The organism is Brevibacillus sp. DP1.3A (assembly GCF_013284245.2).
Classification (GTDB): Bacteria; Bacillota; Bacilli; order Brevibacillales; family Brevibacillaceae; genus Brevibacillus.
Genome location: NZ_CP085876.1, coordinates 3,594,787 through 3,652,457, shown reverse-complemented (window position 1 = coordinate 3,652,457; position 57,671 = coordinate 3,594,787). Strand labels below are relative to the sequence as shown.

Here is a 57,671-nt window from a genome sequence, read left to right as displayed (position 1 = left end):
TGTTTTATGCCATGGCAAAAATCAATGTTCCGCTTCCTTCCGTAAGTGTGAAAGAGGAAGCAAAAGGTTCTCTGCTTTCGAAATTCATCGAACCGAAAGCCTTGCCGATTTCATTCATTGCTTTATTAATCGGCTTCAGCTATTCGGGTGTCTTGTCATTTCTATCGTTTTATGCGGAAGAAATTAATCTATCCTCAGCTTCCAGTTATTTCTTCTTGGTGTATGCCATTGTTATTATCCTCTCGCGACCATTCTCAGGAAAGCTAATGGACGCAAGAGGGGCGAACATCGTGACATACCCCAGCTTGGTGATATTTGCGCTTGGGATGCTTCTATTCAGTCAAGCCTCAACTTCCTGGATGCTGCTGCTATCTGCTGCATTAATTGGAGTAGGCTTCGGAAACTTTAACTCCATTGCCCAAACGGTAGCTGTGAAGGTGACAGCTCCGCATCGCTTTGGATTAGCAACCTCTACTTACTACATTTTGTATGATCTAGGATTAGGAATCGGACCCTATCTGCTCGGATTTATCGTACCGCATACAGGATACCGTGCGATTTTCGTCGGGATGGTTGCCTTCATCCTTTTCAGTATCCCGCTTTATCACTGGCTACACGGCAAACGAGATCGGGAATTGATACGTGCTACCTAACTCATGCAAGTAAAAAAGGGGGAGTTTGGCCCCTATAGTAGAAATGCAGGCTGCCCTTAGTCGGTAGCCTGTTATCTTTTCCAGCAGTGTTTTTGTTACCATGATTGTGGAAAGTTATAGGGAAGTTTTAGTGAAAGTAGAAAAATGATAACGAACGGTTGAAAAACATAGTATACTTTTGAGTGGACATATTAATGGAAAAGTTTATGAACAAACAGGTCAACTTAGAACTCACAAAGGTTAGGAGTCAGCTAGAAAATGATGGAGAAAGTACACTGGCGAGATATAAAGAAATACATAATGATCGCGACTTACACCGTATTGCTGTTTGCTGTGGTCTGGAATTTTCCTTCTGTAAAGTCATTTATCTATGAAATATTTGACTTATTAGATCCTGTGATTTATGGGATTGCCATTGCTTACATCTTGAACATTTTAATGAGATTTTATGAAGAAAGACTCTTCTCACCCTTTAACCGCGGTAACAATCGAATTTGGTTAAAAGTAAGGCGTCCTTTTTCAATCCTGTTAACTCTGGCGACTGTCCTGGTCTTTTTTACATTTCTCATGTGGTTTATTGTCCCACAGCTTCTCACGAGTGTTTCCATGCTCGCGGCAAGTATTCCGAATGACATGCAATCATTAAAGGCTTTCGTCGATGGTTTTGCAGAGAGGTTTAACTTGTCCGGTGATTTATGGAATACACTTATGGAGAAGTGGAATGAAATTGTAAATAAGTTAGGCCATTTTTTCCTGACTTCCATCCCTGTATTACTGACGTACACGAAAATGTTTACCGTTAGCTTTATCGATGTCATCATGGGGCTGATGTTGTCCGTCTATTTGCTTCTCTATAAGGAAAAGTTGACGCTCATTGCGAAAAAACTCGTTTATGCCTATTCGTCAAAAGCAAAGGCGGATCGGGCTGTAGAAATTGGACAAATCACCAATCGCGCATTTAGTGGCTTTATCTCAGGCCAGCTAACAGAGGCTCTCATTCTTGGCGGGCTTTGTTTTGTAGGTATGTGGGCGTTTAACATGCCGTATGCACTGCTTGTGAGTGTGATCATTGGCGTAACGAGCATCATTCCGATTTTTGGTGCTTATATCGGGACGATTCCGAGTGCCTTTATTATTTTAATGATCGATCCCGTGAAGGCTATTTGGTTCATTGTCTTTATTCTTGTCTTGCAGCAAATTGAAGGTAATTTTATCTATCCAAGAGTGGTAGGTAATTCAATTGGATTGGATGGCTTATGGGTGATAGTAGCCTTATTGGTTGGGGGAGCATTGTTCGGTTTGATGGGAATGCTGCTTGGAATCCCTGCTTTTGCCGTCGTATATACCCTCGTCAGAAGCACGACGAACAAGCGACTGAAGGACAAGAATATTATCCTGAAAGAATAGGTGTCCACCGTTTCGATTCCTCAATGAAATCGTAAATCAAAAGGCTCACACTTTCGAATGAACCTAGAAAGTGTGAGCTTTTTTTGTAAGGATTGAAGAACGTTTTAGGTAAAAAGTAGTGTTATTAACAAAAATTTCCTATTTTTTAACTGATTTCCAAAACACTCTCTGTTATAATGAATAACAGTTTCTCAAACAGGTGCATATGAATACGTTATTCTGCTGGATTGTAAGGAGGTGTGCAGGCCAGCACAATTGTTTTCAGGTAACGTATTTACATTGTTCGAAATGGTCAGTAATCATGTCCTGAATCCATTAGGCTAGAGGGCTAGAGTACACGTTTTAATTAAAAAATGGAAGGTGACTTTTGTCCTGAAAACTGCATGGAGCAAACAGGGAATTATCCCCATTGTGAAAAAATGTAAAATCGAGGAGAATTTGTAGGTGAAAATTGGTTCATGACCATAGTAATATGAATATGGGTAATACTTACAGAAAAGATACAAAAACCCACATATTTTGTTACATTGGGCCATTATATTAAATGGTGTTGATGAGGGAGTTTCCAATGTGAGCCATTCGTCACTGAGGCTTCATCTTCAGATTTAGCGGACCATTTCCTTGTAGTGTCGTTCACTTGTTTGGCCATCACATTGTATTGTCACACTTCATGATAGACAAAAGTTTGCCAATTATCGGAGGGGACATATGTTAGCAAATCAGGCCAATCTCATCGACTTGGAGTGGGAAAAAGAACAGGTAGCCTTGTTTAATGATACAAAGGTTGAATATCCACAGGATAAGTCGATTCATCAGTTGTTCGAGGAGCAGGCAGAAGCTGTGCCACACCGAGTTGCTATCGTTTATGAAAATGAGCGCTTAACTTACCAGGAGCTCAACAGGAAGGCCAACCAATTAGCAAGAGCACTGGTCGAAAAAGGGATTACAACAGACAGCATCATCGGTGTGATGATGGAGAAATCCATTGAAAATGTTACAGCTATTCTGGCCATCCTCAAGGCTGGCGGAGCGTATGTTCCTATCGATATCGAATATCCCCGAGATCGGATTCAATATATCCTGCAAGACAGTCAAACCAAAATCGTCATCACCCAGAAAAACGTCAGCCAACTTGTTTATGATGTCGGATACCGTGGTCCTGTAGTCGTACTCGAGGAAGAACAGCTGGATTCTCGCTCGGATTCCAACCTTCACTTGCCAAGTAAACCTACTGACATGGCGTATGTCATCTATACTTCAGGCACAACCGGCAAGCCGAAAGGAACCATGCTGGAGCATAAAGGGATCGCTAATTTGCAATCATTCTTTCAAAATACGTTCGACGTAACACCTGCAGACAGGATTGGACAGTTTGCCAGCATGTCTTTTGACGCATCGGTATGGGAAATGTTCATGGCTTTACTAACCGGTGCCAGCCTCTACATCCTTTCCAAACAGACGATTCATGATTTCATCAGTTTTGAAAATTATTTGAATGAAAATGAATTGACCATCATCACGTTGCCACCCACTTATTTGACCCACCTCACCCCAGATCAGTTTACTACACTTCGCATCATGATTACGGCAGGTTCAGCTGCCAACTTCCCTTTAGTGAATAGATGGAAAAACAAAGTCAGGTACGTGAATGCATACGGACCTACGGAAACAAGCATTTGCGCGACGATTTGGGAGGCACCTTCCAATGTGCTCGTCAACCAAACGATCCCAATCGGGAAACCGATTCAAAATACGTCCACTTATATTGTCAATGAAGAGCTACAATTGCAGCCAATTGGCAGTGAAGGCGAATTATGCATAGGTGGAGTAGGTCTAGCCAGGGGATACTGGAATCGTCCAGATTTGACCGCCGAAAAATTTGTGGATAATCCGTTCGTACCAGGAGAGAAAATGTACAGGACAGGAGACCTGGCCAAATGGCTGCCGAATGGCGAAATCGAGTTTCTCGGCAGAATCGACCATCAAGTGAAAATCAGGGGTCATCGGATCGAGTTGGGAGAAATCGAGTCTGTTTTGTTGAAACATGAACAAATAAAAGAGGCAGTAGTAATCCCTAGAGAAGACCAACATGCTCAACCTTATTTGTGCGCTTATTTTATTTCGCAACTGGAAGTAACTCCTGCGCAGATCAGAGAATATGCCGCTCAAAAGCTTCCTGCGTACATGCTTCCTTCTTATTTCGTGAAGCTGGATAAAATGCCACTCACGCCGAATGACAAAATTGATCGCAAAGCTTTGCCAGAACCTGATGTTACTGCTGAGACAAATCCTGCATACGAACCTCCTAGAAATCAGACAGAATCGATTCTCGCAACCGTGTGGCAAGAAGTATTGGGAATTGAGAAAATTGGGATTCGCGACAATTTTTACTCGCTCGGTGGGGATTCCATTCAAGCGATCCAGGTCGCTGCTCGTTTGCATGCCTATCAACTAAAGCTAGACACGAGAGATTTACTGAATTACCCGACAATTTCACAAGTTGCTCTCTATGTCAAAAGTACGACGAGGAGAAGCGAGCAGGGAATCATCGAAGGCCCTGTTACCTTAACACCAATTCAACAATGGTTCTTTGAAAAGAACTTTACGAATATGTTCCATTGGAATCAATCGTATGTGTTGTACCGCGAACAGGGATTTGATCCTGAAGCTATCCGAAAGACCTTGGATAAAATCCTTTCGCATCATGACGCGCTACGCATGGTCTATCGGAACGAGAATGGGAGAATTGTTCAACAGAATCGTGGATTGGATAGCGAATTATTCCATTTCCTTCAATATGATCTGACCTCGCATTCGGATGCCCAGCAAGCAATCGAAGAAGAGACAAAACGATTGCATGGCAGCATGAATTTACAAGAGGGACAGCTGGTAAAGGCAGCTCTATTCCATACGCTCCAAGGCGATCATTTGTTTTTGGCCATCCATCATTTAGTCATGGATGGAATCTCTTGGCGCATTCTGTTTGAGGATCTAGCAACTGCATACAGTCAGGTACTAGCAGGAAAAGAAATCGTTCTCCCAGAAAAAACGGATTCTTTTAAAAATTGGGCAGTATGGCTGAATGAGTATGCGAACAGTGATGCATTGATGAGAGAAATCCCGTATTGGGAGAATCTCGAATCAGGAGCTAGGAATGCTTCCCTCCCAAAAGATTATGACACGGTGGGCAGCAAACAGAAGAGTATCCGCAACATACAGGTCGGATTGCTAGCAGAAGAAACCGAACAATTGTTGAAGCAGGCAAATTCTGCTTATCAAACAGAAATCAATGATTTGTTACTGGCAGCATTGGGGCTGGCCGTTGCAGAGTGGAGCAGGCTTGACCAAATCGTGATTAATATGGAAGGGCATGGGCGCGAGGATGTGATCGAACACGCTAACGTGACAAGAACAGTCGGATGGTTTACGTCCCAATATCCAGTTTTACTAGATTTGAGTCAAATGAATCACTTACCTGACCATATCAAATGCACGAAAGAAAACCTGAGGAAGATCCCTAATAAAGGCATTGGCTATGAAATTTTAAAATATATGACAGAACCGGAAAAACGACGTTCCTTGTCCTTTTTCTTGCAACCTGAAGTGACGTTTAACTACTTGGGGCAATTTGACTCAGGCCTTAACAACGAATTGTTTACCCGTTCTCCGTATAGTTCAGGTAACACGCTTGGTGCGGATGGAAAGAACAATCTGAGTCCTGATTCCGAGATTTATACCGCCTTGAATATTACAGGAAGAATTGAAGGTGGCGAGCTTCTCATCACGTTTACGTACAGCGAGGAGCAGTTTAGAGAAGAGTCCATTCATCAACTGAGTGAGAACTATCGAAAACATCTCCGGGAGATCATCACTCATTGCTCTCAGAAAAAAGAAGTCGAACGGACTCCTAGTGACTTTAGTCTAAAAGGACTTGAAATGGAAGAAATGGACGACATCTTCGAATTACTTAACAGTACGCTTAAATAAGTACTTGCTACTATTTTTAGGGTTAAACATACTCTTGATTTACATTTTTATGTAAATATGACAAATAATGTGGATATCGAGGTGCCGGAATGAGTGTTTTTAGCAAAGAACAAGTACAAGATATGTATTTATTGACGCCCATGCAAGAGGGAATGTTATTTCACGCCTTGCTAGACGAAGAACATAACTCTCATCTTGTACAGATGTCGATTTCGATTCAGGGCAATCTTGATGTTGGTTTGTTTACCAATAGCTTGCATGTGCTGGTAGAGAGATATGATGTGTTCCGCACGCTGTTTCTCTATGAAAAATTAAAGCAGCCTTTGCAGGTTGTCTTGAAGGAACGGCCCATTCCCATCCTATTTTGCGATTTAACTGCATACGACGAGCAAGAAAAACAGCAGCGCTACACACAGTACAAAAGGAATGACCAAGAGAAAACCTTTCATCTGGCGAAAGATTCGTTGATGAGAGTGGCTATTTTCCAAATGACGGAGAGCGAATACCAAATTATCTGGAGTTTTCATCACATACTCATGGATGGTTGGTGCTTTAGCATTATTTTTGATGACTTGCTTTCCGTCTATTTATCCTTAAAGAACGGGGCTCCGATTTCCCTTGAACCGGTGCAGCCTTACAGCCAATTTATTCGTTGGCTGGAAAAGCAAGATAAAGAGGCTGCCCTCGCATATTGGAGAGGCTATCTGGAACAATTTGAACAGCAAACTTCCTTGCCGAAATTTGGGAAGTCTTCTAGCAAAGCCTTTCTACCAGCACAATATCGTTTTGTGCTGGACCGCATGCTGACGCAGCAGCTTTCTGCGATCGCAAGTCAAAATCAAGTGACATTGCCGACTGTGATTCAAACCTTATGGGGGATTCTCCTCCAGTCCTATAACGGTACGAATGATGCGCTATTCGGCTCTGTTGTATCCGGCCGACCAACTGAAATCGTTGGAATCGATAAAATGGTTGGGTTGTTCATCAATACCATTCCATTCCGCATTCAAGCGAAAAACGATCAAACCTTTGCCGATTTGATACAGGATGTGCACCAAAGAACACTGCAATCCCAATCGTATGAGCATGTGCCTTTGTACGATATTCAAAACGATTCCGTATTGAAGCAAGATTTGATCGATCACTTGATGGTCATCGAAAACTACCCGTTAGTCGAGGCCTTGCAGAAAAAAGTAGCGACGCAGCAAGTAGGCTTCACCATTTCTGATGTCGAGATGTTTGAGCCTACCAATTATGACATGACCGTTATGGTAATGCCCAAAGAAGAGATTGCGATGCGGTTTGATTATAATGCTGCTGTTTTCGATGAAGCCTTTATTCAAAAAATGGCTGGCCACCTCAAGCAGATCGCGGCTTGCGTGGCAAACAATCCGAAGGTCAACCTACAACAGGTTACCTTGCTGACAGAAACTGAAAAACAACAGCTAATGGCCAGAAACCTTGATACTTCCGCTGCCTATCCAACGAAAACCATGCACGAGCTCTTTATGGAACAAGTGGAAAGGACACCTGATCAGGTTGCTGTTGTATTCGGAGAACAGCAGTTGACGTATCGGGAGCTAGATGAAAAGTCCAATCAGCTCGCCAGATTTTTGAGAGGAAAAGGGATTGCAGCAGACAGTCTGGTTGGTACGATGATGGATCGTTCGATCGAGATGATTGTTGGAATTCTTGGGGTTTTGAAAGCTGGCGGTGCGTTTGTACCGATTGATCCAGAGCTTCCAGAAGAACGAATTGCCTACATGCTTGAGCATAGCGGGATTCGATTGGTAGTGACCCAGCAGCATCTACTAGAGAAAGTCTCTGCCTCTACTGAAAAAATAGATATCAGCGCTCCAGCCATCTGGGAAGAGAGTAGTGCGTCTGTAGAAACGATCAATCATCCAGATGACTTGTTTTATATTATCTACACTTCAGGAACGACAGGTAAACCAAAAGGCGTCATGCTTGAGCATAAAAACATGGCAAATCTGATGCACTTTACGTTTGCCAAGACCAACATCGATTTTCATGAAAAAGTATTGCAGTATACCACATGCAGCTTTGATGTTTGCTATCAGGAGATTTTCTCTACGCTGCTTTCCGGGGGACAGCTCTATCTCATCACGAATGAGATGAGACGTCATGTAGAAAAACTGTTTGCATTTATCCAGGAAAAACAGATCAGCATTTTGTCCCTCCCTGTATCCTTCTTGAAATTTATCTTTAACGAAAAAGATTATGCGCAAAGCTTCCCGCGTTGCGTCAAGCATATTATCACAGCAGGGGAACAGCTCGTCGTTACTCATGAGCTACAGAAATATCTGCGGAACCATCACGTATTTTTGCACAATCATTACGGGCCGTCGGAGACACATGTGGTAACCACCTACACCATGGACCCAAGCATGGATATACCAGAGCTGCCACCCATCGGAAAACCGATAAGCAACACAGGCATTTATATCCTGGATGAAAAGCTCCAGATGAAACCAGAGGGCATTGTTGGGGAGCTGTATATCTCTGGTGCGAACGTAGGAAGAGGGTATTTGCACAATCCAGAGTTGACTGCGGAGAAGTTTCTCGAAAACCCGTATCAATCAGGAGAGAGAATGTATCGAACGGGTGACCTCGCTCGTTGGATGCCAGATGGCAATATCGAGTTTTTAGGGCGAATCGACCATCAGGTAAAAATCAGGGGTCATCGTATTGAGCTGGGAGAGATCGAATCACACTTGCTCAACCACGCCTTAATTAAGGAAGCCGTGGTCATCGATAGAACGGATGAGACTGGCGGTAAGTATTTGTGCGCCTATGTCGTTTTGACAGAGGAAGTGAGCAACGAGGAGCTGCGTGCGTACTTATCACGAACGCTGCCGGAATATATGATCCCGTCCTTCTTTATGAAGCTGGAGCGGATTCCGGTCACACCTAATGGAAAAACAGACAGAAGAGCCTTGCCCATACCTGAAGGGAATGCTTTTAAGGGAGCAGATTACCTTGCTCCGACAACCGAACTGGAACAGAAAATGGCAGCGATTTGGGAAAGCGTACTCGGCGTGTCCCCGATTGGCATTCAGGATAATTTTTTCACACTGGGGGGCCATTCGTTAAAAGCGATTCATCTCATTTCCCGGATGCAAAAAGACTGCCAAGCAGATGTTCCGCTTCGCGTGTTGTTTGAGAGACCAACCATTCAAGAAATCGCCAAGTATGTGGAAGGCGAAGCGGAAGTAACCTATCTCGCTATTCCGCGGGTCGTCATGCAAGAGCAGTATCCTGTATCCTCTGCGCAAAAACGCATGCTCATTTTAAACCAGCTTGATCCGGCTAGTACGGTGTACAATTTGCCCGTTGTGACGGTACTCGATGGGGCATTGAATGTGCAGCAGCTGGAGCAATCCATTTCCAATCTGGTGAGTCGTCATGAATCGCTGCGAACCTCCTTCCATACCATCAACGGTGAGCTGGTTCAACGCATCCATCAGGACTGCAAACTACCAATCGCCTACATGGAAACGACAGAAGATGCTTTGAATCAAGTCATCACGGATTTCATGCGTCCGTTTGATTTGGAAAAAGCGCCATTAAGTCGGGTTGGACTGGTCAAACTGGGAGAGCGGCGCCATGTCATGATCATCGATATGCACCATATCATCTCGGATGGAGTGTCATCGCAAATCATCCTGAATGATCTTGCTCAGCTCTATCAAGATAAATCCTTGCCAGAGCAACGCATTCAATATAAAGACTTCGCGGTTTGGGAAAAAGGTCTGGCACAGACAGACGAATACAGAAAACAGGAAGCGTATTGGACCGAGCGATTCGCTGGTGAAGTTCCTGTCTTGAACCTGCCTTTGGACTACACTCGACCGTCTGTTCAAAGCTTTGAGGGTGAACGTTATCTATTCCGCTCTGAAAAACAGCTGCTGGATGGCTTGCAACGAGTGGCGGTCGATACTGGTACTACGCTCTACATGGTGCTCATGGCTGCCTATCATGTTTTGCTCGCAAAATACTCCGGGCAAGAAGACATGGTGGTCGGAACCGTGACAGCTGGAAGAACGCACCCTGACACAGAAAGCATCACGGGTATGTTCGTCAACACACTGGCAATGAGAAATCAGCCAGTGGCAACGAAAAGCTTCAAGCAATTTTTACGAGAAGTGAAGGACAATACACTCTCTGCATTTGAGCATGGGGAGTACCCGTTTGAGGAACTCGTCGAAAAGCTGGCGGTCAATCGAAATCGAAGCCGTAATCCATTGTTTGACACATTGTTCATTTTGCAAAACATGGATGCCGATCCGATCAAGATCGAAGGCATGACAGTGACGCCTTACGTGCCAGAAGGCAAAATGGCGAAATTCGATTTGTCGCTCGAAGCAACCCAAGACCACGCGGGTCTCATGTTCTGCTTCGAATTTTGCACCAAGCTGTTCAAGCAGGAGACCATCGAACGCATGTCGCGTCATTACATCCAAATCTTGCAAGAAGTCATTCGGAACGCGGACTTGGCTCTCTATCAGATGGAGATGCTCACCGAGCAAGAAAAGCAGGAATTGCTGGTCCAGTTCAATGACACATTCAAGCCTGTTCAATTGGAAAGCACACTTCCACAGCTATTTGAAGAACAAGTAGGGAAAACCCCTGATCAAATCGCGCTGGTTTGCGGGGACAAAAAGTTGACATATCAGGAGCTCAATAAGAAAGCCAATCAGCTTGCTCGTACATTACGGAAAAAAGGAGTAAAGGCTGACCAACGAGTTGGGATTATGGCAAATCGTTCCTTGGAGATGGTGATTGGAATCCTTGCCATTCACAAGGCTGGCGGAGCATACGTGCCTATCGATCCAGAATATCCGAATGATCGCATTGCCTATATGCTGGAAGACTGCGAAGCCCGTCTGGTGCTTACTCACGAGCATCTTGGAGCAAAGGTTGCTGTTGGAGTGGAATGCCTGTATCTGGAGGATAAGAGTAACTATTCTCGTATCACGACAAACCTTGACCCGATTCATACGGCTACCAATCTGGCTTATATCATTTACACATCGGGTACGACAGGCAAGCCAAAAGGGGTCATGGTGGAGCACCGAGGTATTGTCAACAGTGTGACGTGGAACAAAGAAGAGTTTGCCTTATCTGTCCATGACAGAGGCTTGTTGGCTCTATCCTTTGCTTTTGATGGTTTTGTCCTTACCTTCTTTGCATTGATTCTATCCGGTTCAACTGTTGTCTTAACGAAGGATGAAGAAGCCAAAGATCCGATCGCGCTCAAAAACCTGATCTCAACATGGAGTTGCAGCTACACGTTGTGCGTGCCGAGTTTGTTCCAGGCGATTTTGGAATGCAGCACCACCGACGAGATCAGTCCGATGAAAATGGCTGTGCTCGGGGGAGAAAAGCTATCGCCGAAGTTAGTTGAGATGTGCAAAGAGATGAACCCGCAGATGATTGCTGTCAATGCGTACGGTCCGACAGAAAGCAGTGTTATCGCCACCTATCTGTGCGATACGCTCCCGGATTCTCCGATCACCATTGGACGGCCAATAGCAAACACAAGCATATACATCGTGGACCATTCGCACCAGCTGCTACCAATCGGGGTAGTGGGAGAGATATGCATAGGCGGACTCGGTTTGGCACGTGGATATTGGAACAAACCAGAGCTTACCGAGGAGAAGTTTGTTTCCAATCCATTTGAGCCAGGTGAACGCATGTACAAGACGGGCGACCTTGGCAGATGGCTCCCTGACGGTACGATTGAATTCGCAGGACGCCTGGATGAACAAGTAAAAGTGAGAGGATACCGGATTGAGATCGGGGAGATAGAATCGGTTCTTCTCAGCTATGAAACGACAAATGAAGCGATTGTCGTAGCTTATCAGGATGGAAGCGGGGACGCGTATCTGACCGCCTATTTCACCGGGAAAGACAACATCTCGGAAGCGGCGCTTCGAACCCATCTATCTCAAGAACTGCCAGCGTATATGGTACCGCCCTATCTGATTCAACTGGATGCTTTCCCGCTCACGCCAAATGGCAAGATCAATCGCAAAGCGCTGCCGAAGCCTGAAGGAAAGCCTACAACAGGTGTGGAGTATGTCGCCCCTGCCAATGAAGTAGAGGCAACACTAGCAAAGATTTGGGAAAACGTCCTTGGCATCTCCGGCATCGGAGTGATGGATAACTTTTTTGAGCTGGGCGGACATTCCTTGAAAGCTATGACGGTAGTGGCGCATGTGCATCGGGAGTTTCAAACCGATCTTCCTTTGAAGCATTTCTTTGAACAGCCTACCGTTCGAGCCTTGTTCAGGCTGATAGCAAACAGTGAGAATGCACCAGATGAATCGATTCAACCAGCAGAACCACAAGATTACTACCCGGTATCATCTGCCCAGCAGCGGATGTACGTGCTCCATCAGTTGGAAGGCGCGGGTATCAGCTACAATACGCCTGGGATGATCATGCTAGAGGGTCAACTGGATCGCGATCAATTGGTGCAAGCGCTGCAAGCATTGGTAGATCGTCACGAAATCTGGAGAACCTCCTTTGAGATGGTAGGAGATCAGTTGGTCCAAAAAATTCATGACCACGTGGAAGTGGAAATGGACTATCGGAGTGCAGAAGAACACCAGATCGATGAAATTTTCCATGCGTTTGTCCGTCCATTTGATCTGGCTGTTCCATCACTGCTGCGCATGGGTCTCGTGCAAATCTCGGATGAACGTCATCTTCTCTTGTATGACATGCATCACATTGCTTCGGATGCCTCGTCCGTCACGATTATCTTCAATGAACTAGCGGAATTGTACCAAGGCAGACAATTGCCAGAGCTGCGTATCCAATACAAAGATTTTTCTGTCTGGCAAAAACGCTTTAACGAGTCAGATAACTTTAAGAAGCAGGAAGAGTATTGGCGCTACGCGTTTGAGGGACATAACACTGTCTTGGAGATCCCGACAGATTATCCACGCCCAGCTGTGAAAAGCTTTGAGGGTGATCAAATCGTACTCGCTACCGATAGACCTCTGCTGGAAGCTTTACACGCGCTGGCTGCAGAAACGAAAACGACCTTGTTTATGGTCTTGCTTGCCGCCTACAATTTGCTGCTCTCGAAGTATACAGGGCAGGAGGATATCGTTGTCGGAACACCAATCTCCGGCAAGACGCGCGCTGAGCTCGAACCGATTGTCGGTATGTTCGTCAATACGCTAGCAATCAGAAACAAACCGACAGCAGAGAAGACCTTCAAGGAGTTTCTGATGGAAGTCAAGCAGAATGCCCTGGATGCCTATGATCATCAGGATTATCCGCTGGAAAGTCTGGTTGAAAAGCTTGGCATTCAACGTGATCCGGGACGCAATCCACTTTTTGATACCATGTTCATTCTGCAAACCGACGAACTGTACCAAAAAACAATGGGTCAACTGACTTATCATCCCTATGAATCGACGAGCGCACTTGCCATTTCAAAGTTCGACCTGTCTTTTCACCTGACTGAACGGGAAACAGACCTGTTGCTGCGACTGGAGTACAGCACCAAGCTGTTTAGAAGAGACACCGTAGACAGAATGTCGCGTCATTTCATGCAAATTCTACGCAACGTTACGGTAGAACCTGACATGCCGCTTCAAGCGATTGAGATGCTGACGGCAGAAGAAAAGCAGTTGTTACTAGTGGAGTTCAATCATACAGACAGAGAGTTCACGGAAGACCAGACCATACAACAGCTCTTTGAGGAACTGGCAGCGAACACGCCTGATCAAACGGCTATTGTATTTGAAGAGAAGAGCATGTCATACCAAGAGCTCAATGAAAGAGCGAACCAGCTAGCCGCGGTTTTGCGGGAAAAAGGGGTAGGTCCTTCTAAAATCGTCGTCATGATGGTAGAGCGTTCCTTGGAAATGGTCATTGCAACACTCGCCATTTTAAAAGCTGGCGGAGCCTTTTTGCCTGTCGATCCTGATTATCCCGAAGAAAGAGTTCGCTATATGATCGAGGACAGTCAGTCGAAGCTCGTGCTTACCCATTCTCATTTGATCCACAAGGTGTCCAGTCAGGCAGAAATTATCGATTTGGACGACGCAGGGAGCTATTCGTCGCATTCAGACAATTTGCTTTGCATCAACAAGCCGTCTGATCTTGCCTATATCATTTACACGTCCGGTACCACTGGCAATCCAAAAGGAGTCATGCTGGAGCACAAAGGGGCAGCCAATCTACAGGCGGTTTTCAAGAATCAATTCGGCGTAACCCCACAAGATCGGCCAGGACATTTTGCGAGTATCTCTTTTGATGCATCGGTGTGGGATATGTTTATGGCTCTATTGACAGGGGCGACCTTGTATATTATCTCGCGTGATACGATCAACGATTTCCGCAAATTTGAGGAATACGTCCACAAAAACGGAATTACTATTCTCACGTTGCCGCCGACGTATGCCATTTATCTTGAGCCTGACCGTATGCCGTCATTGCGTATCCTGATTACTGCTGGATCGGCAGCATCTACCGCGTTGGTAGAGCAATGGAAAGAGAAAGTGACCTATATCAATGGATACGGCCCCACAGAGAGTACGATTTGCGCGACACTCTGGAAAGCTGTGCCGCATGAACCAGTTGGTCAGACCATTACGATTGGCAAACCGATTCAGAATACGAAGCTGTTCATCGTGGATGAACAAATGCAATTGAAGACAGTTGGTCAAATAGGTGAATTATGCATCAGCGGGGTGGCGCTAGCTAGAGGATATTGGAATCGACCTGAATTGACGGCAGAAAAATTTGTCGACAATCCGTTTGTGCCTGGAGAGAAGATGTATCGCACCGGGGATCTAGCCAAATGGCTTCCGGACGGAAATATCGAGTATCTCGGCAGAATCGATCATCAGGTGAAGGTACGCGGTCATCGGGTAGAGCTGGGCGAAGTCGAGAGTGTTCTGTTGCGATATGAGTCGATTATTGAGGCAGCAGCCATCACACATTTGGATGACCAGGGGCAACCTTACCTGTGCGCATACTATGTAGCCGATGGGGAAGCAAGTCCGGCACAACTGCGAGAATTTATGGGAAAAGAATTGCCAAATTATATGGTTCCCTCCTTCTTTGTTCAGTTGGATAAGATGCCGTTGACACCGAATGACAAAATTGACCGCAAAGCATTGCCGAAGCCAAGCCACGAAGAAAAATCGGGCAGAGAATATGAAGCACCGCAAAACGAACTGGAACACTTACTTGCAACTACTTGGGCAGAGGTATTGGGAATTCAGCAAGTGGGAATGAAAGACAACTTCTTTGAATTGGGCGGAGATTCCATCAAAGCGATTCAGGTATCCACGCGTTTGCACGCATCAGGCTGGACGCTAGCGATGAAGGAACTGTTCCAATATCCGACCATTGAACAAGTTGCTGCCCATGTCATACCGAACAACAGAGAGAGCGATCAGGGAGTAGTAGAAGGCGAGATTGGCTTGACGCCCATTCAGAAGTGGTTCTTCGAGTGCAATTTCACAGACCGTCACCACTGGAATCAGGCTGTCATGCTGTTCCGAGAGGATGGCTTTGATCCGGGACTTGTTCAGCAGGCATTCTATAAGATCGTCGAGCACCACGATGCGTTGCGCATGATATACAAACAGGAAAATGAGTCAATCACACAAATCAATCGAGCGCTAACTGGTGAGCGATTCCGCTTCCACTCGTATGACTTGAAAGACCATGCAAATAGCGCCGCTCATATTTTGGAGTTGTCTGATCACATCCAAAGCAGTATCGACTTGGAACAGGGACCACTCGTCCACTTGGCACTCTTCTCCACTACTGAAGGGGACCATTTACTGATTGCCATTCATCATCTGGTCGTGGATGGCGTCTCATGGCGCATCTTGTTTGAAGATTTTTCATCTGCCTATTCGCAGGCTCTCCATAATCAGGAGCTCGTCTTGCCGAAAAAGACAGATTCATTCAAGGATTGGTCAGCTCAATTGCAAAACTATGCGGAGAGTGACGAGCTTTTACGTGAAGCTGCGTACTGGCACAACCTCGAGAGCACGAGCTCGGCAGAAAAGTTGCCAACCGATTTTGTTACAGCAGATCGTAAACAAAAGCACACCCGTACAGCGAAGGTCGAGTTGACAGCGCATGAGACAGAAAACCTTTTACGTCACGTTCATCATGCCTATCACACAGAAATGAATGACCTGTTGCTGACTGCGTTGGGATTAACCGTGAAAGAGTGGGCGAATACCGACTACGCTGTCATCAACCTGGAAGGTCACGGGCGCGAAGATATTCAGAATGAAATGAATGTGACCAGAACGATTGGGTGGTTCACATCCCAGTTCCCTGTCGTGCTTGATATGGAAAAATCAAAGGACTTGTCATATCAAATCAAGCAAATCAAAGAAAGCTTGCGCCATATTCCGAAAAAAGGAATTGGCTACGAGATTTTACGCACGATGACGGCGGATCAACTGCGTCCATCCCTGCAATTTAGCCTGCAACCGGAAATCAGCTTTAACTACCTCGGGCAATTTGATTCGGATGTAAAATCTGGCGGATTTACTTTCTCGCCACTGGGTACGGGTCAGCTTTTCAGTCCAGAATCGGAGAGAGTATTCTTGTTGGATATTTCTGGCATGATCGAGGATGGAAAGCTCCAGATCAGTTTTGGCTACAGCAGTCTCCAGTATAAGGAAGAAACCATCGCGAAATTGGCAGACAGCTATCGGAATCACTTGCTCAGCATTATTGAGCACTGCATGTCAAAAGAAAATGGAGAATTGACCCCGAGTGATCTGGGTGATGATGACCTTTCCATGGAAGAACTGGAGAACATCCTGGAATTAATCTAATCGGGCGACATGAGAAATGCTATTCCTCCAATAAAAGCTGGGACATTTCGCTTTTATTGGAGGAACCCTCTTTAAATCGATAAATCACAGAGTTGAGGTGCAGAATGAATAAGCAGGAAAATATTGCGAAAATTTATCCGTTAACCCCATTGCAAGAGGGTATGTTGTTTCATGCTGTCAAAGATACAGACAGCAGCGCCTACTGCCTCCAGATGTCCGCAAAGCTCCAAGGTGATTTTCACCTGCCTATTTTTGAAGAGAGCATGAACAAGCTCGTAGAGAACTATGAGGTTTTGCGAACTGTGTTTGTATATCAAAACCTGCAGCGACCTCGACAGGTTGTTTTTAAAGAGAGAAAAGCTACCGTTCATTTCGAAAACATTGCTCATTTACCTATAGATGATCAGAACGATTACATAAAAGCGTATACCAACCAGCATCATACGTTTGAGCTGACGAAAGACGTCTTGATGAAAGGAGCCATTTTCCAAACGGGGGAGAACCAGTATCAATTCGTTTGGGCATTCCACCATATCATCGTCGACGGTTGGTCGTTGGGCGTATTGCTTCATAAGCTGCTCGCGTACTATGCCGCCATTCGTAAGGGCGAGGCGGTTCCGCGGGAAGCAACCAAACCATACAGCGAATATATCAAATGGCTGGATAAGCAAAACAAAGAAGAAGCACTTACTTATTGGCAGAACTACCTGGAAGGCTATGACCATCAGTCTGATTTCCCTAAAAAGAAGAATGTAGCGGAAGATGGCAATTATGTACATGTGGAGAATCTTTTCACGGTCGCACCTGAGAAGACTCAGCAGCTGATGCAGATTGCCAATCAGAATCAGGCTACGATGAGCAGTGTGTTTCAATCTCTTTGGGGAATTTTGGCGAGCAAGTACAAAAATTCGGATGATGTGGTATTCGGTTCTGTTGTGTCAGGTCGTCCGCCAGGGATCCAGGGGATTGAGAGCATGGTTGGATTGTTCATTAACACGATCCCAACCCGCGTGCAAACGAACAGAAAACAAACCTTCAGTGGGCTGCTAAAAACTGTTCAGAAGCAAGCCTTGGCTTCTGCTTCTTATGATTTCGCTCCGCTGTACGAAATTCAGAGCAAGACGGTACTGAAACAGGAGTTAATCGATCATTTGGTGACGTATGAAAACTACCCGGATCAAGCTTCGAATGATCGGAAGGATTCCTTAGGCTTTCAATTCAATGTGGAAAATGGGGAAGAACAGACTTCCTATGATTTTAACGTTGTGGTAGCAGTCGCACCTTCGAATGAGATGTATGTGAAGTTGAGCTATAATGCATCGGTTTATGAGGAATCATTCATGAACCGAGTAGAAGGGCACTTGAAAACGATCATTGAGCAGGTCATTCACAATCCGAATGTACTGCTTGAAGATATCGGAATCATCACGGATGAAGAAAAACAGCAATTGCTGGTAGCGTATAACGACACGACCGCCGATTATCCACGCGATAAAATGATTTTCGAGCTGATCGCGGAGCAAGCAAGACAGACACCTTCGAAAGTTGCGGTTGTTTGCGGGGAAGATCGCCTTACTTACCAGGAGCTTCAGGAGCGTTCCAACCAGTTGGCCAGAGCTCTGCGTGGGAAAGGAATTACCCAAGGCAGTTTCGTCTCCATTATGGCAGAGCATTCACTCGAGCTGATCGTGGCTATTATGGCAGTTCTAAAATCAGGCGGTGCCTATTTGCCGATTGATCCCGAGTATCCGATAGAGAGAATTCAGTATTTACTGGATGACAGTCAGACCACGATACTCTTGACTCAGTCTCATCTTCAGGAAAAAGTCGAGTTTGAAGGCGACATTCTCTACCTAGACAATCCTTCCTTGTTTGAAGGAGATAGTACAGATCTTGACACAGCATGCACTCCGGACGATTTGGCGTACATGATCTATACTTCCGGGTCCACGGGGAATCCAAAAGGCGCGATGATTACCCACCGAGGTCTAGTCAATTACATTTGGTGGGCGAACAAGGAGTATGTCCAAGGGGAAGCTGTAGACTTTCCGCTGTACTCTTCCATTTCGTTTGATTTGACTGTCACCTCGATCTTCACGCCGCTTCTATCAGGCAATACGATCTATGTCTACAGAGGAACAGATAAGGTACAGGTCATTTTAGACATCATCCAAGATAATCAAGTGGGCATCATCAAGCTGACGCCAACACATTTGAAGCTGATTGAAGAAATAGATGGAACAAACAGCAGCATCCGACGGTTTATTGTCGGTGGTGAAAACTTGCCAACCCAATTGGCGAAGAGAATCTATGAGAACTTCGGACAGAATGTCAAGATTTTCAATGAGTATGGACCTACCGAAACGGTTGTGGGCTGCATGATTTATTTGTATGACCCGAAAAAACCGATCCAAGAATCGGTACCAATCGGAGTCCCTGCAGACAACGTCCAGCTTTATTTACTCGATTCCTCTATGCAGCCGATACCCGTTGGCTCCATTGGCGAGATGTATATATCCGGAGATGGCGTAGCCAAGGGATATTTCAATAGACCAGAGCTGACCCAGGAAAAGTTCATCGAAAATCCGTTCCGCCCGGGGACCAAAATGTATCGAACAGGCGATCTGGCGAAATGGCTCCCAGATGGCAATATGGAATATTTGGGAAGAATCGACCATCAAGTCAAAATTCGTGGGCATCGGATTGAGATGGGCGAAATTGAGACGCGTTTGACGCAGCATGAATGGATCAAGGAAGCCGTCGTCATCGCTGAAAAGGATGACAGTGGTCAAAATGTGCTCTATGCCTACATCGTTTCCGAGCAGGAGTTGACCGTGTCGGAATTGAGAGAGCATCTGGGAAGTACACTTCCTTCCTACATGATCCCGTCCTTCTTTGTCCGTTTGGAGGAAATTCCGCTGACAGCCAATGGAAAAGTAGAGCGGAAGAAATTGCCGAAGCCTGACGGTGCAGTTGTAACGGGAACAGCGTTCGTCGCTCCTCAGAATGAAACGGAAACAAAATTGGCTGAGATTTGGCAGCAGGTACTGGGAGTTAGCCGTGTAGGCGTTCACGATCATTTCTTTGATTTGGGCGGACATTCACTGAAGGCTATGACAGTCATCTTTCAAGTCTCTAAAGCGTTGGAAGTGGATTTGCCAGTAAAGGCACTGTTCGAGAATCCGACCGTATCCCAGCTCGCTGCTTTTATCTCGAAATCGGGGAAAAGCAAGTACACAGCCATTCAACCGGTTGAGGGAAAAGAATTTTATCCCGTATCTTCTGCTCAAAAAAGAATGTACATCCTTCAGCAATTTGAAGGAAGTGGCATCAGTTATAACATTTCGGGAGCAATGTTGCTGGAAGGAAAGCTGGATTACAATCGTTTTGCTAGCACGGTCCAACGACTGGCGGAGCGGCACGAAGCCTTGCGCACCTCCTTCCACCGTATCGATGGTGAGCCTGTACAGAAAGTGGATGATGAGGTAGAAGTACCAATCCTGATGCTGAAGTCTACGGAAGACAAGGCGGAGCAGATCATGCGCGATTTTGTCCGTCCATTTGACCTCGGAATCGCTCCGTTGATTCGAACAGGCTTGGTCAAGTTAGGCAAAGACCGTCATTTGTTCCTGCTAGACATGCACCATATCATCTCGGACGGTGTTTCGTCCCAAATTTTACTGAGTGAATTTGCCAAGTTGTACCAAGGGGAAGCCTTGCAGCCTCTTTCTCTCCAATACAAGGATTTCGCTGCTTGGCAAAATGAGCTGTTCCAGACGGACGTGTACAAGAAGCAGGAGCTCCACTGGTTAAATACGTTTGCTGATGAAATACCTTTGCTGAATCTGCCGACTGATTATTCGCGTCCAACCATTCAAAGCTTTGAAGGGGATCTTGTTCTTTTTGACACAGGAAAAGAATTGGTCGAGCGTTTGCGCAAGGTAGCAGCAGATACTGGTACAACCCTGTATATGGTCTTGCTCGCGGCTTACCATGTACTGCTGTCCAAGTATTCCGGCCAAGAGGATATCATTGTCGGTACGCCTGTCGCTGGCCGTTCTCATGCCGATGTGGAAAACATCATGGGGATCTTCGTGAATACGTTGGCGATGAGAAATCATCCTACGAGCGACAAAACCTTTACCCAATTCTTGCAAGAAGTGAAACAAAATGCGCTGGCGGCCTATGACAATCAGGATTATCCATTTGAAGAGCTGGTGGAAAAGCTGGCGATTCAACGTGACATTAGCCGAAATCCATTGTTTGACACCATGTTTTCTTTGGAAAATGCGAATCAGCAGACGCTGGAAATCGAGCAGCTTACAGCAGCTCCGTATGAGATATTTAACAAAATTTCAAAGTTCGATCTTGCTTTGAATGCGAGTGAATCGCAGTCCGACATTCAATTCCAATTCGCATTTGGAACGAAGCTGTTCAAGAAGGAAACCATCCAAAGAATGGCCCATCATTATCTGGAAATTCTGCGTACCATTAGTGCACAAACGAATGCCAAGTTAGCAGAAATCGACATGATGACGGAAGCAGAAAAACGTGCTCTCATTCTGAACGTCAACGATACTTTTGTCGAACGTTCCGCTGATCAGATATTGCATCAATTGTTTGAAGAGCAAGTATTGCTGACGCCAGATCAAGTTGCAGTAGCCTATGACGGATACACCTTGACCTATCGCCAGTTGAACGCCCGGGCTAATCAAGTAGCTCGTTTGCTGCGGAGCAAAGAAACTCAACCAGATACGATGATCGGAATTATGGTAGACCGTTCTATCGGGATGGTCGTGAGCATGTTGGCCGTGTTAAAAGCAGGTGGTGCGTATACGCCAATTGATCCTACCTACCCGCCTGAAAGAATCCAATACATGCTCAGCGACAGCAAAGCTCCGATTCTACTGACACAGCGTCATTTGAAAGAGACAGTAGAGTATGCAGGAGAAATCATCGACGTAGACGATGAAGCGATTTATACAGGTGACGACACCAATCTTGACAATATCTCTGGCAAGGATGACTTGGCTTATGTCATCTATACATCTGGTTCGACCGGAAATCCCAAAGGGGTTATGATCGCGCATCAAGCGATTTGCAATCACATGCATTGGATGAAGAATGCCTTCCCACTGACTACAGAGGATGCTGTCTTGCAAAAAACGCCGTTTTCCTTCGATGCTTCCGTATGGGAATTTTATTTGCCACTGATCACGGGAGGACGCCTGGTACTGGCAAAGCCAGACGGACATCGCGACATCGAGTACATGACTCGCATGATCAGAGAAGAGAAGATCACGACTTTACAGATGGTTCCTTCCTTGCTGGACCTGATCATGACCGAACCGGGATGGAGCTCTTGCACGAGCTTGCAACGCGTTTTCTGCGGTGGAGAAGCATTGGCACCTGCACTTGTTTCACGCTTTTACCAGACGCAAACGGCACAGTTGATTAACCTCTATGGCCCTACAGAATCCACGATTGATGCGACATACTGGATTTGCCCTCGTTTGCCGGAGTATGGCGTGATTCCCATTGGCAAACCGATTGATAACGTCCGTTTGTACGTCGTAAATGCGAGCAACCAGCTCCAGCCTGTAGGGGTTGCAGGAGAACTGTGCATTGCTGGCGATGGTTTGGCCCGCGGCTACTGGAATCGTGAAGAACTGACAACAGCCAGCTTTATTGACAATCCGTTTGAACCGGGTAGTAGGATGTACCGAACTGGAGACATGGTCAGGTACCTAGCCTGCGGCAACGTGGAATATCTCGGACGCATCGACCATCAGGTCAAAATCAGAGGCCACCGGATCGAACTGGGTGAGATCGAAGCAAGGCTATTGCAGCATGAATGGATAAAAACGGCCATTGTCCTTGCCCGTCCAGATGAAAAAGGGCAAAACAACTTGTACGCCTATATCGTTGCCGATCAGGATATCAAGACAGCCGACCTGAGAGCTTACATGGGTTCCCATTTGCCATCTTATATGATTCCTTCTTATTTTGTTTATTTGGAGAAGCTGCCGCTCACGGCAAATGGCAAGGTAGATCGCAAAGCATTGCCTCAACCTGAGGGAGCATCCTCATCTGAAACCGTGTATGTAGCGCCACGCAATGAAGTGGAAGCTACGCTCGCAGACATTTGGCAAAGTGTACTTGGCGTGAACCAAATCGGGGTCCACGATCATTTCTTCGAGTTGGGTGGACACTCCTTGAAGGCGATGAACGTCATCTCTTTGATCCATCGCACCCTTCAAGTAGATGTGCCGTTGAAAACACTGTTTGAATCGCCTACGATCGCTGACTTGTCGGCATACATCGCTACTGCGAGCAAAGGCAAGTATACGACGATTGAACCTGTCCAAAAGCAGGAGTATTACTCGGTGTCTTCTGCACAAAAGAGAATGTTTATTCTCCGACAAATGGAAGGTGCAGACATCAGCTACAACATGCCGGGTATCCTGTACATCGATGGCAAGCTAGATACAGAACGTTTGCAGCAAGCGCTCAAGCGTCTGGTGAGACGCCATGAATCTCTGCGTACCTCGTTCCACTCCATGAAAGGAGAGACTGTTCAGCGCGTACATGAAGATGTCGAGCTGGAAATCTCGTTGATGGAGTCAACAGAGGGAGAGCTCAAACAAATCGTCGAGCAATTTATTCAACCGTTCGATTTGGAAAAAGCTCCACTGATTCGCGCTGGACTGGTCAAACTGGCTCCGGAACGCCATCTTTTCATGCTGGATTTGCACCATATTGTGGTGGATGGTGTATCGATTGGCATTCTTGTTCAAGAGCTTGCTCAGCTTTATCACGGGGAAGAGCTGCCAGAACTGAGCATTCAGTACAAGGACTTTGCCCAATGGCAGAATCAATGGTTCGAGACGGAAGCGTTTGCTGCTCAGGAAGCCTATTGGATCGATACCTTTACGGGAGAAATTCCTGTATTGAATCTTGCAACGGATTATCCGAGACCTTCTGTGAAAAGCTTCGAGGGTGAGCGATTTGTTTTCAGCTCTGGTGCCCTTTTGAAAAAAGAATTGAATCGACTTGCTCATGGTACAGGAGCTACGCTCTACATGGTTCTGCTGGCTGCCTACAATGTACTTCTCTCCAAATACTCTGGACAAGAGGACATTATTGTTGGTGCACCTACTGCTGGCAGGTCCCATGCAGAAACGGATTCGATCATCGGTATGTTTGTCAATACACTGGCATTGCGAAACGAGCCTGTGGGGGGTAAGTCCTTCCTTAGCTTTTTAGCAGAAGTGAAAAACAATACGCTGAAAGCCTTTGATAATCAGGATTATCCACTTGATGAGCTGATCGATAAGCTGAACATTCAACGGGATTTGAGCCGTAATCCTTTGTTTGACACCGTATTTATCTTGCAAAATATGGATCAGAAGCCGTTCGAAATGGAGCAATTGACGTTTACACCCTATATGGCAGACATGAATCAGGCCAAGTTTGATCTGTCATTAGAGGCGTACGAAGAAGATGAGGAGATCATCTTTAGCCTTGATTACTGCACCAAATTGTTTACAAGAGAGACGATTGAAAAAATAGCGGCACATTTCATCCGAATCCTTCATGCCGTTATTGAGCAACAAGCTATTACCTTGTCGGAAATCACTATGCTGTCCGATGAAGAAAAGCATCGCTTGTTAGTAGAATTCAACCAGACGCATAAGGAATATCCACAGAACACGACACTTCATGAGCTATTTGAGGAGCAAGTGGAAAAAACACCACAGGTTGCTGCTGTTGTAATCGGCGATAAGCAGATGTCCTATCACGAACTGAATGAGCGAGCAAACCAGCTTGCGGTTACCTTGCGTGAACGGGGAGTAAAGGCTAACCAATTCGTAGGAATCATGGCAAACCGTTCTGTAGAAATGGTTGTGGGAATCATGGCCATTTTGAAAGCAGGTGGAGCCTACGTGCCTATCGATCCCGAATATCCGGGCGATCGTGTGGCCTACATGCTGGAGGATTGCGAAGCCCGTCTGGTGCTTACCCAAAAACATCTTGGAGCTAAGCTGGCTTCTAGTATGAGCGTGGAATGCCTGTATCTGGAGGAGGAGAAGAACTATTCTCCCAACCGTTCGAATCTCGAGCTGATTCAAACCGCTTCCGATTTGGCTTATGTCATCTACACATCAGGGACAACAGGCAAGCCAAAAGGCGTAATGATTGAGCATCGTGGTATTGTCAACAGCGTGTTGTGGAAGAAAGAGGAGTATCAGTTTAGCGTCCAAGATAGAAGTCTGGTGCCCTTATCCTTTGCGTTTGATGCCTTTGTTCTTTCCTTCTTTACTCCGATCCTTTCCGGTTCAACCGTCGTCTTGGCGGAGGATGAAGAAGCCAAAGACCCTGTATCTCTCAGAAACCTCATTGCAGCTGCGAGATGCACCCAAATGACATGCGTGCCAAGTTTGTTCCAAGCGATATTGGAGTGCGGCACTGCTGCGGATATCAGCTCCCTGCAAACCGTCACACTTGGGGGCGAAAAAGTATCAGCTCAGCTCGTTGAGAAGAGCAATCAGCAGAATCTGCAATTGGTCATCGTCAATGAATACGGTCCGACAGAAAGCAGTGTCGTCGCTACTTGGCAGCGAATTTCGCAACTGGATTCTGCGATAACGATCGGACGTCCCATTGCCAACACCAGCATCTATATCGTGGACAAATTCCATCAGCTACAGCCAATCGGCGTTGTCGGGGAAATTTGCATCGGTGGCCACGGTTTGGCACGTGGATATTGGAACAAGCCGGAACTCACAGCAGAGAAGTTTGTTTCTCATCCCTATTCGGAAGGCGAGCGCATGTACAAGACTGGCGATCTAGGAAAGTGGCTCCCTGACGGAACGATTGAATTTGTCGGTCGCTTGGATGAACAGGTAAAAGTAAGGGGATATCGGATTGAAATCGGCGAGATTGAGTCGGTTATGCTCTCCTTTGAAAAGCTGACTGCAGCTGTCGTGATTATCCATGAGGACCAACAGGGCCAATCGTCGCTTGCTGCTTATTACACGGCGGAAGAAAAGCTTGAAGTCTCGAATCTGTGGTCGTATTTGTCGCAAAGCTTGCCGTCATACATGATTCCTGCGTACCTGGTCCAGCTCGATCTTCTCCCGCTTACGCCTAATGGAAAGATCGACAGGAAAGCCTTGCCGAAACCAGAAGGCAGACCTGTAACGGGAGCAGAATATGTGGCGCCAGCAAGTCCTGTGGAAAACAGGCTGGTAGAGATTTGGGAACGTGTGCTTGGGGTAAACGACATCGGTGTTCTCGACAACTTCTTCCAGCTAGGTGGGCATTCCTTGAAAGCCATGTCGCTCGCCGCACAGATCCATCGAGAGTATCAAGTCGAGATTCCACTCAGAGTACTCTTTGCGACGCCTACCATCCAGGCGTTGGCACAGTATATCGAGACAAGTGGAAAAGACACACATGTACCGATTCAGCCTGTGCCGCGGCAAGCGTATTATCCCGTTTCTTCTGCACAAAAGAGGATGTTTGTCCTGCGCCAGTTTGAAGGCACTGGAACAGTCTATAACATGCCAAGCGTGATGTATATCGTGGGCGAACTGGATCATGCACGCTTTGAAACCGCGATACATGGGCTAGTCAAGCGACACGAATCGTTGCGGACATCCTTCCACACAGTGAATGGCGAGCCTGTTCAGCGTGTACATGAGGTGGTCGAACTGGATGTGCGCTATGAGGCTGTGACGGAAGAGCAAGTCGAGCAAACCATCGAATCATTTGTGCAAGCATTTGATCTGGAGAAGGCTCCGTTGTTGAGAGTCGGACTCTTCAGCTTGGGGGAGAAGCGACATCTCTTCCTGATGGATATGCATCACATCATTTCGGATGGCGTCTCTGTCGGAATCATCATGGAAGAATTCTCCAAGCTATATCGAAACGAGTATTTGCCAGAGCTGGCTGTTCAATACAAAGATTTTGCTGTCTGGCAAACGGATCTGTTCCAAACAGACATTTATACAAAGCACGAGAACTACTGGTTGAATTCCTTCGCGGGTGACATTCCGGTACTGAATCTGCCCGCCGATTATTCTCGCCCGCTGGTTCAAAGCTTTGAGGGAGATTGCATTTCGTTCCAAACAGACAAAACGTTGATGGACGATTTATACAAACTCGCTCAGGAGAACCAAACCACGCTGTTTATGGTCTTGCTGGCGGCTTACAATGTGCTCCTATCTAAATACAGCGGCCAAGAAGACATCGTAGTGGGAACGCCGATTGCTGGTAGATCTCATGCGGATGTAGAAAAAATCTTGGGGATGTTTGTCAATACATTGGCTTTGCGAAACTACCCCGATGGAACGAAATCGTTCCAGGCATTTTTGGAAGATGTCAAACAGAATACGCTGCACGCATACGCCCACCAGGATTATCCGTTTGAAGCACTGGTCGAAAAACTGGAAATTCAGAGGGATCTCAGCAGAAATCCACTGTTTGACACCATGTTTATTTTGCAAAACCTGGACAAAAAAGCTTATGAGCTGGATGGGCTGAAATTTGAAGCCTACTCCGGAGATGGGCAGCAAGGCAACGCCAAGTTCGATCTCACACTGGAAGCGCATGAAGATGAGACAGGAATTCATTTTGGTCTCGTTTACTCCACGAAATTGTTCCAAAGAGACACGATGGAAAGAATGGCAGGGCATTTCCTCCAGGTGCTACGAGGAGTCATTGCAGACCAAACAGCGGCGTTGCGTGAAATCAACTTGCTCGGTGAGGAAGAAAAACACATCGTAACTGTTGCATTCAACAATACGTTTGCCGCGTATCCACGCGAAAGCACGATTCAGGAGCTGTTCGAGGAGCAAGTGGAAAGAACGCCCGAGCATACTGCAGTTGTGATGAACGAACAGATGCTGACGTATCGGGAGCTGAACCAAAAAGCGAATCAGATCGCAAGTGCTCTTCGCCGATTGGAAGTAGGAAGAGACAGCGTTGTAGGTATGTTGGCAGATCGTTCTCTCGAGATGATCACAGGCATTATGGGGATCATCAAAGCGGGAGGCGCCTACCTGGGGATTGATCCAGAGCATCCATCCGAGCGTATTTCTTACATGCTCGAAGATGGCGGCGTGAAGGTTGTCCTTGTTCAAAGACATCTGTTGCATCTCGTCGAAGAAGGTCTCATTCCAATCGTTTTGGAAGACGAGAGCCTGGAGCAAGAGGATGCCAGCAATCTGACCAACCACAATGACGCCAAGGACTTGGCCTATGTGATGTACACGTCAGGTTCAACGGGCAAACCAAAAGGAGTCATGGTCGGGCATCGTAATGTCACCCGATTGGTGAAACATACGAACTACGTTCAGGTACGTGAAGAAGATCGCATGATTCAAACGGGCGCTATTGGCTTCGACGCCATGACGTTCGAGATTTTCGGAGCTCTGTTGCATGGTGCTAGCTTGTTCCTGGTTAGTAAGGATGTTCTGTTAGATGCGGAGAGGCTGGGCAGCTTCCTGCGAGAGAATCGGATTACAACGATGTGGTTAACTTCACCACTGTTTAACCAGCTTTCGCAAGACAACCCAGCGATGTTTGATGGCTTGCGTGCGTTAATCGTCGGTGGCGAAGCACTGTCGCCGAGACACATCAACAAAGTTAACAGCGCCCATCCCGCTCTGGAAATTTGGAACGGATACGGCCCGACAGAAAACACAACCTTCTCTACATGCTATTTGATTGAGAAGGAATTCGAAGACAATATTCCGATTGGGAAGCCGATCACGAACTCCACTGCTTATATCGTGGATCGCTACAATCAGCCGCAGCCAATTGGGGTGCCGGGTGAATTGTGCGTAGGTGGAGACGGGGTAGCCAGAGGCTATTTGAACAAGCCAGAATTGACTGCCGAGATGTTTGTTCCGAATCCGTTTGTTTCTGGTGAAAACATGTACCGCACAGGGGATTTGGCGAGATGGAAGGCGGATGGAATGATTGAGTATTTGGGACGTATCGACCAACAGGTAAAGATCAGAGGCTATCGGATCGAGCTTGGGGAAATCGAGACCGTTCTCACCAATCTAGAAAAGGTAAAAGAAGCTGTCGTTACGGTAATGGATGATACGAACGGTCAAAAAGCTCTCTGCGCTTATTTTGTTCCAGAAACGGAACTCGACGCAGCAGAGTTGAGAGAAGCGATTTCCAAAGAATTGCCTAGCTACATGGTGCCATCCTTCTATGTCCAAATGGATAAGCTGCCTTTGACTGCAAACGGAAAGCTCGATCGCAGAGCATTGCCTGAACCAACTGGTAATCGGGTTCAAAGCTCCACATATGTCGCCCCACAAAGCGCGACTGAGACGAAGCTGGCTGAAATTTGGCAAGAGGTACTGGGTATTCATGCGATAGGTATTCACGACAACTTCTTTGAACTGGGCGGACATTCCCTGAAGGCTATGAATGTGATCACGCAGGTGCACAAAGCATTTCAGGTAGAGCTTCCGTTAAAAGCACTGTTTGAATCTCCTACGATCCATGAACTCGCTGCCTATATCAGCTCGAGTGAGATTGAACAGTTCGAGACCATTCAACCAGTAGAGCAAGCAGACGTTTACCCAGTCTCGTTTGCTCAAAAAAGAATGTACATCCTGCATGAGTTTGAAGGAAGCGGGATCAGCTACAACGTGCCGAATGTGCTGATAATAGATGGCCATCTGGATTACGAACGCTTTGAATATGCGATCCGAACGCTGGTAAAACGACATGAATCCTTGCGAACATCCTTCCATTCGAAAAATGGGCAACCAGTGCAACGAGTACATGAGGATGTCACGCTGCTCATCGGTATTTCCGAGGCGACAGAAGACCAAGTAGAGCAACGCATTCAGGAGTTGGTCCAGCCGTTTGATCTGGAAGTGGCTCCGCTGTTCCGGGTTGACTTGATCAAACTGGGGGCAGAACGACATTTGTTCTTCATGGATATGCACCACATTATCTCGGATGGGGTATCGCTTGCAGTCATCGCCAAGGAGTTTGCGAGCTTGTACGAAGAAAAGCAGCTCCCTGACATGCGCATCCAGTACAAAGATTTTGCTGCTTGGCAAACGAAGCTGTCCCAGTCTGAGCGTTTCCAAAAACAGGAGGATTATTGGACGAATGTCTTCGCAGGGGAGATCCCGTTACTCAATCTGCCAAATGACTTCCCAAGACCTACTGTTCAAAGCTTCGAAGGCGACACAGTAGCGATCGGTACAGGAAATCAAATGCTTGCGGAGTTGCGGCAACTCGCTGCAAATACGGGCTCAACACTGTTCATGGTGCTTTTGGCAGCCTACAATGTACTGCTGTCCAAATATGCAGGACAGGAAGAAATCGTAGTCGGCACACCGATTGCAGGTCGATCCCACGCAGATGTGGAACGAATCGTCGGCATGTTCGTCAACACGCTTGCCTTGAAAAATGTGGCAGGGGGCAACCTGACTTTCCGCGAGTTTTTGGGTGACGTGAGACAAAATGCGCTACATGCGTTTGAACATCAGGATTATCCGTTTGAACATCTCGTAGATAAGCTGCAAGTGCGGCGCGATTTAAGCCGAAATCCGCTGTTTGATACAATGTTCAGTCTGGGGCTTGCGGACTCATCTGCCTTAGAAATTGCAGGACTCAACATGTCCGCATATCCGGTAGATGGCAAGATCGCGAAATTCGATATCGCTCTGGATGCGATGGAACAACAGGATGAGCTTCTCGTGCAGTTCAGCTATTGCACGAAGTTGTTTGCCAAAGAATCGATCGATCGCCTGGCAACTCATTACGTCAATCTTCTAAAGACGATCATTGCCAATCCAGATTGCAAGCTGGCAGAGATCAGTGTCTTGTCAAAAGATGAGATGGGGCAAATGCTGCATGATTTCAATGCAACAAAAGCCGCTTATCCAACGAATAAAACGTTCCAGGAGCTATTCGAAGAGCAGGTCGAAAAAACACCGAACCAGGTAGCTGTCATCTTCGAGGATAAGCAGCTAACGTATCGAGAATTAAATGAAAAAGCAAACCAGCTCGCACGTGTTTTGCGCCAAAAGGGAGTCAAGCCAGAGAGCACTGTCGGCATCATGGTAGACCGTTCGTTGCACATGGTAGTAGGGACGCTCGGTATTTTGAAAGCCGGCGGCGCCTACGTTCCGATTGATCCAGACTATCCATTGGAGCGTCAAGCATTCATTTTGGAAGATAGCGATGCGAAGCTGTTCCTTACCTTGCAAAAGTTGAATACGCAGCTTGCATTCCCTCACGAAACTCTCTATCTGGAAGCAGAGGGGCTGTACCAAGGAGAAGCGAGCAATCTGGAGCCTGTGGCACTGCCGGAACACGCCGCTTACATCATTTATACTTCCGGTACGACTGGCAAGCCAAAAGGGGTCGTGATCGAGCACCGGAGCTATGCGAATGTCGCGTTTGCATGGCAGGATGAGTATTACTTGGATACCTTCCCGGTTCGCTTGCTGCAAATGGCGAGCTTCGCCTTCGACGTATCGACTGGCGATTTTGCCAGAGCATTGCTCACAGGAGGGCAGCTGGTAATTTGCCCGAATGAGGTCAAAATGGACCCTGCGTCCTTGTACGAAATCATCAAGCGGTATGAAATTACGATTTTCGAAGCGACACCAGCTTTGATTATGCCGTTGATGCATTACATTTACGAAAACCAGCTCGATATCAGTCAGATGAAGCTCCTGATTCTCGGGGCAGACAGTTGTCCAGCAGAAGACTTCAAGACCTTGCTCGCGAGATTCAGCCAGACGTTGCGCATCGTTAATAGTTATGGCGTAACAGAGGCGTGCATCGATTCCAGCTATTACGAAGAAACAGATGTTTCATCCATTCGCTCGGGAACGGTACCAATCGGAAAACCGCTACCGAATATGCAGATGTATGTGATGGATCAACAATTGAATCTTCAGCCTGTTGGAGTCGTGGGTGAGCTGTGCATCGGGGGAGCAGGGGTCGCTCGCGGTTATTTGAACAGACCTGAGCTGACACTGGAGAAGTTCGTACCGAATCCATTCGCTCCAGATGAGCTGCTGTATCGTACGGGTGATCTGGCGAAGTGGCGCGCGGATGGTAATGTGGAATTCCTGGGTCGTAACGATCATCAAGTGAAAATCAGGGGTGTCCGTATCGAGCTGGGCGAAATCGAGACACAGCTACGCAAGCTGGACGGAATCTTGGAAGCAGTCGTCATGGCAAGAGAGGATCACAGACAAGAAAAGTATTTATGCGCGTACATGGTGGCAGACCATGAGATCGACACTGCACAATTACGCCAGGAATTGCTAAAAGAATTACCTCAAGCGATGATTCCATCGTATTTCGTATCTCTTGAAGCGCTGCCGCTTACCGCAAATGGGAAGATCGATAGACGTTCCTTGCCGGCGCCTGATGTATCCATGCTTAGAACGACGGAGTACGTAGCACCTCAAACGGAATTGGAAGCACGACTGGCCCGCGTATGGGAGCAAGTGCTGAATATGGAGCAAGTAGGGATTCTGGATGATTTCTTTGCAATTGGCGGTCACTCCCTGCGTGCGATGAGTGTGATTTCGAGCATGCATAACGAATATCAAGTCGATATTCCGCTTCGTGTTTTGTTCGAAAAACCGACGATTCAACAGTTGGCTACACACATCGAAGAGACAGCAAGAGGATATGTCATTTCGATTCAACCAGCACCTGCGCAAGAGTATTATCCTGTTTCATCGGCTCAAAAGCGCATGTATATCCTCCATCAATTTGAGGGAGTCGGCATCAGCTACAATATGCCTTCGACCATGCTGATCGAAGGGAAGCTGGAACCGGAACGATTAGAGACAGCGTTCAAGCAATTGATAGAGCGACATGAGAGTCTTCGTACGTCTTTTGCCGTTGTAAATGGAGAGCCTGTTCAAAAGGTTCACGAGGAAGTTTCTTTTGAACTTTCGTATACAACGATCACAGAAGACCAAGCACAAGAGGTCCTTTCAACCCTCGTTCAACCATTCGATCTGGGGGTAGCGCCGTTGCTTCGCGTCCGTCTTTTGCATATCGGAGAAGATCGTCATGTCCTCTTTACCGACATGCATCATAGCATTTCCGACGGTGTATCTTCTGGTATTCTCCTGTCTGACTTAGTGCAGCTGTACCAAGGGGATGTTTTGCCAGATCTACGAATTCAGTACAAGGACTTCTCCGTATGGCAACAGGAGCTTTTCCAATCCGATGCCTTCAACAAGCAAGAAGAGTACTGGGCTCAAGTGTTTGCAGACGAAATTCCAGTGCTAAACCTGCAAACAGATTTCACCCGACCAAGCATTCAAAATTTCGCAGGGGATCAGTATACCATCGGAACCGGTAAACAACTCATGGAAGGCTTGAACCAGCTGGCTCGAGAAACGGGAACGACACTGTACATGGTGCTTCTCGCGACGTACAACGTACTGCTTTCCAAGTATTCCGGGCAAGAGGACATCATTGTCGGCTCACCGATTACGGGTAGATCCCATGCTGATCTGGAGCCAATCGTCGGTATGTTTGTAAACACATTGGCGATGAGAAACAAGCCGTATGCTGGGAAAACATTTACCGAGTTGTTGCTGGAAGTCAAGCAGAATGCACTGGACGCTTACGTTCATCAGGATTATCCGTTTGAGGAACTGGTGGAAAAACTGGACATTCCGCGAGACTTAAGCAGAAACCCGCTCTTCGACACGATGTTTACTGTGCAGAACAACACGAATGAGTCCATCGACCTGATCGGCTTGACACTTGCTCCTTTCATGACTGATCAGGCTGGCAACCATTCCAAATTTGATTTGACGCTGATTGCCACAGAAGAGCGTGAAGAGATCAGCATTGGCGTGGAGTACAGCACAAGCTTGTTTACGCGAGAAACGATTGAACGGTTAAGCAACCACTTCATGGCTATTGCACAAATCGTTGTGCAAAATCCGCATATCCGATTGCGTGAGATCGACATGCTCGCGACGGAGGAGAAGCAGCAAATTTTCGAGAAGTTCAATGATACAGCTGTCAGCTATGTACAAGACAAAACGATGCATCAATTATTCGAAGAGCAAGTATCGAAGACGCCAGATCAGGAAGCCATTCTCTTTAACGGTCAGTCACTGACGTACAGTGAGCTCAATGAGCGAGCCAACAGATTGGCAAGAGTTCTGCGCACCAAAGGAATTGGACCTGATCGTCTTGTAGCAGTCATGGCGGAGCGTTCACCAGAGATGATCGTTGGCATCCTTGGTATTTTAAAGGCAGGCGGTGCGTATGTTCCGATCGACCCGGCGTATCCGCAAGAACGCATTCAGTACTTGCTTGCGGACAGCAACGCAGCACTGCTTCTCTGCCAATCTCATCTGTCAGAACTATTGTCTAGCGTGTCGAGCGGGCTTGACTGGCTTGATCTGAACGCAGAGCATGACATCGGGATGGATGGCTCCAATCTCGCATCACTCAATCAACCGACCGATCTCGCCTATGTGATCTATACATCGGGTACGACCGGTAAGCCGAAGGGCGTCATGATTTCCCATCAGGGAATCGTCAATTGCTTGCAGTGGAGAAGAGATGAGTATGGATTCGGATCGGGAGACAAGGCGTTACAGGTATTCTCTTTTGCCTTCGATGGGTTTGTAGCCAGCTTGTTCGCTCCGCTTCTCGGAGGTGCTACTTGCGTCTTGCCGAGAGAGGAAGAAGCCAAAGATCCGGTAGCGCTGAAAAAGCTGATTGTCTCAACGGAAGTCACACATTATTACGGTGTACCGAGTCTATTCCAAGCGATTCTCGATTGCTCGACTGCTGCAGATTTCTCTCCTCTGCGTTGCGTAACATTGGGAGGCGAGAAACTACCTCCGCAACTTGTGCAAAAAACGAAAGAAAAGCATCCAGCAATCGAGATCAACAATGAATACGGTCCAACCGAAAACAGCGTCGTCACCACCATCTCTCGTTCGATTGAAGTAGGTCAAGACATCACGATTGGGCGACCGCTAGCCAATGTACAGGTTTACATCGTAGATACACAACATCATTTGCAACCGATCGGCGTAGTGGGAGAGCTATGCATCGGAGGACCCGGACTTGCAAGAGGCTATTTGAACAAACCAGATCTCACACAAGAAAAGTTCGTTCCAAATCCGTTTGTGCCAGGAGAGCTCATGTATAAAACGGGTGACTTGGTGAAATGGCGGACAGATGGCACGATCGATTACATCGGTCGGGCTGACGAACAGGTGAAGGTGCGAGGGTACCGCATCGAGATCGGGGAAATCGAAAGCACCATACTCGCTTACGATGGCATCGATCAAGCAGTGGTAGTTGTGCAAGAGGACGAACTAACGGCCGGACAGTTCCTATGCGCCTATCTCGTCCCAGCAGCAGAAGTATCTGTTTCCGAGCTGAGAAGGCATCTGGTGAAGGAACTGCCTGCTTACATGGTTCCAAGCTATTTTGTTCAGTTGGATCAACTGCCGCTTTCGGCCAATGGAAAAGTGGATCGCAAAGCGTTGCCGAAGCCACAGCCATCGGATGCGACCACACGTGAGTTCGTGGCACCAAGAACTGCGACCGAGCATCAATTGGCTGCCATTTGGCAGGAAGTTTTGGGGATCGAACCGATCGGTATCACTGACCATTTCTTTGAAATGGGTGGACATTCATTGAAAGCAACGCTGCTGGTTGCAAAGGTGTATGAGTACATGCAGATTGAACTGCCGTTGAACCTCATCTTCCAGCATCCAACCATTGAGAAGGTAGCGGATTTCATCACGAACAAGAACTTCGAGGGCAACTCCGGCAGAGCCATTCTCTTAAATGAAGAGTCGGCGAGAAAGGTATTCTGCTTTACGCCAATTGGTGCCCAGAGTGTCTATTATCAGAAGCTTGCTGATGAAATCAAAGGCGTTTCCCTGCATAGCTTTGATTTCATCGAAGAAGACAATCGACTTGAGCAGTACATCGAAGCCATCGTCGCGATTGATCCAAAAGGACCCTATACGCTCATGGGATATTCATCGGGAGGCAACCTGGCGTTTGATGTTGCAAAAGAACTGGAGAATCAAGGATATGTCGTGACCGACCTCATCTTGTTCGATTCGTACTGGAAAGACAAGGTGATGGAGAGGACTCTGGTGGAAACAGAGAGTGACATTGCCCAGTTATTTGCCGAAATTGGAGAAAACATCGAGATGTTCAACATGACACAAGAAGACTTCAATTTGTACGCTGCCAATGAATTCGTCAAGCAGAGCTTCATTCGAAAAACGGTCAGCTACGTCATGCACCACAATCAACTGATCAATACGGGTGCGACGACTGCAGCGATCCATCTCATTCAATCAGAGCTGGAATCGGGCGAGGAAGATCTAGTCGCAGTCAAATGGAATGAAGCCGCTTGGGCACAGGCTACGAAACGACTGATGACGTACGAAGGGTACGGAATCCACTCCAGAATGTTGGGAGGAAATTACGTGTCGATGAATGCCTCCATCCTCCGAGACATCCTGCAAGAGCTGTTCATTCTGAAATAAGATCGCGGCTTTGTGATGATTCCCCTTGGGAACACGTTTTCCAAGGGGAGATCATCCATTACATCCTTGGAGAGGAGCAGCAAATGATTTTTACCAAGCAAGCTCAGCACAGAAAGAAAGAGCCCGTGTTTGGCTGGGTACTCTCATATGTAAAGCCTTATCGAGGTTGGGTCATAATCTGTATCATTGCCTCGCTTCTTGTGGCTGTGGCAAACATTTGGATGGGAATCCTGATCAAAACCATGGTCGAACATACGAACAACTTCGACAAGCTGGTCAGTATTGCTCTCATCATTTTTTGTCTGACCATCGTCGGTTTTCTCTCAAAATATTTCATCACGTATTCGGCAGCTAGATTCAGTTCAAGAGCCATGAGAGATTTGAAAAACAGCATGGCGTCTCATCTCGAAAAAGTCCCCATGTCCACCATGGATAAATATCATTCCGGCGATCTCGTTTCTCGCTTAACAACGGATGCCCAAATCTTGCAAAGCTTTTTGCAAAAGCATTTTTTCCAGCTTTTTTATCTGCCAGTTGTTTTTGTGGGAGCTCTTGGACTGTTGTTGACGATCAATTGGAAGTTAATCATCTTCAGCGTCGCGATCCTTCCCATCGCCATCGTTATCACAGGGTGGATGAGCAGACCGCTTCAAAAATATTCGGAGCAAATGCAGGACCATCTGGGTCAAACGAACGCTATCGCTCAGGATACTCTTTCAGGGATTCACATGGTCAAAGCTTTTCAATTGGAAGGCGTTTTGTATCGTAAATACCATGCGGGTATGAAGCAGGTATTGAAAAATGCGTTCCAGGCAGAGAAGAAACGCGCGTGGATGACAGCACCAGGGATTTTATTGTTTTCTTCCCCCATCCTGTTTTTTGTCGCTTATGGTGGGTACTTGATTCAGGCGGGAGAATTGGATCTGGGAAGCTTGGTCATCTTCAGCTATTTGCTTCACTTTATTATCGAACCACTTTCACTCGCACCCGTGTTGTTTGCCCAAGTACAAGAGACATCAGGTGCGGCAAAGCGACTGCAAGAAATTTTTTTACAGCCAGTCGAACAAAATGATCAGCCTGCGATTCCTGTCGATCGAGAGGCGATTCCTGTACAGTTTGAAAACGTTACGTTTGCCTACGATCAGGCAAGGATTCTTGATAACGTTAGCTTTACGTTACATCGGAACAAGACCGTTGCGTTAGTAGGCGCCAGTGGGAGTGGAAAGAGTACCATCATGAAATTGCTGTGCGGGTTTTATCCAATGGAGCAGGGCAACGGAAGACTGAATGTTTTCGGGCATTCCATGGCTGATTGGAATATGACGGACATGCGGAGCTATCTTTCCATGGTTTCTCAGGATACGACGCTATTCCCTGTGTCTATTGCGGAAAATATCTCGTATGGACGCATTCAAGCGACGCAAGACGAGATCATTGCAGCGGCAAAAGCGGCCAATGCGCATGACTTCATTATGGAGCTGCCGCAAGGATATCAAACAAAAGTGGGGGAACGAGGCTCTCGTTTATCTGGCGGACAGAAACAGCGCATCGCGATTGCCCGAGCGATATTGAAGGATGCCCCGATTCTGCTGCTGGATGAACCAACGTCTGCCTTGGATACAGAATCGGAAGCTTTGGTCCAGGAAGCGTTGGAAAATGTGATGAAAAATCGGACGGTTCTCGTCATTGCTCATCGACTGTCTACGATAAAAGACGCGGATGAAGTGCTTGTTTTGGAGCAAGGACAAATTGTTGAACGTGGTACACACTACGATTTGCTTGCCCAAGGCGGCGTTTACACCAGATTGTATCAAAAACAGTTTGCCACAGAGATGCACAGCTCGCTGGCTGCAGGGGGGGTATAGGCATGTTCATCCAGAATTTAATGCGGGAACTACTTCAACTGCTGTCGTTTATGAAATCGAAAAAGCGAGCGTATATTTTGGGACTCGTGGGTGACGGAATCGGTCAAGCAGCTGTATTGGTATCTTTACCTTTCGTGTTCAAGGATCTGACGGATTTTGCGAACACAAAAGACCCTGCTTTATTAACCAGAGCGATTGCCACCATGGCTGTGATGTTCCTCTTGCTAAGTATCTTGTCTCCATTTTTTAGCTACATCTATCGACGATGCGTCCGCGAGCTCATTGCCAACATTCGGCTTCAAGTCTATCAACGATTGAGCAAGCTGCCTTTCGATTACTATGAGCAGCACCATTCGGGAGATACGATGTCGAGACTGGGCAACGATGTTGTCCTCATGGAAAACGCGTACGCGGAGCAATTGAAAACATTAAGCATCATCCTGCTGTCGCTGATTGGTTCGATCATAGGGATGTTTGCTATGGATTGGAAAATTGCCGTCGTCCTGTTGCTCGTAAGCGCATTGACTCTTTATGTGAATACGCTGTTTGCCAAGTCAGTCCGGCGCATTGGAGACCGAATGCAGCAGCAGATGGGAATTGGGACAGAAAGATTAAACGATTTTTTGTCTGGGTTGCCCATCATTAAAATGTTTCATTTACATAACGTTGTCACCGCACGTTACACGGAAGCAAACGAAGAAGTAGCTTCGTCTGCCATCAAGCAAGGTCATAAACACGGATTATTGGAAGGGACCAATTTTTTCATCCAATTCTTAAGCTTCGGGGGAATGCTTGTTTTTGGAATCATGATGGTATCCAAACAAATAATCGGGTTGGGCGTGCTGGTCGCTTTGGTTCAGCAACAGATGCTTGTGACACTGGCATTTCTCCAGCTTGGCCAAGTCATCACAGCGTTGCAAAGTTCGCTAGCAGGCGCTTCTCGGGTCGTCGATTTTCTGAATGAACCTCTCGAACCAGAAGAGTATCAGAAGAGCTCCGACAAACATCAGCTATGCGAAAGCATGCTGAAGTTGGAGCAGGTCGTTTTCGGATACAACGAAGATACAAACGTGCTGGATGGTGTTTCGTTGCGAGTCGAGAAAGGCCAAATGGCTGGGCTAGTCGGAACGAGTGGAAGTGGAAAAAGCACCGTCATGAAACTTCTGTTGGGGTATTACCCACCTGCGAGCGGCGCTCTTTATTTACTTGGCAAGCCCATGGGAGCGTATTCTCTAGCAGAAATTAGAAGCTTGATCTCGTACGTGCCTCAGGATGCCTTTTTGTTCGAAGGAACCATCGAAGACAATATTCGTTACGGATGCCTGGATGCTTCGGAAGAGGATGTCATCAACGCAAGCAAAGCAGCGTATGCGCATGATTTTATTATGGAACTGTCAGATGGCTACCAGACAAAAACAGGAGAACGCGGTGCCAAGCTATCTGGCGGACAGCGTCAGCGAATTGCCATTGCCAGAGCCATCCTGAAAAATGCGCCGATTCTTCTACTGGATGAAGCAACCTCCGCTTTGGATGCAGAATCGGAATATTGGGTGCAGCAAGCATTAACCGCACTGATGAAAGATAAAACGGTACTCGTTATCGCTCATCGCTTGTCGACTGTTGAGGATGCCGATGTGATTTACGTGATGGATCAAGGAAAAGTCATCGAGCAAGGTCACCATGTTGAGTTAATGGAGCACAACGGCACGTATGCCAAATTGTATGAAGTGCAGCAGCGAAAGGATCGAGCAGAACAAGTCAGTAGTCTTGAATTGACAGAAAGAAGAGTGAGCGCTACGTGATTGCCATCTACGCTTTGAAATGTCCTGCTGTCATGGAGAAAGAGTTGTTCAACCGATTTTTGCAAGCACTACCCGAAGAAAAGCGGGAACGGGTCAACCGTTTCAGAAATCCGGCTGATTCTTATCGGGCGTTGCTCGCGGACGTGCTCGTACGCTCTCTCATTTGTGAAGCCTACGAGATTTCCAATGACGAAATCGAGTATGACTACAATGCATACGGAAAACCTTTTTTGAAATCATTTCCCAACTTCTGCTTTAACGTCTCGCATTCCGGAGACTGGGTGGTCTGCGCCACGCATGACTCGCAAGTGGGGATTGATGTGGAGCAAATATGTCCGATTGACTTGGATATTGCCACTCATTATTTTGCACCAGCCGAAGTAGAAGATCTCTTGGCAAAACATCCGGATGAACAGCTTCCGTATTTCTTCGACCTTTGGACTTTGAAGGAGAGCTATATAAAAGCGAGAGGAATGGGGCTGTCTATCCCACTACAATCATTCGCCATTAGAAAAAGCCTAGACCAATCGATTACGATATCGCAAAATGATTCGCGCGATGCTTGGGCATTTCATCAGTATGGGATCGATCCAGGCTACAAATTGTCAGTATGCGCGACTACCGATCAGTTTGCTGCTCAAGTCGTCATGAAGGATTTACAAGATTTGTATCAGGCCATTTTTCATAGAAAGATATCGAGGTAATTACGTAATGAAGAAAGGGCGGGGAAAGAGATGAAATTGTTCTGCTTTCCGTACGCAGGTGGACTTCCCAGCATCTATTACAGTTGGAAGCGAGTATTGTCCCCAGCGTTATTGGAAATTGATCCATTCGAGGTAAGGCCTTCACTCCAAAGCGATAACGTGGTTCTTTCCACCTCGTTTTATGAGGTCTTGGAGGATGTATACAAACGGATCACACCAGAGCTGGGGGAAGAACCTTTTGCCTTTTATGGCCACAGCATGGGCGGATTAATTGCGTTTGAACTGACGCGAAAGCTGTTGCAGAATGGAAAGCCACTGCCCCAGCACTTGTTCCTGTCTGCATCCCGCGTACCACATGCGTATCACAAACTGGTGAAAACATACAACCTGCCGCATAACGAATTCATCGAATCGCTACGTACACTTGGGGGCACCCCCAATGAAGTTTTGGATAATCACGAGCTCTTAGAGTTATTTTTGCCTAATATTCGCGCTGATTTCCAGGCCGTACAAACTTACGAAATGAATAACGAGCTTCCTCAGCAAATCCCTGTCAACATGACGGTTTTGTTTGGGAAAGAAGATTCTATTGAAATCCAAGATATTGTGGCATGGCGAGACTATTGCGGGCGAGAATGCAAATTCTACCCAATGCTTGGTGGGCATTTCTTTATTCATCAGCAAATGAATACGATCCTAACGATCATTCAAGACACATTGAAGGTAGAACGGGCAGTTGCAACCCGTGCACAATTCTAACGATTGTGCACGGCAACAATAAATCCTAAGGTGAAGGTTGGTGTTCTTTTCATGAATCAGAAAGCACTATCTCGTTTGCTGGCGGCCGTTACATTATCAACGGCGCTGGTCTACCCGCAAGCTGCAAGCGCAGCGGCTCCACCTCCGGCTTTGCATGACGACAATCCAAGTGGTCATTTTGGTGACTGGTACACAGGTGCGGTTCCTCCCAATGCATCCAAAGACAAGCCTGTGATCCTGTTTGTCCAAGGTCTGCACTCCACCTACAAAACCTGGTATACAACAGACGGATTTTATGATGCAGCCTATAACGCTGGGTATCGTACCGCATTTGTGCAACTGAAGGACGCGGATGGTACTGGCGGAAACATGTGGACAAACGGTGCCAAGCTAGCCGAAGTCATTAAAAAGGTTGCAGATTATTACGGTGTTTCCAAAATCAATATCATTGCACATTCCAAAGGTGGCATCGATACACAGACAGCACTCGTCCACTACGGCGCACATCAGTATGTTAACGTCGTTCACCAGATTGCTACGCCAAACAAAGGTTCAGAATTGGCTGACTTAGCGTACAGCAATTGGGCAGGATGGCTTGCTGACATTCTTGGCAAAAAAGACGATGCGGTGTATTCCCTGCAAACGTCATACATGGCCAACTTCCGTTCCCAGACTGACAACCGTACCGAAATTCGTTCAACCAAGACATACATGGCTGCCGGAACAGGGGACGATGGCATGTTTAGTCCTACCTGGTTTGGTCATGCGGCTATTCCAGGTGAAGATGATGGCGCTGTTTCCGTAGAATCTGCCTTCGGTTTGCCTTATGGGATTAAGAGCTTTACCAAAGACATTTCCCACGGTCAAATAGTGAAAGCCTCGAATACATGGAATCTGGTCGAACCGAAATTGCAAAAGGCCTCTGTTCGCAGTGCAAATAAAGTAAGCGAAGACAAGTCAAAATCAAGCACTTTGGAAGAGAGCTCCGTCATTCTCCGTGGGGGCGAAGTGGAAGACACTGTCTCGGAAACATTTTTCCTGGAGAGCGGAATCAATCAGTTCAACCTAGATACGATGACCTCGTCGGAAGACACTGCTGTGACCCTGATCAGTCCGTCTGGCAAAAAGTATGAAGCGGACCGCAGTGAAAAAAGCGAATCGGAGGATGAATCCGAGATATTCCAAGATGCTGTTCATCACTTCATTGAAGTAGAGGAGCCGGAAGCAGGCGAATGGACACTTGAAGTGGAGGGCTCTGACGATGCCTTTTTCATGGTGGGTTCCGTGGATGGTGGAGAAGAAGCGAAAGTAAAGGCGAGCAAAAAGGTATTCAAGAAAGGCGACAAAGCGAAGATTTCCGTCGACCTGGGCAAAAACGAAATTGATCAATCGCTACTGGAAAAAGCAAACCTGACTCGCTCGCTGAACGGCGAAAAAGCAAGCGTCCTTGATGAAGTGAAGTTTGCCATAAAAGAAGATGAGCTTACTGGCAATTTTACCGTGCCGACTAAGCCAGGCGTTTATAATCTCTCCTTTGACGTAACCGGAATCAATGAGGACGGCGAACCATTTACACGCTCTATTAATTACAACTTTGCGGTAACAGATCGTGATGGAGAAATCGAATAAGAATAAGAAGCATCTTCAGCTATTGGCGATACCTGAACGAGTTAAACGAGTCTCGATTTCGCTTTCATTTTTTTACAGCCCTCGCGGAAAGTGAGGGCTTTTTTGTTTTGGCGGAAGAAGTATTCGTGACGAGAGTTTGGAGCGTGATAGCTTTCTGTATTATAATGAAACGAATTAGCATGACATATAGTCTAGAACAGGTGGAATTTACTATGAAAACCGACCCTAATCATGAACTTATAAACGATTGGTTGGCTCTTACTCACATTACTGAAAGTATTTCCAATATGCTTGAAAAAGATTTACGAGAAAATTACAATCTTTCTTTAAAAGAGTTTTACGTCCTTTACTTTTTATCGAAAGAAAGTAATAAAACACTGAGATTACAACAATTACAGGAACGGGTTGGATTAAGTCAAAGTGCGATATCAAGGCTGGTTGGAAGACTGGAGGCAAAAAACTGCAGAGCTTTACAGAGGAATGTATGTGAAGACGACCGTAGAGGCGTTTATACTCAGCTAACCGAATTAGGTGAAGAAAAACTCCAGAGATACCTCGTGACGATGAATGAAATTCTCCAATCTGCTTTTTCAGATGGAAAATTTAATGAAGCATTACAATTGTTAGTGCAAAAGAAGTAATGGCAAAAAGCCACCATTTCCAAACCAACGGGAATAGCGGCTTTTTTTCGTATCAGGATCGCCGTTACACTTATCGGTTGACAGGTGAAAAAGGATGATGGTAAATTAAATGCGTGCGCATGCATTTAAAAACACAAAACTCTACTCACTAAAATCAGTAAAGGAGTGGGGGTTTCAAAGGTTTAGAGTTAAAAAATCGTATGATGATGTATCCTATGTGCATGTATTCAGATGCATGATGTAACTCATTAACGATGTGATTGTTACAACTACTGCTCAAGAGTGGTATGGAAAAATTAGAATGAAAAAATAGTGAAAAGAAAGAGGGAAGCACATGAATTCATCAAAATCTGTAACAGCGTTATTCACCCCGTTTGAATACAAAGGACTGAAACTTGAAAATCGGTTTGTTATGGCACCCATGACCCGCAGTTTTTCACCGAACGGGATTCCAGGGCCCAATGTAGCTGACTATTACCGTCGCCGCGCAGAGAACGAGGTGGGCTTAATCATCACCGAAGGAACGCTAATCGAGCATCCAGCTGCGGGTGCAGACCAGAATGTCCCACATTTCTATGGAGAGGAAGCACTCGACGGATGGGCACGCGTTGTTCGAGAAGTACATGAAGCGGGCGGAAAAATTGCTCCGCAGATTTGGCATACCGGCATGGCTCGCCAAAAGGAGAAATTCCCAGAATCAGATGCCGAACCAATCGGTCCTTCTGGTCTAAGTCTTACTGGTGAAAAGGTATCAGAACCACTCAGCATCGAAGAAATCAACGATCTCATTCGGGCTTACGCACAGGCCGCGTCTCAAGCTAAGAAAATTGGTTTTGACGCAGTGGAAATTCACGGAGCACATGGCTACCTGATTGACCAGTTCTTCTGGGACGTCACCAACAAGCGTACAGATGAATATGGCGGTGATCTCGTAGGTCGCACCAAATTTGCTGTAGAGGTGATTAAGGCTGTACGGGAAGCAGTCGGTCCTGACTTCCCGATAATTTTCCGATTTTCGCAATGGAAACCGAGCGATTATCAATCCAAACTGGCAAAAACGCCTGAGGAATTGGAGCTTTTCCTTGCACCTCTGTCTGAAGCCGGTGTGGACATCTTCCATGCTTCCACTCGACGCTTCTGGGAGCCGGAGTTTGAAGGCTCTGATCTAAACCTGGCAGGCTGGACTCGTAAACTGACGGGAAAACCAACCATCACCGTTGGATCTGTTGGATTGGACTCTGAGTTCCTGAGTCTATTCACCGAAGGCAAGGGTAGTCAGCCCGCTAACATCGATAATCTGATTGAGCGAATCGAGCAAGAAGAGTTTGATCTTGTGGCAGTTGGACGTGCGCTACTGAGCGATCCGGCTTGGGTATCAAAAATTCGTAATGGCAATACCGAAGAACTTCAACCATTTACGCGAGAAGCATTAACAACATTGAGCTGATCGCATAAACAGATTCATTGAGCTCCCGCTTCTCTTCACGATTGGTTTTTCCCCTTCCGAACTCAAAAAAGGAAGTGGGCTGAAAAGAACGATGTAGTTCCATTCATAAGAACAAACTACGATAGGGCGACCCAGTTACATAATGGGCTTGCCCTCTTTTTTTTGATAGAAAACGGGGTGGCTGCGGATACCGTTCGTAAATAGATGCATACAACCGTAAGGCGATTGGAATTGTAGTATGGAAGAGGCAGGAAAGGGAGCGTGTATCCGTATGATGAGGCTGTTTCGATACTTGACGTCCTACAAATGGCCGATCGCAGCGATATTGGTACTTGTATTCATCCAATCCTTATCCGATCTGTACTTACCAACATTAATGGCGGATATCGTTGATGTCGGGATTGTGCAGGGCGATACCTTCTTTATTTGGAAGGTTGGCGGTTTTATGCTGCTCGTCGCTGCGGGTGGGGGCTTTTGTGCCATCGGAGCCAGTTACTTCTCATCCAAGGTTGCTATGAGCTTTGGTCGTGAGCTGCGTGCTAAGGTATTTAACCAAGTAGAACACTATTCCATGCAGGAGATCGACCAAATCGGTACAGCCTCGCTCATTACGAGAACAACGAACGATATTAACCAAGTACAGCAGGTTTTGATTATGATTTTGCGTATCATGGTGGCTGCTCCCATGATGTGTATTGGTGGAATTATCATGGCTTCATCTAAGGATGCCAAGCTGACGCTTGTTCTTGCAGTAGTTGTTCCCATTCTAGCTTTAGCCATTTTCCTGATCGCACGCAAGGGGATGCCTCTTTTCAAAGTCATGCAAAAGAAGCTGGATAAGCTGAATTTAGTCGTGAGGGAAGGCTTGACGGGAATTCGTGTGATCCGCTCATTTAACCGCATGGATGTGGAGAAAAGGCGTTTTAACGAAGCGAATACGGATTTGACGCAGACAGCGATTAACGTAAATCGAATCATGGCAGCTTTGATGCCGATTATGATGTTGACTTTTAACTTGTCTGCTGTTGCCATTCTTTGGTTTGGGGGCATTCGTGTCAGCAATATGGACCTGCAAGTCGGTGATCTCATGGCGTTTATCCAATATGCGACACAGATTATGTTCTCATTGGTTATGCTGTCCATGATCTTCGTCATGGTTCCGCGTGCTTCTGCATCCGCTATCCGAATTAACGAAGTGTTGGATTTACATTCGACCATTTATGATCGCCCTGAGCCTGTGACGCAAACGAAAACAACAACTCCAGGGACGGTGGAGTTTCAGGATGTCACATTTTCTTACCCGGGTGCGGAACATCCCGCATTGACCTCGATTACCTTTACAGCTCGTCCGGGGCAGACCACCGCGATTATCGGAGGAACAGGCTCCGGTAAATCGACGATACTCAATCTGGTTGAGCGATTCTACGATGTGACTTCCGGAGCCATTCGAGTAGATGACCTTGACATACGTGACCTGCCACTAGAGCAATTGCGAGCAAAAATTGGCTATGTCCCTCAAAAAGTGCTGCTCTTTTCAGGCTCGATCGCTGACAATATTCGCTTCGGTAAAGAAGACGCGACAGATACCGAAATCGAGAATGCCGTCAAAATTGCGCAGGCAAGCGATTTTATTGCGAGTATGAAGGGCGAATACGAGGCACACATTTCCCAAGGCGGTACGAACGTGTCCGGTGGACAAAAACAACGGTTATCGATTGCACGAGCAATTGTCCGCCAGCCGGCCATCTACATGTTTGATGACAGTTTTTCTGCGTTGGATTTCAAAACAGATGCGTTATTGAGAGCCGCATTAAAAGAAGAGATCGAGAAGAACCAATCCACGTTAATCATCGTGGCTCAGCGGGTTAGCAGCGTGATGGACGCAGACCAGATTATCGTGTTGGATGAAGGCTCGATTGCGGGTATGGGGACACATCAAGAGCTCATGCAAAACTGCGAAGTCTATCAGGAAATCGTACGATCCCAACTGACAGAGGAGGAGATCGCATGAGTGAGCCGCGAGGAAGTAAGCAAGCTCCAAAGGGTGGCGGCCACATGGGTGGACCGATGGGAATGGTGATACAAGGAGCAAAAGCAAAGGACTTTAAAGGTACACTCAAACGCTTGATCGGCTACTTTCGGCCACACCGTATGCAGCTGATCATCGTGTTTCTGGCTGCCGTTTTGAGTACGATCTTCGCCATTGTTAGTCCCAAACTGATGGGGAAGGCGACAACGAGTCTTTTCGCAGGCATGATCGGTCTCATGCAGGGACAGCCAAAGGAAATCGTATTTGACTTTGGGTATATTGCAAATATCCTGCTCCTTTTGATTGTCTTGTATGTCATCAGTGCGCTGTTCAGCTATTTGCAGCAATATGTAATGGCAGGAGTATCGCAGAAGATCGTCTATGACATGCGTGAGCAGGTAAATGAGAAATTGTCTCGCCTGCCGCTGAAATACTTTGATTCGAAAATGCATGGGGATATTTTGAGTCGTGTCACGAACGACATTGATAATATCAGCAACACGCTCCAGCAAAGTCTGACACAGCTCATCACTTCCATCGTGACGATCGCTGGTGTCATCATTATGATGCTGACGATTAGCCCATTATTGACGCTCATTCTGATTTTGACGTTGCCGCTCAGTGCCATTGCTACGAAACAAATCGCCTCGAAGTCTCAAAAGCATTTCATCGGACAGCAGAGCTCGCTTGGTGAATTGAATGGGCATGTAGAAGAAATGTTTACGGGGCATCAGGTTGTTAAGGCGTTTGGATATGAGAAGAAGTCACAGCAGACATTTGATCAAATCAATGCAAAGCTGTACGAAGCCGGATGGCGGGCGCAATTTATATCAGGGATTATCATGCCGGTAATGAGCTTCATCGGAAATATCGGATACGTGCTTGTCTGCATTGTCGGCGGGATTCTCGCTACGAACGGTTCCATTGAAATTGGGGATATCCAAGCCTTTATCCAATATACTCGTCAGTTCACGATGCCCATTGCGCAGACGGCGAACATCGCCAACCTGATCCAGTCGACGATCGCTTCAGCGGAGCGGGTCTTTGAGGTTTTGGATGAAGAAGAGGAAGTGCCTGAAAGCAAAGAGCCAGTCACGATCGCAGCGCCTAAAGGCAAAGTGGAATTTAAGCATGTCAAGTTTGGTTATAAAGAAGGGCATTTGCTGATGCAAGATATCAATCTCGTAGTAGAGCCTGGACAAAAGATTGCGATCGTAGGCCCAACAGGTGCAGGTAAGACGACCATGATTAATTTGCTTATGCGCTTTTATGAGCTCAATGGCGGAGCGATTCTGATCGATGACGTCGATATTACACGCATGAAACGAAGCGATCTTCGCTCCTTGTTCGGCATGGTCTTGCAAGATACATGGCTGTTTAACGGAACGATCCATGATAATTTGGCCTATGCACATCCTGACGCTTCTGATACGGATATCATTCGCGCGGCGAAGGCAGCTCGCGCCGATCACTTTATTCGTACGCTACCAGATGGATACAAGACGGTGTTAAATGAAGAAGCCTCCAATATCTCCCAAGGGCAAAAACAGCTGTTGACCATCGCTCGTGCTATTTTGGCAGATCCTACGATTCTGATTTTGGATGAAGCAACAAGCAGCGTTGATACACGTACCGAGGTGCATATCCAGGAAGCGATGAATGAGCTGATGAAGGGGCGTACCAGCTTCGTGATCGCACATCGACTGTCTACGATCAGAAATGCAGACTTGATCCTCGTCATGAACAAGGGAACGATCATTGAACAAGGAACACATGACGAGTTGATGGAGCAAGATGGTTTTTATGCGGATTTATACAACAGTCAGTTCGCAGAGGCCACATCAGCAGGCTAAAAATGATGCTTTACACGAAACCGCCAAGCAAGGGCGGTTTTATTGTTGGGAGAGGAAATGTGCAAGATGGCACGGTAATTGCTTGTAAATAAATCAAGCAGGTAAACCAGTTCTATGAATACGAAAGCGAGGGAAGAGAATGGAATTTCAGACAAACATCGGTGTATCAAAATCAGACAAGATTTATGTTCATGGCTATGATTTGACAGAAGAATTAATGGGACAGATCACGTTGGCGGATATGGCATTTTTGGGAGCAGCACATCGGAAGCCTACCCAGAATGAATCAAAGATGCTGAATGCGTGCATGGTTGCCATATGTGAACATGGATTTACACCCAGCTCGATTTCCGCACGCTTGACCTATCTGGGAGCTCCGGAGGCTGTGCAAGCTGCAGTCGCAGCCGGATTGTTGGGGGCGGGTTCAGTCTATCTAGGAGCCATGGAATACGTTGCTCAAATGCTTCAAGAGGCGTTGCAAAAGTACGGTGCTGATTGCGACAGAAAAGAGATCGCCAAACGAATCCTGGAGGAACGTGAAGAAAAAGGACTGCAAATGCCAGGGTTCGGACATCCGATTCATAGACCTGTTGATCCACGCACAGAAAAGTTGTTTGCATTGGCAGAGGAGCTAGGGTTTGCCGGAAACCATACGGCTATCATGAAAGAAATTCACGAGCAAATCAGCACGAAAAAAGGCAAACGGATCACACTAAATGCGGCAGGCGCGATTGGAGCTGTGTTGTCGGATATAGGGTTGCACTACAGTGTCGTGAAATCATTTGCCGTCGCGGCGAGGGCAGTCGGACTAATTGCCCACATTGTGGAAGAAATCGAATCCGGCAGGAAAGATTGCATGGCCCAAAAACTGTACGACTTTGTGGAGGAGAATACCCTCTACACCAATCGCATACCAGACGAAGTGAAATAGTAAACCGACGTCACGGTAAGAAGGGGAGTGGATGACATGAACGTTACATTCAGCAGTGAAATAGAAGAGCTGCGCAAAGCTGTACGGAGTTTTATCAGCGAGAAGGTCGAACCAGTCGCTGATCAAATTGAACGTGAAGATCATATACCAGATCAAATCATGGATATGTGCAAAGAAGTGGGATTGTTTGGACTGAGCATCCCCGAACAATACGGTGGACTGGGTATTGATATGCTTGGAAAGTGCGCCATTTTTGAAGAGATTGGAAAAACAAGCAATGGATTTACGACCGTCATTGGATGCCATAATGGCATCGGTTCTGTAGGGATTGTCGAGATGGGCACGGAGGAGCAAAAACGAAAATATTTGCCGCGCATGGCTACCGGAGAAATGATTGGCGCTTTTGCTTTAACAGAACCAAGTGCAGGTTCAAATGCGACTAATTTAAAGACAAGGGCTGTCCGAAAAGCAGACAAGTTCATTCTGAATGGCTCCAAACATTACATCACGAATGCCCCAATCGCTGGAATTTTCACGGTCATGGCTGTCACCGATCCTTCCAAGGGAGCAAAAGGGATCACCTCCTTTTTAGTCGAGAAAGATTTCCCAGGCTTCCAGATCGGAAAAATAGAGGAAAAGATGGGCTTAAGGGGCTCCCACTCGGCTGAGATATTCTTTGAAGATTGCGAAGTGCCTGTAGAAAACGTCCTTGGCTATGAGGGAATGGGCTATACCAATGCTCTCAAAATCCTGGCGAATGGACGGGCGGGATTGGCAGCCAGAAACCTCGGTTCTTGCCAAAAGCTACTGGATATGTCCATGAAATATGCGATGGAGCGCATCCAATTTGACAAGCCGATTTTTGAACAACAAATTATCCAGCACTACTTGGCAGAAATAGCACTGGACTGCGAAACACTGCGTGCGTTTACGTATCATGTCGCATCGCTCGTCGACCAAGGCAAAAATGTGATCAAAGAAGCCGCGATGGTGAAACTGTTTGCCTCCGAAGTCTATAACCGTGTGGCAGATAAAGCGGTACAAATCCATGGGGGGATCGGATACATCAAAGAATTCCCGATCGAGCGTTATTACCGGGATGCCAGAATTACCAAGATTTATGAAGGTACTTCGGAAATCCAAAAGAACATCATCGCAGGTCGTTTACGTAAGGAATACACGTGACCAGCGACATTTCCGTGCCCGACGTCATACAAGACGAAGGGCCATTTTTTATTTGACTGCGCTTTGTTATCAATATTTTTTATTTTCAGAATTATATATTGTTGTTTTTTCATCTGCCGCTTATAATTCTACTAGTGTGCGAACTTCATATCCTTATTTTTTTGAAGTGTATACTTCTAAATGAAACCTGAAATTGCTTTCCTGTTTGGAAGTAATGAACCTAAGGAGGCATGACATGAAGATGAATGAGTGGGAAGCGTCGTTTGAAGCATACGTCCAAAGGCTGATGGATGATTTTCAAGTTCCCGGTGCGATCATTGCTGTAGCCAAAGACGGAGAACTCACTTATGAAAAAGCATTTGGTTATCGGGACCGCGAAAAGCAAGCTCCCATCGATCTGGATACGGTATTTGGGATCGGATCGATTACGAAGTCGTTTACATGCATGGCGATCATGCAGCTTCAGGAAGAAGGAAAGCTATCCGTGCATGATCCGGTTATCACCTATTTGCCTGAGTTTCGCACACCGAACGAATCCCAAACGAAAAGCATCACCATTCATCATTTCATGACACATACCCTCGGATTTCCACCACTCCCATCTCTCATTCCTGCAATGCTACCCAGCTTACAAGCCGATCCGACAGCAAAAGAATTACTCCAACATTTTGAAGCGCAATGTAAACATCCAATCGATACCTTCGAAGAACTCATGGCCTATATAGGGAAGCTGCCCTTTGAATTGTTGGGACCTGCTGGGACAGAATTCAGTTATTCGAACGAAGCTTTTGGCTTGCTTGGAGCGATTATTGAGCGGGTCAGCGGCAAAACATACGAAGCCTATGTCCAAGAGCATATTTTACAGCCACTTGGCATGGAACGCACGGGTTTTCATGTGGAGGAATTAGGCGAGGACGACAATACGACCATGTTGTACACACCGCGCATGAATGATGGAGTTCGTGAAGTAGTACGTGCCCCCGGTTGGTGGGATGCTCCCTCCATGCGTGCAGCAGGCTTCCTCAAATCGTCCGCACGTGACATGCTTCGGTATGCGGATGTTTATCGGACATTAGGGCTTTCAAATGGAGCGAGAATCGTCTCGGGAGATAGCGCCTCACAAATGACTGCCCCTCATGTCCGGATTGATTTGAGCCGCAGCTATGGTTACGGACTCGGCGTGTTTCCATTTTCCGAAGATTACACCTTACTTACCCATACCGGCGGTTTAAAAGGGATGACCGCGCAAATGTTCATCGTCCCAGAGACGGGAGTAACTGGCATTCTTTTGACCAATATGGATGATGCCCCTATATCCAATCTGACATTAGGTTTGTTAAACAGCATGTTCGGTCGCCCGCTCGATACGCAGTTTGCCACGTTTACCGATTGTGAAGTGCCGCTTGCTTACTTGCAGCAATGTCCCGGTACATATAAATCCGGAGAAGGAGACGTAGTAGAGATCAGATTCGATGAAGCACAGAGACAGCTCGTACTCGTTCTAGGCAGTGATGTGTTCCCGCTGCGTTCCGTTGGCGAAGATACGTTTTTGTTCACGCGCCACAACATCGATTCACTCATCCGCTTTGTTCGCCATCCAGACGGTGAGATCAAGCGGTTGGCGTTTGGTTCGCGTCAATTGTCCAAAGCAATCTAATCAAAGATAGGGAGGCAGTTTCGCATGAAGGTGTTTATTTCGTTGGACATGGAAGGGATCTCTGGACTAAGCGAATGGGAGGATGTGATCCCCGGTCGAAGACATTACGAAGCGGGGAGAAGACTACTGACACAAGATGTAAATGCGGCGATTGAGGGTGCACTGGAAGCAGGAGCTACCGAAATTATCGTCAATGAGTCTCATGGACCGATGAACAATATCATTCTGGAAGAATTGCATCCACAGGCAGATGTCATCCGTGGCTTTTTCAAGCCTCTCTGTATGATGCAGGGAATCGACAGTAGCTGCGATGCCGCATTTTTCATCGGTTATCATGGAAAAGCGGGAACAGGAGATGCGGTACTCAATCATACATTGTCTGGCCTCGCTATCCATCGGCTTATCTTAAATGGCAAAGAGGTGGGCGAAGCAGGTTTAAATGCAGCAATCGCGGGAGCCTTTGGTGTTCCTGTCGTACTCGTTACCGGCGATTCCCAAACGGCCAAAGAGGTCGAAGAAGATATCCCTGGAGTCTTTACGGTCGCCGTGAAAACTGGGATAACGGGCCTCTCGTCGCAAGCGATGCATCCCGTTCGTGCGAGAGAGCTGATCCGTCAGCAAGCAAAAGAGGCATTGCTCCATCGCAGTACAGTTAAGCCGCTTGCACAAAGAGTAGAGAATACGATAGAAGTCGAGTTTACGAAATCACAATTTGCCACAGCAGTCAGCTGGATGCCAGGAATTGAACTCATCGAAGGACGAACGGTACGCTTCCATTCGCCTGATCTTGTTAGCATGATGCCCGTCCTGCAAGCGATGTTGTTGATAACTGGGCAAGTAAATCGGATGATTACAGGTTAAGTAAACCAAAAATGCAGCTCCTCATCACGAGGATCGCTGCATTTTTTTCGTTTTAGTTCAGAGGCTTATGGCTTTTCAAATACGCAAGGGCATTATATATCATTTCGGCTGCTTCTTCACGCGTGATGGGCTTTTGCGGATGAAGCTTGTTTTCCTTATCCAATTCGATAATATCTCTTGCCAAAGCTCGTTGAATGGAGCCTTGGTAATCCACGGTGAGTTCATGATTATCTTGGATTTCTACTGGTACTAGTTTGATCATCGGAAGATTGCCCTTGGTCTCCATGACTCTCATCAGCTGGTGAATGAACTGCTCTTTGGTCCATTCTGCGTTCGGATCGAGATCAGCTGGTAACTCCAATCCGTTTGCAGCCGCTATGATCAGACTCTCTGCATACCAAGCATTGTTATCGGCTTTGGAAAAAAAGTCAGTGGCTTGTGGAGCCTTTACAAAACGGATCGCTGCCAGACTCAAATCAAAGGCATTTACAATCAGTTGAATGCCTTGAGCTGCCGTTATCGTTTCGGTAGGTGCAAATTGGCTATCATCTACGCCTTTTATCACACCTTGTTGCTGTAAGGAAAGAATTTTATCTTTCGCTCCCGATTGGGCAAGGTCCGTAAAAGGAGTCGTTGCAGCAAAGCTTGGTTGGGCGAATGACACGGTTAACAAAGCAATGATAGAAAGAGACATCATATTTTGTCTGACATTCATGGTAGCCACCTCGTCAATTTTTGAAGTTTCACTCCATTTGACGAAGAATAATTAGCAACGTTTCATCTTTCCTTTTATCTGCTTTTGAGCAATCATATCCTATGATAATATTGAGATAATGATAATCGTTATCAAAGAAGGGGTTACTTATGTTCAATGCACCCGATAGCATATGTAGTACTAGCAAAGAGAGAACAGATCAATCAGTGACGATTTCTTTCGTACTTCTATCAACTTACAAAGGACCACTGCCTTTTCATTTTGGTACCCAAACATCGAATACACATCTTCTCTTGTTTGTCGAATCTGGGAAAGGTTCTATCTGTATAGGAGAACAAGAATACCGATTATTCCCTGGACGATGCTTCCTTAAGCCGCCGGGTATGACCATACAAACGGTGGCAGATGAAGGCGAAATAGTGACCGTTTCTGAACTTGAGTTCAGCGGATACAAAGTAACATCCGTTCGTGAGGTTGAAAATGTTCATGTGGTAACAGAGCCTTTTTGCTTGCCCGTTTCGGGAGAGTTAAATGAGAGCGAACTAGGACAAGCGATCCGCAACTTATGTGAACGGCATGAAAATCCAGGCGATCGTGATCGATTTTCGTCCCATTGTCAGTTACTATCCTTGGTGGAACGAATCTGGGAAGCAAATGAAAGATGGCGGGGCAACGAAAATCTGAAAGCGGTAGAGCATACGATCCGCCTAATGGAACAAGACTATTTCAAGCCTCTCAGTCGTGAAATGCTGTCAAAAGAGGCCGGAATGAGCCCAAGTCATTATTCGACTGTATTTCGCAAAGTGAAGGGTAAAAGCCCGATGGAATATTTGTCTGAGATTCGTATCGAGAAAGCAAAGGGCAAGCTGTTGACATCGAATGCGCGGATTCGCGATATCGCTCTGGGGGTTGGATATGCCAGCGAGTTTTATTTTAGTAACAAGTTCAAGAAGATGACAGGCATTTCCCCCAGAGAATTTATTAGCCAGAACCTCGGGAAAAAGCTGCTAGTGTCACACCCTGAGGCATTTAGTATGACGCAAACAGTGCCGAGTCGTGTGATTGGACTTTTTGTAGAGGATCACTTGAAAGTGTTTGGGATCAAGCCTTTGGTCCAATTCGCTTCTGGAGGATTTCAACAACGCTATCTGGGATCATTTTTGCGTGAGGTACGACATTTTGATCCCTATGAATCTGATTTTCAAGCCATTCAACAGGAGAAACCGGATATCATTTTGCTGGGGATTCCACAATTTGCTGAGGAGGGACGGTTCGATCGGTTGGCAAACATTGCTCCTACATACCTGTTTGAAAACCCCGTTGATGATTGGCGACAAACGCTGCGCACTGTCGGCAAATTACTAGGCAAAGCATCCGAGGCTGAACGAGCCATCCATGAATATAATCAGAAGGCTGAAGTAGCGAGAAGTATCCTCAAACATTCGATTGGAGATCGGTCGGTCGCATTGGTTCGAGTCTACGCAGATGGTGACATTCGTCTGTATGGAGGACCAAACGGCTATACCGGGTCTGTACTCTATGGCGACCTCGGTTTACGCCCACCGACGCTTGTACGTGACCTCATCTGGGGTTCTTCCGAATGGATGAAGAAAATTACGTTTGACATGCTAAGCGAATTGGATGCACAACGTTTGCTAATTGTTGTAGACGAGGCTGGGAGGCAGGAGGCATGGAAAATGACGAGCAGTGAACAGTGGAAAAGCGTTCCCGCCGTACGCGAAGGAAACGTGTATGAAGTGAGATCGGACATATGGATGACGTACGGCCTGCATGCGCATTGCGCAAAAATTGATAACGTACTGGCAGCATTGACAAGTGAGGGAACATACCGTACAAAAGTGTAAAAAACATCGAACATTTCAGCATGTCACTTCTATTGATGGCATGCTAAAATTCTCTTTGTTAATGAGAATCACTATCAACAACAGGGGGATTTATATGCAGAGCCAATCGAAAAGATGGTTGTTCAGCTTTGGCTTCGTTCTGTCCGTTTTACTTGCTGGTTGCGGCAACATAGCCACCACGGAGCCGACTGTCTCATCGGATACAAGCGACCAATCCGCATCAACGGTACGCAAGTTCACACACATGATGGGTGAGATCGAAGTGCCAGCAGAGCCGAAGCAAATTATCGGGTTGTATATGGAGGATTTTCTTGTCTCCTTGGGGATTAAACCTGCAGCGCAGACCACAATTGGCGCTTTCACCTTGAAATATTTGCATGAGAACATCGGAGATCTTCCGAAGCTTGATACGAGTGCGATGAATTTCGAAGCGATCTTGGAGATGGAGCCGGATCTGATATTACTTGGTCTTCCCAATTATGCACAAAATGACAATTATGCAAAATACGCCAAGATCGCCCCTACCTATGTATTCGAGGCAGAGGCAGCCAATGATTGGCGAAATACGTTGCGCAAGGTCGGGGACTTAGTCGGCAAGCGTGAAACTGCGGAGAAAGTGCTGACGGACTATGAACAAAAAATCACTGAAGGAAAACAAAAGCTTGAAAAAGCGGTCGGGAAACAAACCGTAGCGTTAGTCCGCGTACGCAGCAATAAAGAAATTCGATTATACGGTGGCCCACAAGGCTACGCTGGGTCGGTACTCTATCAAGATCTTGGGCTCGAGCCTCCAGCTTTGGTGAAAGAGCTTGCCTGGGGCGATAATGCTGGGCATGCAACCATTTCCGCTGAGGTGCTGCCAAAGCTTGATGTCGATCATTTGTTTGTCGTAGTTGATGACGGTGGGAAAGAGCTTGCTGAGGAGATATTCTCGACCAGCATTTGGAAGTCACTTCCAGCTGTTCGTTCTGGCCACGTTTACAATGTGGCGCCAGATCACTGGATGACGTTTGGACCTATTGCTTACAATCGCAAGGTCGACGATGTGTTGAATGCACTAGTGAAATAAGTGGCTTGAAAACAAGCAGAGGAGTGTTGGACTCATGAGTCAGGAAACCGTATCGGATATGACAGCAACGATCCGGAATCGCAGGACGATCCGGGATTTTAACGGGGAGCCTATGAAGGAAGAATCGGTCGTCGAATTATTGCAAGACGCGGCTTGGGCACCGTTTCACTCCGCAAAAGAGCCTT

The 57,671-nt window shown here is 46.6% G+C and carries 22 protein-coding genes (2 of these 22 only partly in view); 21 read left to right on the top strand and 1 reads right to left on the bottom strand.

The window, feature by feature from the left end:
- The 18 genes from HP399_RS16490 to HP399_RS16405 form a co-directional block, all read left to right on the top strand.
- Positions 1-653: the 3' portion of an MFS transporter gene (locus HP399_RS16490; RefSeq protein WP_173617633.1), read on the top strand. The gene continues 538 nt to the left of window position 1, outside the view; the window shows 653 of its 1,191 coding nt (coding positions 539-1,191); its start codon lies beyond the left edge, outside the window; its stop codon occupies positions 651-653.
- A 258-nt stretch (positions 654-911) separates the two neighbouring features.
- Complete coding sequence (locus HP399_RS16485; protein ID WP_173617632.1) at positions 912-2,060, top strand: AI-2E family transporter; 1,149 nt, start codon at positions 912-914, stop codon at positions 2,058-2,060.
- Positions 2,061-2,768: 708 nt separating this feature from the next.
- Positions 2,769-6,047 carry a tyrocidine non-ribosomal peptide synthetase TycA gene (gene tycA / locus HP399_RS16480; protein ID WP_173617631.1) on the top strand — a complete coding sequence of 1,093 codons (3,279 nt, stop codon included), beginning with the start codon at positions 2,769-2,771 and terminating at the stop codon, positions 6,045-6,047.
- 89 nt (positions 6,048-6,136) lie between these two features.
- On the top strand, positions 6,137-16,906 hold the full coding sequence (tycB, locus tag HP399_RS16475; protein ID WP_173617630.1) for a tyrocidine non-ribosomal peptide synthetase TycB: 10,770 nt from the start codon (positions 6,137-6,139) through the stop codon (positions 16,904-16,906).
- Between the two features lie 104 nt (positions 16,907-17,010).
- The gene (gene tycC / locus HP399_RS16470; RefSeq protein ID WP_173617629.1) at positions 17,011-36,474 is read left to right on the top strand and encodes a tyrocidine non-ribosomal peptide synthetase TycC; all 19,464 of its coding nucleotides are present in this window, start codon (positions 17,011-17,013) and stop codon (positions 36,472-36,474) included.
- A gap of 83 nt (positions 36,475-36,557) precedes the next feature.
- The gene (locus tag HP399_RS16465) at positions 36,558-38,339 is read left to right on the top strand and encodes an ABC transporter ATP-binding protein (RefSeq protein WP_173617628.1); all 1,782 of its coding nucleotides are present in this window, start codon (positions 36,558-36,560) and stop codon (positions 38,337-38,339) included.
- Between the two features lie 2 nt (positions 38,340-38,341).
- Positions 38,342-40,141, top strand: coding sequence for an ABC transporter ATP-binding protein (locus HP399_RS16460; protein ID WP_173617627.1), 1,800 nt, complete (start codon positions 38,342-38,344; stop codon positions 40,139-40,141).
- Positions 40,138-40,845, top strand: a complete 708-nt coding sequence (locus tag HP399_RS16455; RefSeq protein WP_173617626.1) for a 4'-phosphopantetheinyl transferase family protein — start codon at positions 40,138-40,140, stop codon at positions 40,843-40,845. The genes HP399_RS16460 and HP399_RS16455 overlap by 4 nt, the downstream gene beginning before the upstream one ends.
- A gap of 30 nt (positions 40,846-40,875) precedes the next feature.
- Positions 40,876-41,604 carry a thioesterase II family protein gene (locus HP399_RS16450; protein WP_173617625.1) on the top strand — a complete coding sequence of 243 codons (729 nt, stop codon included), beginning with the start codon at positions 40,876-40,878 and terminating at the stop codon, positions 41,602-41,604.
- 51 nt (positions 41,605-41,655) lie between these two features.
- The gene (locus HP399_RS16445) at positions 41,656-43,233 is read left to right on the top strand and encodes a proprotein convertase P-domain-containing protein (protein ID WP_173617624.1); all 1,578 of its coding nucleotides are present in this window, start codon (positions 41,656-41,658) and stop codon (positions 43,231-43,233) included.
- A gap of 212 nt (positions 43,234-43,445) precedes the next feature.
- Complete coding sequence (locus tag HP399_RS16440) at positions 43,446-43,874, top strand: MarR family winged helix-turn-helix transcriptional regulator (protein ID WP_173617623.1); 429 nt, start codon at positions 43,446-43,448, stop codon at positions 43,872-43,874.
- 334 nt (positions 43,875-44,208) lie between these two features.
- Complete coding sequence (locus HP399_RS16435) at positions 44,209-45,321, top strand: NADH:flavin oxidoreductase (protein ID WP_173617622.1); 1,113 nt, start codon at positions 44,209-44,211, stop codon at positions 45,319-45,321.
- A 271-nt stretch (positions 45,322-45,592) separates the two neighbouring features.
- Positions 45,593-47,332 (top strand): ABC transporter ATP-binding protein, encoded by a 1,740-nt coding sequence (locus tag HP399_RS16430; protein WP_173617621.1) that lies wholly within the window; start codon positions 45,593-45,595, stop codon positions 47,330-47,332.
- On the top strand, positions 47,329-49,203 hold the full coding sequence (locus tag HP399_RS16425) for an ABC transporter ATP-binding protein (protein ID WP_173617620.1): 1,875 nt from the start codon (positions 47,329-47,331) through the stop codon (positions 49,201-49,203). Before HP399_RS16430 ends, HP399_RS16425 begins: the two co-directional genes overlap by 4 nt.
- Before the next feature lie 139 nt (positions 49,204-49,342).
- Positions 49,343-50,134, top strand: coding sequence for a citryl-CoA lyase (locus HP399_RS16420; protein WP_173617619.1), 792 nt, complete (start codon positions 49,343-49,345; stop codon positions 50,132-50,134).
- 36 nt (positions 50,135-50,170) lie between these two features.
- On the top strand, positions 50,171-51,319 hold the full coding sequence (locus HP399_RS16415) for an acyl-CoA dehydrogenase family protein (protein WP_173617618.1): 1,149 nt from the start codon (positions 50,171-50,173) through the stop codon (positions 51,317-51,319).
- Between the two features lie 235 nt (positions 51,320-51,554).
- Positions 51,555-52,976 (top strand): serine hydrolase domain-containing protein, encoded by a 1,422-nt coding sequence (locus HP399_RS16410; protein WP_173617617.1) that lies wholly within the window; start codon positions 51,555-51,557, stop codon positions 52,974-52,976.
- Between the two features lie 24 nt (positions 52,977-53,000).
- Positions 53,001-53,837, top strand: a complete 837-nt coding sequence (locus HP399_RS16405; RefSeq protein WP_173617616.1) for a M55 family metallopeptidase — start codon at positions 53,001-53,003, stop codon at positions 53,835-53,837.
- 52 nt (positions 53,838-53,889) lie between these two features.
- Here HP399_RS16405 and HP399_RS16400 read toward each other — a convergent pair whose 3' ends face one another.
- Positions 53,890-54,552, bottom strand: a complete 663-nt coding sequence (locus tag HP399_RS16400; protein WP_173617615.1) for an S-layer homology domain-containing protein — start codon at positions 54,550-54,552, stop codon at positions 53,890-53,892.
- 149 nt (positions 54,553-54,701) lie between these two features.
- Between HP399_RS16400 and HP399_RS16395 the strand changes: the two genes are divergently transcribed.
- From HP399_RS16395 to HP399_RS16385, 3 genes are all read left to right on the top strand, one after another.
- Positions 54,702-56,417 (top strand): helix-turn-helix domain-containing protein, encoded by a 1,716-nt coding sequence (locus HP399_RS16395; RefSeq protein ID WP_173617614.1) that lies wholly within the window; start codon positions 54,702-54,704, stop codon positions 56,415-56,417.
- A gap of 94 nt (positions 56,418-56,511) precedes the next feature.
- Positions 56,512-57,486: an ABC transporter substrate-binding protein gene (locus HP399_RS16390; protein ID WP_173617613.1), complete on the top strand. Its 975-nt coding sequence runs from the start codon at positions 56,512-56,514 to the stop codon at positions 57,484-57,486.
- 34 nt (positions 57,487-57,520) lie between these two features.
- Positions 57,521-57,671: the 5' portion of a nitroreductase family protein gene (locus HP399_RS16385; protein WP_173617612.1), read on the top strand. Its footprint extends 425 nt past the window's final position; the window shows 151 of its 576 coding nt (coding positions 1-151); the start codon lies at positions 57,521-57,523; its stop codon lies beyond the right edge, outside the window.

Excerpts from the sequence above, each read along its gene's own strand:
- HP399_RS16390 (WP_173617613.1), top strand. The coding sequence starts at position 56,512 with ATGCAGAGCCAATCGAAAAGATGGTTGTTCAGCTTTGGCTTCGTTCTG.
- HP399_RS16410 (WP_173617617.1), top strand. The coding sequence starts at position 51,555 with ATGAAGATGAATGAGTGGGAAGCGTCGTTTGAAGCATACGTCCAAAGG.
- tycB (WP_173617630.1), top strand. The coding sequence starts at position 6,137 with ATGAGTGTTTTTAGCAAAGAACAAGTACAAGATATGTATTTATTGACG.
- tycA (WP_173617631.1), top strand. The coding sequence starts at position 2,769 with ATGTTAGCAAATCAGGCCAATCTCATCGACTTGGAGTGGGAAAAAGAA.
- HP399_RS16465 (WP_173617628.1), top strand. The coding sequence starts at position 36,558 with ATGATTTTTACCAAGCAAGCTCAGCACAGAAAGAAAGAGCCCGTGTTT.
- HP399_RS16405 (WP_173617616.1), top strand. The coding sequence starts at position 53,001 with ATGAAGGTGTTTATTTCGTTGGACATGGAAGGGATCTCTGGACTAAGC.
- HP399_RS16395 (WP_173617614.1), top strand. The coding sequence starts at position 54,702 with ATGTTCAATGCACCCGATAGCATATGTAGTACTAGCAAAGAGAGAACA.
- HP399_RS16485 (WP_173617632.1), top strand. The coding sequence starts at position 912 with ATGATGGAGAAAGTACACTGGCGAGATATAAAGAAATACATAATGATC.
- HP399_RS16420 (WP_173617619.1), top strand. The coding sequence starts at position 49,343 with ATGGAATTTCAGACAAACATCGGTGTATCAAAATCAGACAAGATTTAT.
- HP399_RS16415 (WP_173617618.1), top strand. The coding sequence starts at position 50,171 with ATGAACGTTACATTCAGCAGTGAAATAGAAGAGCTGCGCAAAGCTGTA.
- HP399_RS16440 (WP_173617623.1), top strand. The coding sequence starts at position 43,446 with ATGAAAACCGACCCTAATCATGAACTTATAAACGATTGGTTGGCTCTT.
- HP399_RS16460 (WP_173617627.1), top strand. The coding sequence starts at position 38,342 with ATGTTCATCCAGAATTTAATGCGGGAACTACTTCAACTGCTGTCGTTT.
- HP399_RS16425 (WP_173617620.1), top strand. The coding sequence starts at position 47,329 with ATGAGTGAGCCGCGAGGAAGTAAGCAAGCTCCAAAGGGTGGCGGCCAC.
- HP399_RS16435 (WP_173617622.1), top strand. The coding sequence starts at position 44,209 with ATGAATTCATCAAAATCTGTAACAGCGTTATTCACCCCGTTTGAATAC.
- HP399_RS16400 (WP_173617615.1), bottom strand. The coding sequence starts at position 54,552 with ATGAATGTCAGACAAAATATGATGTCTCTTTCTATCATTGCTTTGTTA.
- HP399_RS16450 (WP_173617625.1), top strand. The coding sequence starts at position 40,876 with ATGAAATTGTTCTGCTTTCCGTACGCAGGTGGACTTCCCAGCATCTAT.
- HP399_RS16445 (WP_173617624.1), top strand. The coding sequence starts at position 41,656 with ATGAATCAGAAAGCACTATCTCGTTTGCTGGCGGCCGTTACATTATCA.
- HP399_RS16430 (WP_173617621.1), top strand. The coding sequence starts at position 45,593 with ATGATGAGGCTGTTTCGATACTTGACGTCCTACAAATGGCCGATCGCA.
- tycC (WP_173617629.1), top strand. The coding sequence starts at position 17,011 with ATGAATAAGCAGGAAAATATTGCGAAAATTTATCCGTTAACCCCATTG.